General features: G+C 73.7%; 41 protein-coding genes, 1 tRNA gene and 1 pseudogene (2 of these 43 cut by a window edge). 22 read left to right on the top strand and 21 right to left on the bottom strand.

Annotated features, from left to right (window positions below):
- A protein-coding gene (locus AC3EQ1_RS06635) for a cation:proton antiporter (protein ID WP_432093329.1) crosses the window boundary here: on the top strand, positions 1 to 960 show its 3' portion. The gene continues 417 nt to the left of window position 1, outside the view; the window shows 960 of its 1377 coding nt (coding positions 418-1377); the start codon falls outside the window, past its left edge; the stop codon is at positions 958 to 960.
- Positions 961 to 1188: 228 nt separating this feature from the next.
- Here the strand turns inward: AC3EQ1_RS06635 and AC3EQ1_RS06630 are convergent, their stop codons facing one another.
- Together AC3EQ1_RS06630 and AC3EQ1_RS06625 are read right to left on the bottom strand one after the other, a co-directional pair.
- Positions 1189 to 1665 (bottom strand): hypothetical protein, encoded by a 477-nt coding sequence (locus tag AC3EQ1_RS06630; protein WP_432093328.1) that lies wholly within the window; start codon positions 1663 to 1665, stop codon positions 1189 to 1191.
- A 104-nt stretch (positions 1666 to 1769) separates the two neighbouring features.
- Positions 1770 to 2705, bottom strand: a complete 936-nt coding sequence (locus tag AC3EQ1_RS06625) for an SDR family NAD(P)-dependent oxidoreductase (RefSeq protein ID WP_432093327.1) — start codon at positions 2703 to 2705, stop codon at positions 1770 to 1772.
- 375 nt (positions 2706 to 3080) lie between these two features.
- Between AC3EQ1_RS06625 and AC3EQ1_RS06620 the strand changes: the two genes are divergently transcribed.
- The 4 genes from AC3EQ1_RS06620 to AC3EQ1_RS06605 are packed head-to-tail and all read left to right on the top strand — an operon-like array spanning position 3081 to position 8150.
- Positions 3081 to 3455, top strand: coding sequence for a response regulator transcription factor (locus AC3EQ1_RS06620; RefSeq protein WP_432093326.1), 375 nt, complete (start codon positions 3081 to 3083; stop codon positions 3453 to 3455).
- A complete protein-coding gene (locus AC3EQ1_RS06615; protein ID WP_432093325.1) occupies positions 3452 to 4555 on the top strand; it encodes a HEAT repeat domain-containing protein in 1104 nt (367 codons plus the stop codon). Before AC3EQ1_RS06620 ends, AC3EQ1_RS06615 begins: the two co-directional genes overlap by 4 nt.
- Complete coding sequence (locus AC3EQ1_RS06610; protein WP_432093324.1) at positions 4552 to 6021, top strand: glycosyltransferase family 2 protein; 1470 nt, start codon at positions 4552 to 4554, stop codon at positions 6019 to 6021. The genes AC3EQ1_RS06615 and AC3EQ1_RS06610 overlap by 4 nt, the downstream gene beginning before the upstream one ends.
- Positions 6018 to 8150, top strand: coding sequence for an ATP-binding protein (locus tag AC3EQ1_RS06605; RefSeq protein WP_432093323.1), 2133 nt, complete (start codon positions 6018 to 6020; stop codon positions 8148 to 8150). The genes AC3EQ1_RS06610 and AC3EQ1_RS06605 overlap by 4 nt, the downstream gene beginning before the upstream one ends.
- Before the next feature lie 127 nt (positions 8151 to 8277).
- On the opposite strand, the gene AC3EQ1_RS06600 is transcribed toward AC3EQ1_RS06605, so the two are convergent.
- Positions 8278 to 8640, bottom strand: a complete 363-nt coding sequence (locus AC3EQ1_RS06600; RefSeq protein ID WP_432093322.1) for a hypothetical protein — start codon at positions 8638 to 8640, stop codon at positions 8278 to 8280.
- Positions 8641 to 9011: 371 nt separating this feature from the next.
- Here AC3EQ1_RS06600 and AC3EQ1_RS06595 point away from each other — a divergent pair, with 371 nt between their 5' ends.
- The 3 genes from AC3EQ1_RS06595 to AC3EQ1_RS06585 all read left to right on the top strand — a co-directional run bounded on the left by AC3EQ1_RS06595 (position 9012) and on the right by AC3EQ1_RS06585 (position 12608).
- Entirely contained in the window at positions 9012 to 10400 is a 1389-nt protein-coding gene (locus AC3EQ1_RS06595) for an MFS transporter (protein ID WP_432093321.1), read from the top strand.
- A 139-nt stretch (positions 10401 to 10539) separates the two neighbouring features.
- Positions 10540 to 11229: a response regulator transcription factor gene (locus AC3EQ1_RS06590; protein WP_432093320.1), complete on the top strand. Its 690-nt coding sequence runs from the start codon at positions 10540 to 10542 to the stop codon at positions 11227 to 11229.
- A complete protein-coding gene (locus AC3EQ1_RS06585; RefSeq protein ID WP_432093319.1) occupies positions 11226 to 12608 on the top strand; it encodes a sensor histidine kinase in 1383 nt (460 codons plus the stop codon). The genes AC3EQ1_RS06590 and AC3EQ1_RS06585 overlap by 4 nt, the downstream gene beginning before the upstream one ends.
- A gap of 34 nt (positions 12609 to 12642) precedes the next feature.
- On the opposite strand, the gene AC3EQ1_RS06580 is transcribed toward AC3EQ1_RS06585, so the two are convergent.
- Both AC3EQ1_RS06580 and AC3EQ1_RS06575 read right to left on the bottom strand, forming a co-directional pair.
- Positions 12643 to 13710 (bottom strand): TAXI family TRAP transporter solute-binding subunit, encoded by a 1068-nt coding sequence (locus tag AC3EQ1_RS06580; RefSeq protein WP_432093318.1) that lies wholly within the window; start codon positions 13708 to 13710, stop codon positions 12643 to 12645.
- 136 nt (positions 13711 to 13846) lie between these two features.
- Positions 13847 to 16171, bottom strand: coding sequence for an ATP-binding protein (locus tag AC3EQ1_RS06575; RefSeq protein WP_432093317.1), 2325 nt, complete (start codon positions 16169 to 16171; stop codon positions 13847 to 13849).
- 420 nt (positions 16172 to 16591) lie between these two features.
- On the opposite strand from AC3EQ1_RS06575, the gene AC3EQ1_RS06570 reads away from it, so the two are divergent.
- Both AC3EQ1_RS06570 and AC3EQ1_RS06565 read left to right on the top strand, forming a co-directional pair.
- Positions 16592 to 17272 (top strand): alpha/beta fold hydrolase, encoded by a 681-nt coding sequence (locus AC3EQ1_RS06570; protein WP_432093316.1) that lies wholly within the window; start codon positions 16592 to 16594, stop codon positions 17270 to 17272.
- Positions 17273 to 17285: 13 nt separating this feature from the next.
- Complete coding sequence (locus tag AC3EQ1_RS06565; RefSeq protein ID WP_432093315.1) at positions 17286 to 17717, top strand: hypothetical protein; 432 nt, start codon at positions 17286 to 17288, stop codon at positions 17715 to 17717.
- Between the two features lie 174 nt (positions 17718 to 17891).
- On the opposite strand, the gene AC3EQ1_RS06560 is transcribed toward AC3EQ1_RS06565, so the two are convergent.
- Positions 17892 to 18290: a VOC family protein gene (locus AC3EQ1_RS06560; protein ID WP_432093314.1), complete on the bottom strand. Its 399-nt coding sequence runs from the start codon at positions 18288 to 18290 to the stop codon at positions 17892 to 17894.
- A 92-nt stretch (positions 18291 to 18382) separates the two neighbouring features.
- Between AC3EQ1_RS06560 and AC3EQ1_RS06555 the strand changes: the two genes are divergently transcribed.
- Positions 18383 to 19387, top strand: a complete 1005-nt coding sequence (locus AC3EQ1_RS06555; RefSeq protein ID WP_432093313.1) for a helix-turn-helix transcriptional regulator — start codon at positions 18383 to 18385, stop codon at positions 19385 to 19387.
- Between the two features lie 70 nt (positions 19388 to 19457).
- Here AC3EQ1_RS06555 and AC3EQ1_RS06550 read toward each other — a convergent pair whose 3' ends face one another.
- A complete protein-coding gene (locus AC3EQ1_RS06550) occupies positions 19458 to 21032 on the bottom strand; it encodes a LuxR C-terminal-related transcriptional regulator (protein WP_432093312.1) in 1575 nt (524 codons plus the stop codon).
- Positions 21033 to 22043: 1011 nt separating this feature from the next.
- Between AC3EQ1_RS06550 and AC3EQ1_RS06545 the strand changes: the two genes are divergently transcribed.
- Positions 22044 to 22454: an ATP-binding protein gene (locus tag AC3EQ1_RS06545; protein WP_432093368.1), complete on the top strand. Its 411-nt coding sequence runs from the start codon at positions 22044 to 22046 to the stop codon at positions 22452 to 22454.
- A gap of 210 nt (positions 22455 to 22664) precedes the next feature.
- Here AC3EQ1_RS06545 and AC3EQ1_RS06540 read toward each other — a convergent pair whose 3' ends face one another.
- Together AC3EQ1_RS06540 and AC3EQ1_RS06535 are read right to left on the bottom strand one after the other, a co-directional pair.
- A complete protein-coding gene (locus AC3EQ1_RS06540; RefSeq protein ID WP_432093311.1) occupies positions 22665 to 23378 on the bottom strand; it encodes a bleomycin resistance protein in 714 nt (237 codons plus the stop codon).
- 341 nt (positions 23379 to 23719) lie between these two features.
- Positions 23720 to 24577, bottom strand: coding sequence for an oxidoreductase (locus tag AC3EQ1_RS06535; RefSeq protein ID WP_432093310.1), 858 nt, complete (start codon positions 24575 to 24577; stop codon positions 23720 to 23722).
- Positions 24578 to 24644: 67 nt separating this feature from the next.
- Between AC3EQ1_RS06535 and AC3EQ1_RS06530 the strand changes: the two genes are divergently transcribed.
- Positions 24645 to 25310, top strand: coding sequence for a DNA-binding response regulator (locus tag AC3EQ1_RS06530; RefSeq protein WP_432093367.1), 666 nt, complete (start codon positions 24645 to 24647; stop codon positions 25308 to 25310).
- Positions 25311 to 25566: 256 nt separating this feature from the next.
- Here the strand turns inward: AC3EQ1_RS06530 and AC3EQ1_RS06525 are convergent, their stop codons facing one another.
- Positions 25567 to 25749, bottom strand: coding sequence for a hypothetical protein (locus tag AC3EQ1_RS06525; protein WP_432093309.1), 183 nt, complete (start codon positions 25747 to 25749; stop codon positions 25567 to 25569).
- Between the two features lie 133 nt (positions 25750 to 25882).
- Here AC3EQ1_RS06525 and AC3EQ1_RS06520 point away from each other — a divergent pair, with 133 nt between their 5' ends.
- On the top strand, positions 25883 to 29425 hold the full coding sequence (locus tag AC3EQ1_RS06520) for a tetratricopeptide repeat protein (protein ID WP_488187145.1): 3543 nt from the start codon (positions 25883 to 25885) through the stop codon (positions 29423 to 29425).
- Between the two features lie 80 nt (positions 29426 to 29505).
- Here AC3EQ1_RS06520 and AC3EQ1_RS06515 read toward each other — a convergent pair whose 3' ends face one another.
- Positions 29506 to 30705, bottom strand: coding sequence for an AAA family ATPase (locus AC3EQ1_RS06515; RefSeq protein ID WP_432093307.1), 1200 nt, complete (start codon positions 30703 to 30705; stop codon positions 29506 to 29508).
- 591 nt (positions 30706 to 31296) lie between these two features.
- On the opposite strand from AC3EQ1_RS06515, the gene AC3EQ1_RS06510 reads away from it, so the two are divergent.
- Positions 31297 to 32577 carry an ATP-binding protein gene (locus AC3EQ1_RS06510; RefSeq protein WP_432093306.1) on the top strand — a complete coding sequence of 427 codons (1281 nt, stop codon included), beginning with the start codon at positions 31297 to 31299 and terminating at the stop codon, positions 32575 to 32577.
- A gap of 35 nt (positions 32578 to 32612) precedes the next feature.
- Here the strand turns inward: AC3EQ1_RS06510 and AC3EQ1_RS06505 are convergent, their stop codons facing one another.
- Both AC3EQ1_RS06505 and AC3EQ1_RS06500 read right to left on the bottom strand, forming a co-directional pair.
- Positions 32613 to 33932: an MFS transporter gene (locus AC3EQ1_RS06505; protein WP_432093305.1), complete on the bottom strand. Its 1320-nt coding sequence runs from the start codon at positions 33930 to 33932 to the stop codon at positions 32613 to 32615.
- A gap of 202 nt (positions 33933 to 34134) precedes the next feature.
- Complete coding sequence (locus AC3EQ1_RS06500) at positions 34135 to 35106, bottom strand: universal stress protein (RefSeq protein WP_432093304.1); 972 nt, start codon at positions 35104 to 35106, stop codon at positions 34135 to 34137.
- A 323-nt stretch (positions 35107 to 35429) separates the two neighbouring features.
- Here AC3EQ1_RS06500 and AC3EQ1_RS06495 point away from each other — a divergent pair, with 323 nt between their 5' ends.
- A complete protein-coding gene (locus AC3EQ1_RS06495) occupies positions 35430 to 36152 on the top strand; it encodes a response regulator (protein WP_432093303.1) in 723 nt (240 codons plus the stop codon).
- 79 nt (positions 36153 to 36231) lie between these two features.
- A complete protein-coding gene (locus tag AC3EQ1_RS06490) occupies positions 36232 to 36837 on the top strand; it encodes an Rv1733c family protein (protein WP_432093302.1) in 606 nt (201 codons plus the stop codon).
- 341 nt (positions 36838 to 37178) lie between these two features.
- On the opposite strand, the gene AC3EQ1_RS06485 is transcribed toward AC3EQ1_RS06490, so the two are convergent.
- Complete coding sequence (locus AC3EQ1_RS06485) at positions 37179 to 38087, bottom strand: putative RNA methyltransferase (protein ID WP_432093301.1); 909 nt, start codon at positions 38085 to 38087, stop codon at positions 37179 to 37181.
- 411 nt (positions 38088 to 38498) lie between these two features.
- Between AC3EQ1_RS06485 and AC3EQ1_RS06480 the strand changes: the two are divergent.
- Positions 38499 to 38705, top strand: a pseudogene (locus AC3EQ1_RS06480) (winged helix-turn-helix transcriptional regulator); the annotation flags it as partial.
- A gap of 248 nt (positions 38706 to 38953) precedes the next feature.
- Here the strand turns inward: AC3EQ1_RS06480 and AC3EQ1_RS06475 are convergent.
- Positions 38954 to 39346 (bottom strand): peptidase inhibitor family I36 protein, encoded by a 393-nt coding sequence (locus AC3EQ1_RS06475; RefSeq protein WP_432093300.1) that lies wholly within the window; start codon positions 39344 to 39346, stop codon positions 38954 to 38956.
- 308 nt (positions 39347 to 39654) lie between these two features.
- Between AC3EQ1_RS06475 and AC3EQ1_RS06470 the strand changes: the two genes are divergently transcribed.
- Together AC3EQ1_RS06470 and AC3EQ1_RS06465 are read left to right on the top strand one after the other, a co-directional pair.
- Positions 39655 to 39729, top strand: a tRNA-Trp gene (locus AC3EQ1_RS06470).
- Between the two features lie 305 nt (positions 39730 to 40034).
- Positions 40035 to 41255: a DUF418 domain-containing protein gene (locus AC3EQ1_RS06465; RefSeq protein ID WP_432093299.1), complete on the top strand. Its 1221-nt coding sequence runs from the start codon at positions 40035 to 40037 to the stop codon at positions 41253 to 41255.
- A gap of 91 nt (positions 41256 to 41346) precedes the next feature.
- On the opposite strand, the gene AC3EQ1_RS06460 is transcribed toward AC3EQ1_RS06465, so the two are convergent.
- Together AC3EQ1_RS06460 and AC3EQ1_RS06455 are read right to left on the bottom strand one after the other, a co-directional pair.
- Positions 41347 to 42183, bottom strand: coding sequence for an endonuclease I family protein (locus tag AC3EQ1_RS06460; RefSeq protein ID WP_432093298.1), 837 nt, complete (start codon positions 42181 to 42183; stop codon positions 41347 to 41349).
- A 464-nt stretch (positions 42184 to 42647) separates the two neighbouring features.
- Positions 42648 to 43154, bottom strand: a complete 507-nt coding sequence (locus AC3EQ1_RS06455; protein ID WP_432093366.1) for a GNAT family N-acetyltransferase — start codon at positions 43152 to 43154, stop codon at positions 42648 to 42650.
- Between the two features lie 252 nt (positions 43155 to 43406).
- Between AC3EQ1_RS06455 and AC3EQ1_RS06450 the strand changes: the two genes are divergently transcribed.
- The gene (locus AC3EQ1_RS06450; RefSeq protein ID WP_432093297.1) at positions 43407 to 44210 is read left to right on the top strand and encodes an alpha/beta fold hydrolase; all 804 of its coding nucleotides are present in this window, start codon (positions 43407 to 43409) and stop codon (positions 44208 to 44210) included.
- Positions 44211 to 44298: 88 nt separating this feature from the next.
- The gene (locus AC3EQ1_RS06445; RefSeq protein ID WP_432093296.1) at positions 44299 to 44727 is read left to right on the top strand and encodes a PPOX class F420-dependent oxidoreductase; all 429 of its coding nucleotides are present in this window, start codon (positions 44299 to 44301) and stop codon (positions 44725 to 44727) included.
- 228 nt (positions 44728 to 44955) lie between these two features.
- Here the strand turns inward: AC3EQ1_RS06445 and AC3EQ1_RS06440 are convergent, their stop codons facing one another.
- The 4 genes in view from AC3EQ1_RS06440 to AC3EQ1_RS06425 are tightly spaced (at most 47 nt apart) and all read right to left on the bottom strand, a layout consistent with a single transcriptional unit that may run on beyond the window.
- On the bottom strand, positions 44956 to 46701 hold the full coding sequence (locus tag AC3EQ1_RS06440; protein ID WP_432093295.1) for a condensation domain-containing protein: 1746 nt from the start codon (positions 46699 to 46701) through the stop codon (positions 44956 to 44958).
- The gene (locus tag AC3EQ1_RS06435) at positions 46698 to 53648 is read right to left on the bottom strand and encodes a MupA/Atu3671 family FMN-dependent luciferase-like monooxygenase (RefSeq protein ID WP_432093365.1); all 6951 of its coding nucleotides are present in this window, start codon (positions 53646 to 53648) and stop codon (positions 46698 to 46700) included. The genes AC3EQ1_RS06440 and AC3EQ1_RS06435 overlap by 4 nt, the downstream gene beginning before the upstream one ends.
- Positions 53649 to 53695: 47 nt before the next feature.
- Positions 53696 to 57169 carry a type I polyketide synthase gene (locus tag AC3EQ1_RS06430; RefSeq protein ID WP_432093294.1) on the bottom strand — a complete coding sequence of 1158 codons (3474 nt, stop codon included), beginning with the start codon at positions 57167 to 57169 and terminating at the stop codon, positions 53696 to 53698.
- 26 nt (positions 57170 to 57195) lie between these two features.
- Positions 57196 to 57671 carry the 3' portion of an MFS transporter gene (locus tag AC3EQ1_RS06425; RefSeq protein ID WP_432093293.1) on the bottom strand. It continues 925 nt past the right edge of the window, so only the last 476 of its 1401 coding nucleotides appear in the window; its start codon lies off the right edge, out of view; its stop codon occupies positions 57196 to 57198.

Raw genomic sequence — 57671 nt, 5'->3', positions numbered from 1 at the left:
CTGGGCCGGCTCGGACGCCCGGACACGCGGCTGATCCTGGGCGTGATCGTCGTGGAGGACATCTTCCTCGCCCTGTATCTGGCCGCTCTCCAGCCGGTCATCAGCGGTGCCCAGGGCCCCGGAGAGACGGTGCTGCAGGCGTCGAAGGCGTTCGGATTCCTGCTGGTGCTGGCCGCGGCGGCCCGGTTCGGCACCCGGCTGATCGGCCGGCTGATCGCGGTGCGCGACAACGAACTGCTGGTCATCAGCTTCCTCGGCGCCGCGGTGCTGATCGCCGGTGTCTCCGAGGTGCTCGGGGTCGCCGATGCCATCGGCGCCTTCATGGTCGGCCTGATCCTCGCCGGTACCTCCTCCGGGCCGCGGGTCCGGGAGCTCGTGCACCCGCTGCGCGACGCCTTCGCGGCGATCTTCTTCTTCGCGTTCGGGCTGGCCATCGACCCCGGGGACGTCGTCTCGGTGGCCGGACCGGTCGCCGCCGCCGTCGGGCTGACGGTGCTGATGAACGTGACGGCGGGGCTGCTGGTCGCCCGGCTCTACCGCTACGGGCCCCGGACCGCCGCGGACATCGCGACCACTCTGCTCGCGCGCGGCGAGTTCGCGCTGATCCTCGCGGCGATGGCGGCCGGTGCGGGGCTCGACGGCCGGCTCTCCCCGTTCATCGCCGGGTACGTCCTCGTGCTGGCCGTCCTCGGTCCGGTGTTCGCCGGCCGGGCGCAGCTGCTCGCGCGGGCGCTGCGGGCGGCGCAGGCGCGGCTGCCCGGCAGCCGGTCCCGCCCGTCGTTTCCGGCCGCGGGGGCGGCGCGGGACGCGTGGCAGGCCGCGGAGCCGGACGGGCAAGAGTCCGCGGAGCCGGACGGGCAAGAGTCCGCGGAGCCGGACGAGCGGGGGTCCGGGGCGGGCGAGTGCTGCCGGACGGCCTCATCAGTTCCGCCCGTGCAACAGGTTGAAGCGGAACGATAAGGCCGCCGACGACTCGCCGAGGCGGGGGGCGGCCAAGAGGTCGAACGGAGTGCCTGCGCACGGCCGGCACCGCTGCCCTCGGTGTACCGGACGGGCGGTCGGCAGCGGTGCCGGTCCGTCATTCACGGCCCCGGGACGGGCCAGGGTGTGCGGCCGTCGCCGTGGCCGTGCCGCGGCTCCTTCCGCGCGGCGCATGCACGCGTCGCGGTTCCCTCCGCAACAGCGCCTTCACACGCCGCGGGCAGCGGCGAAGTAGGCGTTGGAGGAGGGAAGGAACAACAGCGCTGCGGCGGCGGCCAACAACAGGTCCGAGGGCAGGTCGGAGAGCAGCACGTCATGGATCAGCCAGGTGCCGGTCAGCCGGTCGAAGCCGTTCATGCTCAGGCTGTTGAGGACGAAGAGCACGCTGAGCGCGGCGAGGCCGGCCAGCACGATCCGGGCCCAGTTCCGTCCCGCGCGCATCCTGAGCAGGCAGAACAGCCACACTCCGCTGATCACGAGCAAGGCCCCCGCGGAGAGGGCCAGTTGCACGAGGGCGTCCTGCCGTCCCACTTCCTGCCGCATCTCGTCGAAGCCGGTGGGGCGTACGACGAAGGCGCCCAGCACCCAGACCACCCAGTTCACGGCGATCGCCAGGAGCGAGAGCCGGAAGGCCCCGGCCACTTCCCTCGGACGTCCGGTCCGGTCCACTGCCGCTCCGATCACTCGTCTTCCCCTCCGATGACAGCGCGGCCACTGCCGGTCCGGGCCGCGTACGGGTCAGCCCCTGAGACATCGGTCCGGGCCCGGAGGTTGCTTCCGGGCGGCTATCAGGTGACGGAACCCGCGGGTGCGCCGAGGGCGCCGGCGTGGGCGTTCTCGCCGCCTCCGGCGTCGTTCCGGGGCCGTGGTCCCCGCTCCGGCGCCTGCGCTGCGGATGCCTCACCGTGCCGTTGCCGGATGGCGGCGCCGGTCAGCTCCATCAGCCGTCGGCGGGCCTCGGGGTCGTAGGCCTGGTCGTGCGCCCGGGCGTCGGTGAACCGGTCGAAGTAGCGGCCCGTGGTGGAGGCGAGGCCGGGATCGAGCAGCAGCCGCACCGTGGGCCGCACCCCTTCGTCGACGGTGGTGGCCGGCGTCAGCCCGTACGCGCGCACCCCCTCGGTGTCCATCAGGTGCGCGGGGTGGAGCGCGTTCACCGTGACACCGGTTCCGTCGAGTTCGGCGGCCAGCTCGAAGGTGGCCATGATCATGGCGAGTTTGCTGCGGCAGTAGGCGCGCAGTCCCTCGTAGTCCCGGTCCAGCATGACGTCGTCGAAGTCGACGGCCTCCTGCCCGATAGAGGCCACGTTGACCACTCGGGCGGGGGCCGAGGCAATGAGCAGCGGCACCAGAGCGCGGGTGAGGGCGCAGGGGGCGAGGTGGTTCACGGCGAAGCGCAGCTCGTGCCCCTGGCGGCTCAGCTCGCGGCGCAGCGGCTCGGCACCGCCGCCGGCCACGGCGTTGTTGACCAGCCCGTCGAGCCTGGGCTCGTCGGCGAGTATGCGGGCGGCCATCGCCTGGACCTGGTCCAGGTCGGACAGGTCGGCGAGTGTGGTGCGAACGGCCCCGCCCCGGGCGGCGGAGCGCACGTCGGCCGCGAGGGCGTGGAGCCGGGTGCGGTCGCGGCCGTGCAGCAGCACCGTCTCGCCCCGGGCGGCGAGGTCGAGGGCGATGCCACGGCCCAGGCCCTGGGTCGCACCGGTGATGAGGAACGTTCGTCGGGTCATGCCGCTCACCCTGTCAGCGCAGGGCGGCCGGTGCGGAGGGTGTGTTGCCGCTGGTGCTGTCACCACCAGGCACGGGGCCGGTCCCGGGGGGGGCGGTGTCGGTCTCCCGGGGCCGGACGGGTCCGCCGCTCCGGGGCCGCGGCCTCGAAGCCCGCCAAGACGACGGCCTCACGAACCCGCGAGGGCGCCCGACCGTCCCGGTGCGCTCCGCCCCGCCAGGCCTCGGCCGAGGGGTGCCCTGGCCACCGGCGGGGCTCGGACGCCCCTCCCCCGCCGGTGCTCCGTACGGACCACACCCGGGCCCGCGGCCGTGTCGCCCGACGGTCCGCGGCCCGGGATGCCGTTTGCTGCTGGGAGCCGTGTGAAGGAGGACTCGTGGCGAATGTCCTGGTGGCGGACGACGACGCCGATATCCGCGACCTCGTGACGTTCAAGCTCACGCAGTCCGGCCATGCGGTGGTCTCCGTGGAGGACGGGCCGTCGGCACTGGCCGCGGCCCGGGAGGACGGTGTGAGCATCGCGCTCCTCGACATCCGGATGCCCGGCATGTCCGGGCTGGACGTCTGCCGGGAGCTGCGGTCCGCGCCGGAGACGTCGTCCCTGCCGATCATCCTGCTCACCGCGCGCTCCCAGGAGGGCGATGTGGAGACCGGGTTCGCCGCCGGGGCCGACGACTACATCGTGAAGCCGTTCAGTCCCCGGGAGCTGGCGAGCCGGGTCTCGGCGCTGCTCGCCCGAGCCGGCAGATGACGGCCGTCCTCACCGGGGCGGTCTTTCTGGCGGCCATGCTGGCGGTGGTGGCGGGGCTCGGGCTGTTCATCGTCGGAGTACGGCTCCTCCGGCTGGTCCGGGAGCGCCGCCGGGCGCGGCTCACGGCGCCGCTGCGCATCCTCCTCATCGAGTTGACCTGCGAGGACGAAGCGGAGGAGACGGCTGCCGCGCGGCAGTTGGCCGGGCTGGACCGGCGCCGGTGGGCGGCGCTCGAACCGATGGCGTCGGCTCTGCTGGGGAAGGTGACCGGGCGGGCGCGCACCGCGCTGGTCGGGGTGTTCGAGCGGCACGGCGCGGTGGAGCAGGCCCGCGCCCGGCTGCGGCGCCACGGTTCGGTCGGCCGGGCCCGGGCCGCCGAACTGCTCGGCAGCCTCGGTCACCGGGAGGCGGCGCCGGCGCTGATCCCCCTGTTGCACAGCCGCGATCCGGACCTGCGGGCCACCGCCGCCCGCGCCCTGGGCCGGCTCGGCGACGCGGGCGCGGTGCCCGCCCTGCTGGACTGTCTGAGCGGCCGGCGCCGGGTGCCGCCGCCCGTGGTCACCGAGGCCCTGGTCGGACTGGGCCCGGGGGCCGAGGGCGCGATCGCCGCCGGCCTGCGGCACTCCGACGCCCTGGCCCGGGCGGTGGCCGTCGAGGCGCTGGCGGCCACCGGCTCGCCGGCGCAGACCGACGCCCTCGCCGCCGTCCTCACCGGCGACCCCTCGCCGGAGGTCAGGGTCCGTGCCGCGCGGGCGCTGGGCACGATCGGCGCGCCCGGGGGCCTCGAACCGCTCCTCGATGCGGTGGACCCCGCGCGTCCGACGGTCCTGCGGGCTGCCGCCTCCGAGGCGCTGGGCAGCATGGGCGCCGTCGGCACCGCGCCCCGGCTGCGCGCCCTCCTCGCGGATCCGGCCCACCGGGTGGCCGCCGCCGCGGCCGCGGCCCTGGACCGGCTCGGGTCCGCCGGCCACCAGGAGCTGGAGGTGGCCGCCCGGGGCGGCGACGGGCCGCGGGCCGCCGCGCACGCCGTCGCCGTCCTGGCCGAAGCGGCCCTGCCCGCCGCGCAGTCCGCGTCGGACACCGCGGGGACGGCGTGGTGAGCGCCGGCCCGGCGGCCGGGGTGCCGGGCCCGCTGGGCGGGGTGCTGTCGGTCACCGACACCGGGATCCTCTGGTACTTCTTCATCGTCAACAGCGCCTATCTGCTGCTCATTCTGCTGGCCTCCGTGGACTTCGCCCGGCTGCTGCGGCGGGCCCCCGTCGCCGGCCACGACGAGATCGCGACCAGCCGCTTCACCACCCCGGTCTCGCTGATCGTGCCCGCCTACAACGAGGAGGCCGGCATCAGCGAGGCGGTGCGGGCGATGCTGCTGCTGCGCTATCCGCGGCTGGAGATCGTGGTGGTCGACGACGGCTCCGCCGACGGCACCCTCGACGCGCTGCGGGAGGCGTTCGATCTCGCGGAGGTCCCGCGGGTGGTGCCGGAGGACGTGCCGATGCGCGGCCCGGTGGAGTCGGTCTGGGTCCCGCGGGTCAGCCCGCATCCGCTGGTCGTGGTGCGGAAGAAGAACGGCGGCAAGGCCGACGCCCTGAACGTCGGCCTCAATGTGGCCCGTCACCCGCTGGTGTGCATGGTCGACGCGGACTCGGTGCTGGACGCCGAGGCGCTGCTGTCCGCCGCCAAGCCGCTGCTCGACGATCCGCTGCGGGTGGTGGCCTGCGGGGGCGTGGTCGGGATCGCCAACGGCTGCAGCGTCATGGCCGGGCGGGTCGTGGAGGTCCGGATGCCCCGGGAGCGGCTGGTCCGGATCCAGACGGTGGAGTACCTGCGGGCCTTCCTGCTGGGCCGTACCGGCTGGTCGAAGGTGGGCGGGCTGCTCGTCATCGCCGGTGCCTTCGGTGTGTTCCGGCGGGAGGCCGTCGTCGGCGTCGGGGGCATGGACCCGGACTGCATCGGCGAGGACGCCGAAGTGGTCGTCAGGCTGCACCGGCGGATGCGGGAACAGCGCCGGGACTACCGCATCGTCTTCGTCAGCGAGCCCGTGTCGTGGAGCGAGGCCCCGTCGACCGCCCGGGTGCTGGCGCGTCAGCGGCGGCGCTGGCACCGGGGGCTGACCGAGATCCTGCTCAAGCACCGGCGCATGATCGGCAACCCCCGCTACGGGCGCGTCGGGCTGCTGGCGCTGCCGTTCTACGTCCTGTTCGAACTGCTCGCGCCGGTGGTCGAGGTGCTCGGTCTCGTCCTGGTTCCGCTCAGTGTGGCCTTCGGGGCGGTCGACCCGTCGTTCCTGTGGCGGTTCCTGCTGCTGACCTACGCCTACGCCGTGCTGGTCAGTCTGGTCGCGGTGGCGGCGGAGGAGTACGCCTTCCACCGCTTCGCGGGCTGGCGGGACGTCGGCCAGCTGCTCGTCGCGGCCGTCGCCGAGAACCTGGGCTACCGCCAGTTCCTCGCGGTCGCCCAGCTGCGGGGTATCTGGGACGCGCTGCGCGGTACGCGTCAGGTCTGGGGCTCCATGCCGCGGCAGGGGTTCGCCTCGGCGCCCGCACGGAAGGAGGACGCGCGGTGACACGGTCCGACGACGACAGGGATCCGCGGCGGGAGCGGCCGGTGACCGTGGCCCGCCGGCTGGGCGGAGCCTTCGGGCTGGTGATCTTTCTGCTGGTGGTGGTCGGTGCCGGCTCGCTGTTCACGGCCTGGTACCAGGACCGTACGGTCGTCGACCTCACCCAGCACGTCGGGCCACTGCAGAACGCCAACGTCCAGCTGCGCACCACCCTGGGCGACACCCAACGCTCCCTGCGCAACTACCTCCTGGTGGGGAATCCCACCGAGCTCCGGTCCTACCGGCAGCAACGGGCGGCCCTGCCGGGGGTGTTCCGGGAGGCCCGGCGGTACGACGTGCCGGACACCGAGCGCCTTCTCGACCTGCAGGAGCAGCAGGCCGACCGGTACCTGCGGCAGGCCGCGCCGGGTGAGCGGCTGCGGCCGGGCAGCCCGCAGGCCCTGGACCTGGCGGGCCGGCTGGGCACCTCGTTCTGGGTCTTCCGGGAGACGAACGGCGAACTCGACGACCGGCTGCTGCACGAGCTCGCCGTGCTGCGGAACCGCACGCGGAGCACCGTCCGGGTCACCGCCGCCGCCACCGGGGGCCTCGTCGCCGCGACGGTGGTCCTCGCCCTGGTCGCAGCGGTGCGCACCACCCGCTGGCTCACCCATCCCCTGGAGCGGGTGCGGGCGACGCTGGCCCGGCTCACGGCGGGGCAGCACGACGCCCGCGCACCGGTGTCGCGGCCCGCCGAGATCCGGGATCTGGCGCATTCGGTGAACGCGCTGGCCGACGAGGGCGACCGGCTGCGCGGCCTGGAGGCGGAGCGCGCGCGGCTGGCCGATGTGGCGCGGGACGCCGGGCGGCGCGTCCGTTCCCACCTCGAGGCCGGGGCCGTGCTCCGCGAGGGGGTCAGCGCCCTCGGCCCGGGCATGCGGGCCGAGCACGTCCTGCTGCTCCTCGCCGAGGACGACACCGAGGACGTTCCGGTGGTCCAGGGGTGGAGCGCCGAGCACGGTCTCGTGCCGGAGGAGGAACTGCGCCGGCTGCCGCGCGTCCCGCACGACGCCATCCCGCCGTCCACCGGCAGCGGCGCGACGTTCCGGATCGACGACGTCCGGCCCTACCTCGCCGAGCGGCAACCGGTGCCGGGCGCTCCGGGCGTCTACGGCACGCACGGCTTCCCCGCCGAGGTCCGCGGCGCCATGACCGAGCTCGGTGCCCGTTCGGTCGCCGTGTCGCCGTTCCGTTCGGGCTCGGAAGTGACGGGGTGTCTGATCCTGCTGCGCAGCGGTCCGGACGCCGGCTGGGGCGACGTCGAGATCGACACCCTGGAGTCGGTGGCCACCGACCTGGGCCGGGCCCTGCAGCACGCCCGGCTGTACGCCCAGGAGGGCCGCCTCGTGGAGGAGCTGCGGGCGCTGGACAAGGCCAAGTCCGACTTCCTGTCGACCGTCTCCCATGAGCTCCGCACGCCGCTGACCAGCATCGCCGGGTATGTGGAGCTGTTGCTGGACGAGGACACCGGAGAGCTGGCCGCGCCGCAGCGCCGGGCGCTGGATGTGGTGGAGCGCAACACCGTGAGGCTGCGGACGATGATCGAGGACCTGCTGACCCTCTCCCGCATCGAGGCGGGCAGCTACAAGGGGATCAAGCAGGTGGTGGATGTGTGCGGCATCGTCGAGGCCGTCACCGACGCGATGCGCCCCCAGGCGCAGGACAAGGACGTCGAACTGCGGTCCGCCTGTGCGCTGGAGCCGCTGACCGCGAACGCCGACCCGGACCAGCTGGACCGCATGCTGATGAACCTGATGTCCAACGCGGTGAAGTTCACGCCGCGCGGCGGCACGGTGACGATCCGGGCGGTCCGGACGGGGCCGGATGTGGACCTGATCGTCCAGGACACGGGCATCGGGATCCCGGAGTCGGAGCAGAAGCACCTGTTCACCCGGTTCTTCCGGGCGTCCAACGCGTCGGGCCTCGCGGTCCCGGGGACCGGGCTGGGTCTGACGATCGTGCGGACGATCGTCGCCAACCACGGGGGCGACCTCAGCATCGACTCGCGGGAGGGCGAGGGCACCACGGTCACCGTGCGGCTGCCGCTCGCCGCGGAGGAGCACGAGCGGGAGACGGCCGTGCAGGAACGCTGACCGGGCCGGGCGAGGGGTACGGCGGCCCGCTCCGCCGTGCCCGTCGGGCCGTTGCCGACTACGCGTCAGGGCGAGCGAACGAGCACGGACTCAACGGCGGTCGGTACAGCGGTCCCGTTCCGGGCGCTCAGTACAAGGCGTCGAGCCGGTCGACGACGGCCCGCAGTTCGCGAGCCCGGCGCCGGGACATTCCGAGGATGACGGATTCCAGGAACTCGCGTGCCTCGTAAGGGTTTCCGCAGCACTCCCAGATGCCGCAGGCGCCGTCCTCGTACGGGGTCCAGAGCCTGTGGTACGGGTGCCGCACGAACGCGCCCCACATCGCGAGTGCGTCGGCCGTGACGCCGGCCCAGAGGTGGTTCCGGCTGTTCTCGACCCTGGCGATCTCGGCGAGCGCCGGCGAGGAGAGGCCGGCGATGACGGGCCGGCGGGTGAGCCGGCTCCGTGGGCGCTGTCGGGCGCGCACCTGCCCCGGCCGGTTACGCGGCATCAGCCTTTCGGTTGGCGTTCATGCCGCGATCCTCGCAGTGGGTCCCGCGTCATGTCACCTCATATATCGGCCCGTTGGTGCGGTGCGGCTGCCCGGCCAGGCCGGAGCCGATGCCGGATTCCCTGCTCCGGGATTCACGGTGGGAGGAGGCACCGCGGACCTGTCGTGGCGGCAGCGGGAGCGCCGTGCAGGACGTCCGGAGGACAGACAGGTCCACGGCGGGTGCCCGCAGGAGGGGCCGCGGCGGGCCGTCCGCATTCTTAGCGGCATGTTAGATCTGGCGGCCGAACCTTGTCCCGGCACGGTGGCGCGCGCATGCTCTGGGCACATCATCACCCCGTCGACCAGGGGTCTTCTCACCGGGAGCCGCCATGTCACCGTCCGCCAACGTGCCCAGAACACCGCCCGGCGGCGAGCGCGCGAAGCGACGACTCGCCCTGATCGGCGGATCGCTCGGCAACCTCGTCGAGTGGTACGACTGGTTCGTCTACGCCACCTTCGCGATCTACTTCGCCGACTCGTTCTTCCCCGGTGACAACCCCACCACCCAACTGATGAACACCGCGGGGATCTTCGCGGTCGGCTTCCTGATGCGGCCGGTCGGAGGCTGGATCCTCGGGCGGGCCGCGGACCGCCACGGCCGGAAGAGCGCGCTCACCCTCACGGTCGCCATGATGTCGGCGGCCGCCCTGCTCATCGCCGTCGCCCCCACCTACGACCAGGCGGGCTACTTCGGCGCGCTGGTCCTGCTGCTGGCGCGGCTCCTGCAGGGCATGAGCATCGGCGGCGAGTACGCCGCGAGCGCCACCTACCTGACCGAGGCGTCGGGCCGCGGCCGCCGGGGGCTGGGCTCGTCCATGCAGTACGTGTCGATGACCACCGGCCAGCTGCTCGGCCTGGGCATCCTGATCACCATGCAGCACACCCTCACCAAGGACGAGCTGGAGGGCTGGGGCTGGCGGATCCCGTTCGTGCTGGGGGCGCTCTTCGCCGTGGTGGTCTTCTGGCTGCGGCGCCGCCTGCAGGAGACCGAGGCGTTCACCGAGGCGTCCGGGGAGGGGAGCGACGCCCGCGAACGCGGCTCGCTGAAGGTCCTGTGGCAGCACCGGCGCCAGGCGTTCCTGGTCATGGCGCTCACTCTCGGTGGCACGGTGGCCTACTACACGTACACCACGTACCTCACCAAGTACCTGATCGGCAGCGCGGGCATGGAGAAGTCCACCGCGACGCTGGTGAGCTTCACCTCGCTGACGGTCTTCGCCGTGCTGCAGCCCTTCGCGGGAGCGCTGTCGGACCGGATCGGCCGGCGCCCGCTGCTGATCACCTTCGCCGTCGGCTGCACCGTCGGCACCTACCCGATCATGACCGCCCTGCGGTCGGCGTCGTCGTACTGGTCGGCGCTGGGGCTGTCGCTGATCGCCCTGGTGATCGTCACCGGATACACGTCGATCAACGCCGCCGTGAAGGCGGAACTGTTCCCCACCGGGGTGCGCGCCCTGGGCGTGGCACTGCCCTACTCGATCGCCAACGCGCTCTTCGGCGGCACGGCGGAGTACGTGGCGCTGTGGTTCAAGGACGCGGGCATGGAGACGATGTTCTTCTGGTACGTCTCCGGGTGCGCGCTGGTCTCCCTGGTCACCTATGTGCTGATGCCGGAGACCCGCCACGCCACGCTCAGCCGGGCCGAGGCCGGGGCCGCCCCGGCCGAGGGGGCCGGGCCGGCCGACCGGCCGGGCCCGGCGGTGGAAGCCAAGGTCTGACCCTCCCCACAGCCGCGACCGGCAGGCCGGGTGGGCACGGTGCCGTCCGTGCCCCGGCCTGCCGGTCGCCTCTTCCGCAAACCCGGCCGATGGGATATGCCAGAAGGCACACTGTCCCAGGTCACAGAGGTAAGCCCGGATGCACGCACTGCTGGTCGAGGACGACGACCGCATGGCCCACGCCCTCGGCACGGCCCTCGCTCAGCGCGGCCACTCCGTCCGCAGGGTCGGCCGTGCCTCGGACGCGCTCCAGCACGCGCACGAGGCCGAGTTCGTGCTGCTCGATCTGGGGCTGCCGGACCTGGACGGGCTGGAACTGCTGCGGCGGATGCGCACCGTCTGCGACGCGCCCGTCATCGTGGTCACCGCACGGTGCGAGGAGCGCGACATCGTGCAGGGGCTGCGCGCCGGCGCGGACGACTATGTGGTGAAGCCCTTCCGGACGGCCGAGCTCATGGCCCGCATCGACGCCGTACGCCGCCGCACGGACCTCCCCGCGGTCGGCGGTGCGGAGAGCGCGGGGCGGGTCCGCACGGGGGACGTCGAGATCGACCCGGCGGCCCGCACCGTCACGGTGGCGGGGGCGGAGGTGCGGCTGACCCGCCGGGAGTACGACGTGCTGGCGTTCCTGGCCGCCCGGCCGGGCGAGGTGCACTCCCGGGAGGAGATCCTGGACCGCATCTGGGGCGATGTGTTCCTGACCGCCTCGCGCTCCCTGGACGTGCACGTGGCGGGGATCCGCGCCAAGACGGGCCGGTCGGAGCTGATCCGCACGGTCCGCGGGTTCGGCTACCAGCTCGGCTCCGTGGGCACGGACGGCGGCCCATGAGGCGCCGGCTGCTCGCCGTGCTGATCGTGCTCATGGGAGCGGCGGTGCTGCTGCTGTCGGTGCCGCTGGCGGACACCCTCGCGCGGAGCCGGACCGAGCATCTGCTGCTCCAGCGGCGGGCCGACGCGGCACGGTTCGCCGATCTCGCCGACCGGGCGCGCACCCGGGCCGACCGGTCCGAGCTGTCCGCCGAGATCGACCGGTACGCCGAGCTGTACGGCGCCGGGGTGCTGGTCGTGGACTCGGCGGGCAACCCCTTGGCACGGGCCGGGGCGGGCACCGCGGCGGCTCTCGCGGCCTCGGCGGTGGACGTCCGGCGGCAGGCCCTGACCGGCCGCCCGACGGCTCAGCTGCCCACGGTCCGGCCCTGGGGGCCGGCCACCGTGGTGCTGGCCGAGCCGGTGGGCCACGACGAACGGGTGAGCGGCGCCGTGGTGCTGGCCGTCCCCACCGACGCCGCGCGCCGGGACGTGACCGTCCGCTCGGCGCTCATCGGGGTCGGTGCGATCACCGCGTTCACCACGGCTGCCCTGGTCGCTGCGGGCATCACCCGGTGGCTGCTGCGCCCGGTGCGCGATCTGGACCGGGCCGTGGAGGGGCTGGCCGCCGGCAGCCTGCAGGCGCGGGCCGCCTCCGACACCGGACCGCCGGAACTGCGCCGGCTGCGGGAGCACTTCAACGGCATGGCGGAGGCGGTGGCCGAGTCCATCGGCCGGCAGCGGGACTTCGTCGCCGACGCCTCCCACCAGCTGCGCAACCCCCTGGCCACCCTGGTGCTCCAGTTGGAGAACATCGAGCCGCACCTGCGGCCCGGGCCGGGCCCGGCCGAGTTCTCGCGCGCCCTCGACGAGGCGGAACGGCTGGGGGACCTGCTGGACGGGCTGCTCGCGCTGGCCCGGGTGGAGTCCGGCACCGCCGAACTCACCGAGCAGGACCTGTCGTCCGCGGTGCGGGAACGTGTGACCGCGTGGGGTCCGGTGTTCCGCACGTCCGGCATCGAACTGGCCGCCGACGTCGGCGACGGGCTGCGGGGGCGGGCCCTGCCCGACGCGGTGGGCCGGGTCCTGGACGCGCTGCTGGACAACGCCGCCAAGTTCGTCCCGTCCGGCGGCCGCGTCGAGGTGGCGGCCGCGCTCCGGGACGGCGAGGTCGTCGTGCGGGTCGCCGACGACGGTCCGGGAGTGTCCGAGGAGCAGCTGCCCACTCTGCTGCGGCGTTTCGTCCGGGGCGCCCAGCACCAGAACACGCCCGGCAGCGGGCTGGGGCTGGCCATCGCCGACGAGATCGCGACGCTCAGCGGCGGGCGGCTCTCCGTCGGCCACAACACGCCGCGGGGTCTCGCCGTGGAGTTGTCGCTGCCGGCGGGCGCGCCGAGCTGATCACCGCGTTCCGGCCGCCGTAGCACTCCGCAGGTCAGCCGTAGGCGGCCCGGTAGTGGGCGACCGCGCCCGGGTGGAGGGGCACGTCGCCGGTGGACACGGCGAAGCGGGGCTCCAGCCGGGCGCCCGCCGTCACCTCGCGCAGCAGGTCGCGCCGCCGGTCGAAGACCAGCCGGAGCAGGTCGCGCGCGGCGCGTTCCGGCACATCGGCCCGGGCCAGCAGGTAGTTGCCGACGCCGATGGTGCCCACGGGCGCCTGCATCCCGTACGCCCCGGCCGGGAGGGTGACGGCCGAGTAGACGGCGCCGTGGCGCTCGCGCAGCGGGCGGACGAAGCCGTCCAGCGGCAGGAAGCGCAGCGGCAGGGTGCGGGCGAGCTCCGACAGCGCAGGTGTCGGCACACCGCCGGACCAGATCAGCGCGTCGACCGTGCCCTCGCGCAGCGCCCGCACGGACTCGGCGAGGCCGAGCGGCCGCGTCCGCACCGCCCGGTCCCCGGTCAGCCCGGTCATCCGCAGCAGCCGCCGCGCCAGGACCTGGACGCCGGAGCCCGGCGCTCCGGCGGCGACCGGCCGCCCGGCGAGGTCCTGGACGGTGCGGACGGGCCCGCGGGCCGGGACGACGAGGTGCGTGTAGTTCACGTACACCCGGGCCAGCGCCCGGACCGGGACCGGCCGGGAGAACTCCGCCTCACCGTGCACCGCGTCGGCGGCCACATCCGCCATGGCCAGCGCCAGCTCCACCGAGCCCCGGTCCAGCCGGCGCAGGTTGTCGACGCTCGCCGCGGTGCCCACGGGGACGACCTCCAGCCGCTGCCCGCTCGCGGAGAGGGCTTCGGCCAGCGCCTGCCCGAAGGCGTGGTACGGCCCGCCCTTCGGCCCGGTGGCCATCCGCAGCCGCCGTACGGGTCCGGACTCCGACGAGCACCCGGCCAGGACGGCGGCGAGGCCGCCGGCGCCGGCCCCCAGCACGGTGCGGCGGCCGGGCCCGCGGTACGACCCGGCTCCGGCCGGCCGCACGGGCCCGGCCGGGGCCGGAGCGGCGGGCGCCGGGGTCCGGTCCGCCGCACGGCTCCCGGGAGCGGGCCCGTCTGCGCTGGTCACGGCCGGAGTGTAACCGCGGGTCCTGGGCCGGGGCCATGAACGGAGACGGGGTCGCCGGACACGGTCGGTGGCCGAAGGGGCGACCGGCGCGGGGCGGTGACGGGCCGCGGTCACAGGGCGCCTGCGCAACGGGAGGTCAGGCCGGGGTGCCCTCCCGGGCTCCGGCGTCGTGGTTCCTGGCCGCCCAGGCGGCGATCTGGGCGCGCGAGGTGAAGCCGAGCTTGGTGAGGATGTGCTCGACGTGGCCCTCGGCGGTGCGCCGGGAGATCGTCAGCTCGGCGGCGATCCCCTTGTTGGTCATGCCCTCCGCGACCAGGCCCGCGACCTGGTGCTCCCGGCGGGTCAGCGGCGCCGACGCCGCGCTCGCGGGCGGTGGAGCGGGGGCCGGGGACTCCTCCAGGGCGTAGGAGACGGACTGTTCCAGGGTGAGCCGCTCGCCGGCCCGGACGGCGGCGGTGTACGCCGCGTCGCCCAGCTCGGCGCGCAGGGCCGCCTCGCACTGCTGGTGGCCGGCCTGCAGATGGCCGAGACCGGTGAGCGCGGACCCGGCGACCCGCCAGGTCGCGTCGGCCGCGCCCAGCAGCGTCGCGGCCCGTTCGCCCTGACCCGCCGCGGCCGCGCACCAGCCCAGGACCTCCAGGCACTGGGCCACGCCCCACTGGTCGTGGGAGAGCGGCTTGTCCCGCAGCGCGTGCCGGACCAGGGTCCCGGCCCGCTGGTGACTGCCGCGCCGGTAGTGGTCCAGTCCCAGGGCCCACAGCGCATGGGTCCGCGACCACTGCGCCTCGTGGGCCTCGCACAGCGCCAGGCACTCCTCGGCGTGGGCGGTGCCGGCGGGGTCGTCGGTGTTGGCGCAGACGGTGGTGAGCATGAAGCGGGTGACCGCGGCGTTGCCGGCGTCGTCGGCCGCCCGGTGGCGTTCGAGGGCGTCCTCCAGCAGCCGTTCGGCGCGGGGGAAGTCGCCCCGGAAGAGGGCCACGAGGCCGTCGAGGTTCACCGTGGCGCGGACCAGGTCCGGGTCCTCGCCCAGGGGGGCGCCGAGGGAGCGGCACTCCGCCACCCGGGCGTCGGCCGCGTCGATGTCTCCCTGCAGGACGGCCAGCAGCCCGTCGACGAAGAGTGCCTTGGCGCGCTCCGGGCCCGGCTCGGGGCCGGCGGCGAGGGCCCGATCCAGCCACTGGCGGCCCTCGTGGAAGGAGCCGAAGCCGAGCCGGTGGATCCACAGGGAGGCGGCGAGGCCGAGCGCCGCCGGGGCTCCACCGGGTTCGCCGAGGCTGAATTCCAGGGCGGCCCGGAAGTTGGGGTGTTCGGCCCGCAGCCGGGTGAACCAGGCGAGCTGGCCGGGGCCGAACCAGGTGGCCTCGGCCTCCTCGGCGATCGTCCGGTAGTGGTCGCGGTGCCGTTCGCGCAGCATGTGCTCCTCGCCGGACGCGGCCAGCCGCTCGCGCCCGTACCGGCGCAGGGTGTCCGGCAGCCAGTACCGCATCCGGGCGCCGCGTTCCTCGTGGGCGAGGACGGACTTGTCCACCAGACCGACGACGAGGTCGAGGACGGTGTCCGGGGCGATGCCGTCCCCGGCACAGACCTGTTCGGCCGCCCGCAGGTCGAAGCCGTCCGGGAACACCGACAGCCGCGCCCACATGAGGCGCTCCTCGTCCGTGCACAGGTCGTGGCTCCAGTCGATCGCAGCGCGCAGCGTCCGCTGACGCGGCAGTGCGGCCCGGGAGCCGGTGGTGAGCAGGGTGAACCGGTCGTCGAGGCGCAGCAGGATGTCGGACACGGACAGGGCCCTCAGCCGGGCCGCGGCCAACTCGATGGCCAGGGGGACGCCGTCGAGCCGGTGGCAGATCTCGTGGATCACCGCGGCGTTCTCCGCGGTGAGGAGGAAGTCGGGCCGCATCGCGGCCGCCCGGTCGGCGAACAGCGCCACCGCGTCGCAGAGTTCGGGGGACAGTGCGTCCTCGGACAGCACCATCGACGGCACCGGGAACACGTGCTCCCCGGACACCCCCAGCATCTGACGGCTCGTCGCCAGCACCTGGAGCTCCGGGGCCGCCTTCAGCAGGGTCGCGGTCAGGGCGGCGCCGGCATCGAGCACATGCTCGCAGTTGTCCAGCACCAGCAGCATCCGTTCACCGGCCACGTGCTCCACGAGCCGGGTCAGCGGATCACCGATGGCCTCGTTGCCGAGCCGCAGGTGGGACGCGACGGTCTGGGCCAGCCGGCTGCCGTCGTCCAGTGCGGCCAGTTCCACCAGCCACACCCCGCCCGGGAAGGAGCGCTGTGCCTCGGCGGCGACCCGCAGCGCCAGCCGGGTCTTCCCGATCCCGCCCGGCCCGGTCAGCGTCACCAGCCGCCCGCGCGAGAGCAGCGCCCTGGCCTGGGACAGCTCGTGCCGACGCCCGATGAAGCGCGTCATCTCTGCCGGCAGCGTGCCGGCTCCCCGGACATAGCCGCCCATGCCCACACCGTAGAGGTCTGCCCGGGGCCGGGCAATCGACTCCTCCGGGCGCCGTGCCTTGGTGGAGACCGTGGAGACCGGGGGCGGGCCCGGATGCGCGGCGGTTCCTGCTGCGGCGGAGAGCCGGACGGTCTGCCGCCCCCACGGAGCCGCCGCGACGGGCAACCGCAGGAGGTCTCCCCCGCCGGGCCGGGTGAGGGGTTGTCTCCCAGCCGGCGGGGGCGGGGCCAAATATCACGGAGTCTCCGTGATTCCCGCCGCCCGCCGGCTCGGCAGTCTGGTTCCTCGTAAGGAGGGCCTCCTCTCCCGGCTCGCCGCCGTGCTCCCCCGGCACGGCGGCGAGCACCCCGGCATCCCGCGAGCGGGCGTCGAGGGCGGGGAGAGCGGGGCGCCGTTCGGAGACATGAGGAGTCGATGTCCGTGTCGGATGTGGTTCTGGTGCATGGGTTGTGGTCCGACGGATCCGGCTGGAGCGAGGTCATCCCGTTCCTGCACGACGCCGGGCACCGGGTGACCGCGGTGCAGTTGCCGCTGACCTCTCTGGAGGACGACGTGGCCGCCACCCGGCGGGTGCTCGACGGACTGCCGGGTCCCGTGATCCTGGTGGGCTGGTCCTACGGCGGAACAGTGATCACCAATGCGGTGGTGGATGCGGCGAACGTCTCCGCCCTGGTGTATGTGGCGGCGTTCGCCCCGGAGAAGGGCGAGAGCGGCTTCCAGATCCTGCAGGGGTTCGGGGCGACGGTGGGCGAGGTGGTCCGGCCGTACGACGACGGGCTGTCCGAGGTGGACCGGAGCCGCTTCCGGGAGGTGTTCGCCGCCGATGTGCCGGCGGTGCGCGCGAACGTGCTGGCGGCGGTCCAGAAGCCGTCCGCCCTGAGCTGTCTGGAGTCCCCCTCGGGTGAGCCGGCGTGGCGCGCGATCCGCTCCTGGTACCTGGTCGCGGAGGAGGACCGGGCCCTGCCGCCGGCGGCCCAGCGCTTCATGGCCGCACGCATGGGGGCGGCCGTCGCGTCGGTGCCGTCCAGTCACTCCGCGCCGCTGTCCCGGCCCGGGAACGTCGCCGAGCTCATCATTCGTGCCGCGGTCGGCACGGCCTGAAAGGAACAGTCACATGGTGCACGAATCAACCGCCGCCCCGTACCGGCACGTTCGGCAGAGCGGCGACGACGGACTGCTGCGGTTCTCCCTGAAGCTGGACGGCACGGTGTCCGGTCTCGTCGCGGCGCTCAGCCTGCTGGGCGCCGGGATGCTGGACCCGCTGCTCGGACTGCCCACGTGGCTGCACTGGGCCCAGGGCGCCTTCCTGACGGTCTACGCCGCCGGGCTCTGGTACGCGGGCACCCGCCCGGACGTCCTCCGGCCGGTCGCCGTCAGCGCCGTCCTCCTCAACGCCGTGTGGGCGGTGGGCTGCGCGGCGATCATCGCGGCCGGACCGGCGTGGTTCCCCATCACCCTGCTCGGCAACGCCTATGTCGGCTTCATCGGCATCGCCGTGGTGGTGTTCGGGGCGATGCAGTACGTGGGGCTGAAGCGGGCCGGATAGCGCCCGACACGTCCCGACGGGCGGTGGTGCCACGGGTGTTGACGCGTCCGGTGCCGGGCGGGCAGCATCCGCGGCCCCGCTCGGTGCCGGACGGGGCAGCACCCGTGGTCCCCCGCTCGGCCTCCGGGCAGGCCTGCGCCGGTGGCGAAGCCGTGCCCGGCGGCCGTGCTGTCCTCAGGGGGCGAACTTCTCGATGGCGGCCGGCGTGACCGGGGTGAAGAAATTGACGAGGTTGCCGTCGGGGTCGCGGAACAGGAGCGCGCGGTTTCCCCAGGGCATCGTGGTGGGTTCGTTGACGAAGTCCTCCACGAAGCCGCTCAGGTTCTTGTACACGCTGTCGACGTCGTCGACGAGGAATTCGAGGATGACACTGCGATTGTCGGCCGGGCGGGCCGAGCCGGGCGCGAACAGCGGGACCGTGCGGGTGCTGCCGATCGCAAGGGTGGCCGAGGTGGTCCTGAGCTCGGCGAAGTCCTCGTTGGCCCAGGTGGCGGACACCTTGGTGGCGCGCTCGTAGAAGTCGACGAGGCGGGCGACGTCGCCGGTGATGATGCGGACGGAGACGAAGTTCATGGGTTTTCTCCCTGGCCGGTCGGTGCTGGTGACCGCACGCTACGACCAATACCGGGCGGAACCCGCCCGGTATGTGCGGGAGACTTCCGGGTATGCCCCGCCCCCTTGCTCGCGTCCTCACTCTGCTGGAGCTTCTGCAGTCGGGAGGCATCCGGACCGTGTCCGAACTCGCCGACCGGCTGAACGTCGACGAACGCACCGTGCGGCGCTACGCACAGCAACTCGTCGACCTCGACGTGCCCGTCGAGTCGGTGCGCGGCCGCTACGGTGGCTACCGGCTCGCCCCCGGCTACCGCATGCCCCCGCTCATGCTGAGCGACGACGAAGCGCTCGCTGTGCTGCTCGGCCTGGTCGCGGGTCGGCGATCGGGCCTGGCGGCGACCACGGTGACGGCGAGTGAGACGGCGGCGGCCAAGATCCGGCGCGTGCTGCCCGCGCATCTGCGCCGCAGGCTCGACGCCGTGCTCGGCTCGCTCGCCTTCACGGATCCGCCCGGCAGGGCAGCGGCGGCCCCGGAACCTGCGGTCCTCCTCCCGATGGCCGATGCGGTGCACCATCACCGGCCGATCTCGATTCGGTACACCGCCGGCGACGGCCGGCGCAGCGAGCGCACCCTGCACCCGTACGGCGTCGTCGCCCACTCGGGCAGGTGGTACGTCACGGCTGCGGATCTCTCGGCAGGTGAGGACCGGACCTTCAGACTCGACCGCATCACCGGTGTGAGGGTCCTGCCCGGCTCGTTCGAACCACCCGCCGGGATCGATCCGGCCGAGCGCGTCCTGACGGGGCTCGCCACGGTTCCGTACCGGCACGAGGTGGCCCTGCGCATCCAGGGAACGGCCGAGCAGATCCACACCCGGCTGCCCCCCGGCGTCGCGATCGTGACGGAACTGCCGTCCCCGGGCAGGGCGGACCCGGGGGCCGAGGGCTGGCGTCGTGTCGAACTGCGGGTGGACCGGCTCGACTGGCTGCCTGCCGTACTGGCCTCGCTGGACCGCCCCTTCGTCATCGAAGGCCCGGATGAGCTCCGCGGCCTGGTCGAGGCCTTTGCCGAACGGCTCGCGACCTTCGCCCGGGCGGAGCACACCTCGTCGTAAGCGGAGCACACCTCGTCGTAAGAGGTCGTTGACGTGCTCCCTGGCTCGACGTCCCGTCACGGGTGCCGGGTCACGCCCCCTCGGTACCGGGCCCGTCCCCGAGCGGGGCCGCCGCGTCGAGCAGCGGCGCCAACTCGCGTCTGCCGCTGATGCCGAGTTTACGGAAGCCGCTGGTCAGATGGTTCTCGACGGTCCGCCGGGTGATGAACAGGCTGTCGGCGATCTCCCGGTTGGTGAGCCCGCGGGCGGCGAGCAGCGCGACACGGCGTTCGCTGTCGGTCAGCGCCTGCACCCCGGCCTCATGTGCCCTGCGGGGCCGGGCGCCGAAGGTCCGCAGCCGCTCGCGGGCCAGGGCCGCGAGGTCTACGGCCCCGCACTGCCGGGCGAGGACCAGTCCGCGCAGGGCCAGTTCACGGGCCAGCCGGGCGTGCCCGGCCTCGCAGCGCAACGTGGCGTACTCGACCAGCGACCGCGCCAGTTCGAGGGTGGCACCGGCTTCCTCGAGCAGCCCGACGGAGTCCGCCAGGGGTTTCAGGCCCTGACGGCCGCGGGCGGTCATACCGACGGCGCGCAGGCTGACGCCGAGGGTGCGAGGGGTGCCCCAGTCCCGGGCCTGCTCGTGTTCCTGGTGCGCCAGGCGCGCGGCCTGCCCGGGGCTGCCCAGCGCGAGGTGGGTGACGGCGGCGAGCGACCGCCACGCCAGCACCGCGGGGTTGTCGCGCTGCCAGGCGATCTGACGGCGGCCGCACTCCAGCAGATCCTCCAGGGCCCCGGGGAGGTCGCCGTGCGCCAGGCGCAGCCGCGCCCGGGCCTCCAGCAGGTGCGCCCACTGCCAGGAGGTGCCGTACCGCTCGGGATCGGCGTCGAGCAGCAGCGCCGCGGCCTCCTCCCGCCGTCCCGTCTCCACCAGCACCCGCAGGACCCCGGCGGCCGCCAGGGGCACCATGGCGTTGCCGCGGGCGGCCGAGGTCAGGTCGAGCCAGTGGCGTCCCGCGTCGAGGGCGGGCCGGAGGCGGCCGGTCCGGTAGGCCACCTCGCAGCGGCCCATCGCCAGCAGCGTCCGCGCCGGAGCGCAGTCGTGCCACTGGGTCCGTTCCGCCAGGCGGTCGAGGAAATCCGTCGTCTCCGCCGGCCGGTCGCACCAGACGAGGGCGAGGACGGCCAGTCCGGTCGCGGCGGCGAAGGTGTCGTCCCGGGGCGGCGACGGGTCCAGCGCGTCACGGGCGTCCTCGGCCACGGCCGCCGCGTCGGCGGGGCGGCCGACCGCCAGTGCCGCGCGGACCGCCCGGACCGCCCGTCGGTGGCCGGGATCGCGGTCCGCGTCGGCCGTCAGCTCGGCCAGCCGGTCGGTCATCCATGGCCGCTTCTCCAGGTCCTCCAGTTCGATGAGCACACGCTGCAGACGCAGGCCGAACGAGGCGTCGTCGCACGAGGGACCGGTGGTGGCCAGCAGCCGGGCCTCGCGTTCGAGGAGCTCACCCGCCTGGCAGCCGCGCTGCCCCCGCGCCAGGGCGTCGGCCAGGACGGGCACCACGTCCAGCCGGGCCACCGGGGTGGTGAGCTCGTCCAGCGCGGCACACAGGTGACGGACCGCCGCCGCCGGATGAGCCGGTGCCTCGGCGCGGCCGAGTTCGGCGAGGAGCACGCCCCGCCCCGCCGTGGGCAGTTCCTCCAGCGCGCGCCGCAGGTACGTGACGGCGGCCTCGGCGTCGCCGCGTGCCGCGGCCAGGCGTGCCGCGGCCCGGAGCGCGCCAGCGACCCACGCCCTGCCTGCGGGCTCGGTCGCGAGCAGATGCCCGGCGACCTCCTCCAGGGGGCCGTCCTGGTCGTGCAGGATCCGGGCCGCCCGGTAGTGCGGACCGGAACCGTCGTGCGAAGCGAGCGTGTTGATGGGATCTCCGTGGGTGGTCGGGCGGCGCGGGAGGGCCGGGTGCGGCTGAGGTCCTCGCCTTCGGTGCGCGAGGCGCCGGGGGCTGTCAGTGGCGCGCGGGCTCGGGCGCGCAGGACGATGTGACCGATCATGTGCGCAGGCCCCGGATCCTGTGAGGGGAGAACCACCCGGAGGGATACCTGGGCGCGCGATACCCATGGGGTTCCCGATGGCCCGTGTCGGGGCCCGGTCGGATGCCCGTACAGGGCCGGGGCCGGGGCCGGTGCGGAGGTCCGTCCGGGGCCGGTGACCGGCGCGCATGCCGGTCGGGACCGCCGGTGCACCGGGGCGGAGGCCGACGGTGGAGTCCCGGCAGGCGAGGTCCGCGGGGCAGGGGGCAGGGGCGTGCGGGGCCGATGGCGCTGCGGGGCTCCGTGCTCCCTCAGGCGTTGACCGCCGCGCGTTCCACCGGTCCTCCGCCGCGTTTCCACCGCTGCGCCGCCGCCCGGATCACCTGCCGACGGCCCCGGCGGCGGACCGGCGGGGGACGTGGGGAGCGGAAAGCAGGTAGTGCGTACCCGGGTAGTGGTTCGGGTATGTTCCGGGCTTTGCCCGGCGCGGGCGCTGTGCAGGGTGGAGGTGTTGTTCGTTCCCTGACGCCCTCACCTCCGGCAGACGACCATGAAGAGCACCCACTCAGCGCTCGTATCCGCTCCGGCGACCGACGCCCGGCACCGCCGCCCGCCGTGCCGGGAGCAGCCAGGCCCGCCCAGCAGCCCGGCAGGCCTGCCGCTCACCGACCACCACACGTCGTGTCGGCTCGCACACCGTCCGGAGGCGGTCCGGCACGCTCGCCAGATCGTCGGATCCGTGCTGCGCCGCTGGCAGGTCGCCGAGGACGCGGCCGCCTCGGTCCTGCTGGTGGTGTCCGAGCTGGTGACCAACGCCGTCGAGCACGCGCAGCCGCCGCTGGCCCTGAATGTGCTGCTCGAATACACGGGGCGGCGGGTGTGGGTCGGCATCACCGACGGCGGCCCGGCCGCGCGGCAGGGAGCCTGGGCGGCATCCTGTGCCCAGGACGAACACGGCCGCGGCCTGGCCATCGTCGACACGCTCGCCACCGCGCACGGCACCCGCCGTCACCGGCAGGGCGCCACCCACTGGGCTCGCGTGCCCGCGGTGGACCAGACCACTTGACCGCCGCCCTGGGGGTGCCGGCGCGCCACGGCACCGCCGAGGGCAGAGTGCCCCCGCAGCCCTACTGGTGACTGCGAGCTCTCCGGGTGCGGGCCCGAGAGCCGTGTGCCGATCGTCCTCCTCCCTCAGGGCCGACAGCGCGGCGCCCTGCGCCTCGCCCGCAATGGACCAGGTCGAGTGGGGCCGGGGCTGAGGACGGACACCGCACTCTCACGATCCGCCGCCGGTCCGCAGGTCCGCCAACCGCGCCAGGTCGGCACGGGCCGAACCCCGTTCCTCGGCGGTGAGCCGGACCTCCGCGGCGTCGGCGCAGGCGGTCGACGCGGTCTCCTCGTCCCCCAACCGCCCGGCGACATCCGCCCGGAGGACCAGAAGTCGCAGCAGTTGCAGGGGCGTCGGCCGTTCGTCCTCCAGGCGGAGCACACGGTCGACGACCTTCGCCGCGCCTGCCGGGTCGCCCTTCGAGTCGGCGAGCAGGGACGCATGGTGCAGCGCCCGGGCGAACGTCTCCTGAGGGGCGGGCCGGTGGTGCTGGTCCTCGTCGGTCGGCTGTCCGATGCGGAGGCAGTTGCCCCCTGGATCCGTGATCAGGAACTGCCGCACGCCGTACGACATGTCCTTGAGCGGTCCGATGCGCGGGAGTCCCCGGGTGGGGATCCTCCCGTATGTGTCCTTGAGTCCGGCACGGAACACCTGGTACAGCCCGTCGACATCGTCGGTCATGACGTAGCAGGTGCTGACCGACGCGGCCGGGTCGTACTGCTTCAGCCCGAAGAACTGGAGTTCGATGTCGCCGCGCTGCACGACGGCGTAGGGATTGGGGCTCTTCTGCTGGAAGGTCACCTCGAACCCGAGAGCCGAGTAGAAGGTGAGAACGGGCTGGAGTGCCTGGCACGGCAGGATCGGAATCGTCTTCTCGCCCATGGCCATACCTTAGTGGCCGGCTCCGGAAGTCCTCCGGGAGTTGCTGATGCTGCCGGCACGACGGGGGATTCCTCCTGGTGACCGGCGGTGTGCCGGTCGAGCCTCCATACCCGGCTCGGCGAAGCGGTTCCGCGAGGTGCGCACGGTGTCCACGTGCACGCCGACCCGCCCGGCGACGCGGTGCGTTCGGGAGCCCGCGGGCAGCCGGCAGCACAATCCGCGCACGCCCGCAGCCGGTGCTCGGTCTCGTGGCCCCAGGCCTTCTTCGACCGGTGTCGCTCGGGGCTGTCGGGCGGGCGGCCGCAACGGGCGTGGCAGGCAAGCTGATCAGGAGAAGTGGATCAGCAGCCGCCCGGCTCGCCTCGCAGGTCGGACAGGTCCTCGTCGCTGAGACCGACATCGTTCGCCGCGAGGTTCTCCTCCAGATGGTCCAGAGAACCGGTCCCCGGAATCGCCAGCACCGACGGCGAGGTCGCCAGCAGCAGGGCGATCGCGACCTGCGCGGTGGTCGCGCCCCGGCGTGCCGCGACCTTGCCGAGCCGTTCGGCGTCGAGCGGGCCGCGGCCACCGCCGAGCGGGAAGTACGGCACGTACGCGGCGCCCGCTTCCTCGCATTCCGCCAGCAGCCCCGGGTCACCGGTGTGCCGGTTCTGCACCGCCGCGACGGGCGCGATCGCCCGGGCCTCGGCGAACTGGGCGGTGTCGACGTTGCTGACGCCCAGGTGCCGGATCAGCCCCTCCGCGCGGAGCCCGGCGAGCACCGCGAACCGTTCGGCGATCGACTCGCCGCCCGGTCCGGTCATCCCGCCGACCCGCAGATAGACCAGATCGAGCCGGTCCAGCGCGAGGGAGCGCAGTTCCGCCTCGACCAGGCCGCGCAGCTGATCAGGTGTCGCCTGCTCGCTCGGCACACCGTTCGGTCCGCGCAGCGGCCCGACCTTCGTCGCGATCATCAGGTCGTCACGGTAGGGGGCCAGTGCCGTACGGATCAGCTCGTTGGCCCGAACCGCTCCCCTGCCGTAGAAGCCGGCCGTGTCGATGTGGTTCACGCCCAGTTCGACAGCGCGCCGGAGCACCGCGATGCCGCTCTGCGGGGCTCGCGGCGGGCCGTCGAAGGTGCCCATGGCCAGGCGCATTGCGCCGAAGCCGAGCCGGTTGACGGTCAGGTCTGCGCCGAGGGAGAAAGTCTTGCTCGTCATGACGCTCATGGTGTCCGCCGCCGCGACGCCCAGCGAGCTCGTGGCAGCTTGCTGCCAGACTGGAGGGATGCGGAACGAACAGGTCTTTTCAGTGCAAGGGGACGCGGAGTTATTCGCGCGTGCCGGTCATCTCCTCGAGTCCGCGCAGACCGAGTTCCTGTGTGCCGCCCGGGACCTCAAGACCTGGTCACAGCCGCAGGCCAGGGCCGCGATCAGGAACCGAATGCGGGCTACGGATTCCTCTGACTTCACCTCACGCAAGCTGCTGAGCCCGGTGGCGCTCGTCGACGAGGATGCCCGCGCGCACCTGCGGCTGGTGCAGAGCAAAGGGGCACTGGTTCGGATCAGCTCCTCGCAGCTGCCGCACGAGACCATCCTCATCGACCGGCGGGTGGTGATCCTCGCCGGCCGGCACACCCCCACCGGCCGGGAGTACACCGTGACGACGTCGCAGATCCTGGTCGACGGCGTCCACTCGCTGTTCCGGGCGATCTGGGACACCGCCGCCGATCTCGACACCTACCTGCGCAGCAACGTCCCCCGCCTCGATGCCGCCGGCCGCGTGATCCTCCGGGCCCTCGCTTCGGGACTCACCGACGCAACCGCGGCCAACCGGCTCGGCATCTCGCTACGCACCTACCGGCGGCGTGTAGCCGACCTGATGGCCGAGCTCGAGGCCGACTCCCGCTTCCAGGCAGGGCTGCGTGCGGGCGAGCTGAGCCTGCCCCACTGAGACCGTAGTGATCGCGCCCGGTCAGCGGTCTGCCCATCCGAGCACCTCGGGCCACGCCACCAACCATCACGTCAACCCGGAAGGACTTCCGGAGCCGACCCCTTGGTCAGCAGGTGGCGGGCAGGTGCAGGTGTCGGAGGGAGTCATGGCGGAGCCACGGCGACCGACGACAACGCGGCGAGGCGCGGTGCCGGACACCGCGGCCCGGTGATCCGGCGGGGCTCAACCGCCCACTGGTCACGGCCCGATCCGCGCCCTAGTGATAGGCACCGACGGCCGCGAGGTACAGCGCGAACGCGCCGCCGACAGTGCTGCCGCCGACCGCGAACGCGCCGGCCGGTGAGGCGCCGCCGCGCCAGGCGACGAAGGCGGCGACGGAGCCGATGTGCACGGCGACGGAGAACGCCAGCAGCAGGGCCAGCAGGTGAAGACCGGTCACGGGTCCTCCTCGGACGGGCCCCGAGCGGGGCCGACTGCGGCGAGGCTCGTCGTCCGGCACCCCGTCCTGCAACAGTCCGCAACGGATTGGGCACTTGTCGTGCCCGGCGCCCGGTGGACGGCCTACGCTCGCCGTGTCCGGCCGTGTCCGGTCCGGACAGCAGGACATCATCCGGGCACGCTGGGGGCGGCAGGTGGGCAGAACGCCTGACATTTTCGAGGACTTACGGCGCGTCGGCACCCTGAAGCGCACCCGGTTGGGGCGTCGGCCGACGGACAGCGCACTGGGCCGTCTGCTCACCGGCGTCAAGAGCAGGAACACGGTGGGGTCATGGCTGCGCGGTGAGCATTGCCCGACGTCCGTGAGCGCGCTGCTCACCGTCATCGGGGAGATCCGCGAGGAGGCCCGCCGACAGGGCGTCCTCGGCACGAAAGTGGATCCGGACGGGCCCTCGGACGAGACAGTCGCCGAGTTGCTGGCCGTTGAGCGCTGGGAGACCGGCTGGCAGGCCGAGCAGGGCCGCAGGACGGCGCCGGCGTCCCCGGATGCCGCGGTGCGGGGGCAGGCGCTCGCGGCCGCCGAGCGGGAGGAACGGCGGGCTCGCCAGGCCGCCGAATGCGAGCAACGGCAGGCAGTCCGGGCCGCGTTGCCCGACCGGCCGCGTCCGCTGCGGTCGTGGGGCGCGCAGCGGCTGGGGGTGCACCGGGCGATCACCGGGCTCTCCGGCACGGATGCCACGTCCGAATTCGTGCTGCCGCACTATGTGTCCCGCCCCCACGATCTGCGCCTGCGCGAACGGCTGACGCGGGCCGCCGCGGACGGGGCGCCACCGCTGCTGGTGGTGGTGCGCGGCGGATCCTGTACGGGCAAGACCCGGACCGCGTTCGAGGCGCTCCGGGCCGCGGTGCCGGAGGACTTCGTGATGCTGTGTCCCGCCGACGGGGACGGGCTGCTGGCGGCGCTGGCCGCCGACGCCGTGGATCCGGGGACCGTGGTGTGGCTGGACGAGGCACAGGGCTGTCTGGCAGGTCCGGCCGGGGAGGCCGTCGCCGCCGGACTGCTGCGCCGGCTGGACGGTGACGGTCCGCTCATCGTGATCGCCACCCTGTGGCCGGACCGGCACCGGGACCTCACCGCGGCCCCCCGGCAGGGAGATCCGAGCGACCCGCACCGGCACGCCCGGATCCTGCTGGAGCAGGCGTACAACACCCACGTTCCCGACACGTTCGCCGACGGTCTGGACGCGGTCCGGGCGGCAGCCGGGCACGACCCGGCGCTGGCGGCGGCCCTGCGGGGCGGCAGCTCCGAGGTGACGCAGGAACTCACCGCCGCCGCGCAGCTGGTGGAGCACTACGAGAGTCCGTCCGACGCCGCCGGCGTCTACGGCAAGGCCCTGATCACGGTGGCTCTGGACGCCTCACGCCTGGGGGCGGCCGCCCCGCTGCCGTACGCCTTCCTCGAAGCCGCTGCCTTCGGCTATCTGACCGAACGCCGGCGCACCGCCGCCGTCACCTGCGAGGACAGCCCCGACCACTGGTTCACCCGCGGTCTCGGCCACGCCCGCACGGTGATCAGGGACGTGACCAGTGCGCTGCAGGACGTGGCGCCCGCTTCCGGCATGGGCGCGATCCCCGGTGTGGTGCGGCCGGCCGACTACCTCCGGCAGCACGGCGAGCGCACCCGCGCCGCCGAGTGCCCGCCTGCCGCCTTCTGGGATGCCGCCGCCGATCATCTCACCGCCGTCAGCGATCTCCGTGCCCTCGCCGAGGCGGCCGAGCAGCGGGGCCGGTACCGGTGCTCGGCCGTGCTCCTGCACCGTGCCGCCGAGGCCGGTGACCGCGACGCGATGGTGCAACTGGCACGTCTGCTGGAGCGGGCCGACCGCCGGGACGAGGCGGTGCCGTGGTGGCGGTGTGCGGCCGACGCGGGAGATCCCCGGGCCATGGCGCTCGTCGGCGCCGTGGCCGCCCGGGAGGGCCGCGCGGACGAGGCACTGAGCTGGTGGGAGGCCGCCACAGCCGCGGGCGACTCCGAGGCCCCGGTCCGGGCCGCCCACTTCCTGCGGAGCTCCGGCCGGGAGGAGGCCCGCATCTGGTGGGAGCGGGCCGAGCAGATGACCCACGGCTACACCTCCCGCCGGATCCTGGACGTGCTGGTGCGCGAGGGACGCAGCGACGAAGCCCTCGCCTGGCTGCGGGACCGGCACACGGGCGGCGGCATCTCGGAAGTGTGCGGTCTGGCAGGACTGTTGCAGGAGCAGGGGCGTACGGAGGAAGCAATCCGCGTGTGGCAGCGCCTCGTCGAGGGCTACGACTGGGAGGCACCGGCCCGCGAGGCCTGGCTGCGCACGACGGCGGAACTGCTGATCGACGCCGGGCGGGCCGACGAGGCGATCGGCTGGCTGCGCGGCCTTGCCGAGCGGGGCGACACCATGGCCCTGCCGGAGACGGTCCGGCGATGGGTCGCCCTGCGGCCCGCCGACGAGGCCGTGGAGTGGCTGAAGGCGTACGCGCTCCGCCACCGGGCCGTGAACGACACCACGGCTGTCGAGGTCGCCGAACTGCTGGAGGCCGACGGGCGCGTGGAGGAGGCCCTCGCCTGGCTGAAGGAGCGGGCGGACGACGGTGACTGCGCCGCGCTGGACCGCGCCGTGAGCATGCTGCACGGCAGGGGACGCGGTGACGAGGCGCTCACCTGGCTGGCGTCGCCGTCGGCCGGATCCGTGCAACCACCGGGCGGCGCCCGTTCCCTGCGCCGGATGGCCGGGCTGTTGCAGGCACAGGGGTACGCCGGGGTGGCCCTGCTGATGGTGCGCGAGTGCATCGGCCTGCTCGGTGGGATGGCCGGTCTCTTCGGCGCCGGGATGCCGGGGTCGGGCACCGCACTGCGCGATCTGCTGCGCGGCTGGGACGAGGCCGCGGCATCGGGCGATGCGAGCGCCTTGCTGAGGGCGGCGTTGGTCATCGACGTCGCCGACCGCTATGAAGACCTCCGGCGATGTCTGACCGACCGTGGAAACAGCGGTCCGCGAGCCGTGCACTGCGGCGACGCCGAGGATGTGCGCCAGGTGGGCCAGTGGCTCCGGGAGCGGGGGGAATCCGACGACCCGTCGACGGTGTTCCGCACCGCGGGTCCGGCCGCGGAAGCCGGCTGGAGCGACGAAGCGCTCACCTGGTACGCCCGACTCGACGAGCAGGGATATCGCCAGGCCTGGAACGAGATGACCGCCCTGCTGGACAGGACGGGCCGCACCGACGCGTTGGAGCGGGAGCTGCTGAAGGTCGTCGGTGAAGGGGGCTGGTATGCGCAGGAGCATCTGACGGAACTGCTCGGGAGGACCCGGCGGACCGACGACGCCGTCGCGTATCTGCGCACGTGCCGGGACGTCGATCACTCCGCCCTGATCGCCCGCCTGTACACGGCGGCGCACCGCACCGACGACGCGCTCACCGCCTGGCAGCAGTACGCGGACCGCGGCGACGGCTACGGCTATGCCCTGAAACAGGCCGTCGCCCTGCTGCGGGACGCGGGCCGGTCCGCCGACGCGCGCCGGCTGCTCCGCTACGGGTGGGAGCCGGACGGCACCGTGGCCGAGCCCTGGGAGGTCCGGCCTCCCCGCCGGGCCGCCGCACCGGAACTCGCGATGCCGCACCGAGGTCTCCCGCGGGAGCCCTGAACCGGCGGCCCAACAGCGCCGGATCCGGGGCGGGGAGCAGGCCGGGCCCGCAGCTCAGCCGCGGGCCCGGCCGGCGTTCGTCAGCGTTTCGGCCAGTACCACAGCGGTTCGTCGAGCATGCTCTCGCGGCCCGCGACCTCGGTGCGGCCGAACTCCTTGACGAGTTCGATGTTCTGCAGCTCCACCCGGTGCCGGGCGGCCCCGGCGGTCAGGGCCGTCGCCAGCGGTCCGGCGTGGGTCACCACGACCGTCTGGGTGTCCCGGCTCGCCGTGAGGATCAGGTCGGCCAGGGGCTCGAGGAGGTCCGGGTGCAGGCTGGTCTCCGGCTCGTTGAGCACCATCAGCGCGGGCGGGCGGGGCGTGAGCAGCGCCGCGGCCCACAGCAGGTAGCGCAGGGTGCCGTCGGAGAGTTCCGCGGCACCCAGCGGTCGCAGCAGGCCGGGCTGGTGCAGCTGGAGGCCGAAGCGGCCGTCACTCGGGGCGATCTCGATCCGGCTGCCCGGGAAGGCCGCGTCGACGGCCTCGGCCAGGGCCTCCTCGTCGCCGGTCTCCCGAATCGTCTGGAGTGCCGCCGGCAGGTCGGAACCGTCGGCCGAGAGCACGGGGGTGCGGGTGCCGATGCGGGTGGAGCGGGCCGGTGCGTCGGCGTCGGTGCGCACATGGTCGTAGAAGCGCCAGGAGCGGATGTGCTCGCGCAGGGTGAGGAGGTCCGGTGCCAGCTGCGGATCGGCGAGTTCGCTGAGCATCGAGTCGTGGGGGCGCAGCACCCCGGTGCTGCGGTGCCAGCTCCCGTCGGCCGTACGGGTCTTCACCGCGGGCCCGGACCGGTCCGACAGGAGCGCGGCGGGGCGCAGCACCGGGCCGGCCCAGGTGGCCTCGCGTTTGATCTCCGGGTCGAGGTTGAACAGCGACGGCACCTTGGGGGTCCCGGCGGAGGGAATGGGGTGACCGAAGTCGACGGCGTAGCCGAACTCGTCCCCCGCGAAGCCCAGGCGGAGGCTGACGGGCTCGGTGCGGAGCGTGCCCGTCAGGGGTGCCTCGCCCGCGCGCACCGCCCGGCTGGTGCTCTCGGGTCCCGCCCACAGGGTGGAGGGCAGGCCGCCCTCGCGGGCCAGGGCGGCGACGGCTCCGCCGCGGGCGGAGTCGGCCAGCAGGCGCAGGGAGCGGTAGAGGCTGGACTTGCCGGTGCCGTTGGCGCCGGTCACCACGGTGAGCCTGCCGAGGGGGACGATCAGTTTGCGCAGCGAGCGGTAGTTCTCGACGGCCAGTGTCGTGATCATTCGTGCGGTACTTCCTCCGGGGTCTGAGTGGACGGGTCGCCGGTCCGCCGGTCTGCCGGCCCGGCCCGGTGCACACCGGCTACGGGACGGTGACCGGCCGGGGCGCTCCTCCATGGTGCGGCCGGCTGGTTTCTCGAGCCCTCAGACGCGAGCGGAGCCGTGGGGGTTGACCGGACGTCCGCGCCGCACCGCCCGGAGGCCGGCGCGGTACCTGTCGGCGGGCCGGGGAGCCGGCCGTGCGGCACGGCCCTCCGGGAGTACGGGGAACGGGACGGACGGGCAGCGTCCGGAAGGCACGTACGGAAGCATGTGCGGAGGGTCCCGCCGCCTGGAGCTGTTCGACTCTTCGCCGTGGATGGGACGTTTCTGCTGTGCGCATAAGCGCCTACCTGGCCGCAGGGCGGCTCCCCGCCCGGGACGCGACCTGCCGGGCCCGGCCGTAGCACCCGCGCGGCCGCCCGCCGGTTCGACGGCGGGCCGTCCGGCACGGAGAATGGGCAGGGCAGGTGCGCCTCGGCGGGGCGCGGCATGCGGTGCCCGAGGGGCGGCATGCGGCAGCCGGGGCGACGGCGGCCTCGGCCAGGGGTGATCATGCCGACGTGGCGACTGCGGGACTTCCGCGACGACGATCTGGACCGTGCCATCCAGATCTGGGACCAGGACCGGCAGGCGGACGACGCTGCTCCCGTCTTCCCGGTCTCCGAGGTCATGATCGCCGCCCGGTCGGGGGCGCCCGCCGTGGTCGCCGTGGTGGGCGACGAGGTGGTGGGCATGGCCGTGGCCCAGGCCCACGGTGAGCGGGCCTGGATCACGCTGGTGGCACTGGCCGGTATGTGGCGCAACCGCGGGATCGGCAGCTCCCTGATCGCCGAGCTCGAGCGGCGGCTGCGGGCCCAGGGCGTGCGCCGGATCGGCGCGCTGCTGGAGCCGGGTGTCACCGGGACCGCGGCCCTGGAGAACTCCGGCTACCGGCCCCGCCCCGGACTCGTGCTCTACGAGAAGGTCGAGCATCTCGGCACCAGCGACGCCGGGCTCCTCGCGGAGCTCGGCGGCCGGGTGCTGCTCCCCGGGCTGTGGGACGCGCTCGCCGGCATGGAGCGGGAGAAGGAGGCCATCGAGCGGCGGATCGTGCTGCCGCTGGCGGAACCCGCGCTGGCCGACCGGTACGGGGTGCGGCCCCCGAAGGCGGTCATCCTCTTCGGTCCGCCGGGCACCGGGAAGACCAGCTTCGCGAAGGCGGTCGCCTCCCGGCTGGCATGGCCGTTCGTGGAGCTCTTTCCCTCCCGGCTCGCCTCGGGCACCGCGGGAGGGCTGGCCGCCTCGCTCCGGGACGCGTTCGCCGACCTCGCCGAACTGGAGACCGTCCTGCTCTTCATCGACGAGGTGGAGGAGATCGCGGGCGTCCGGTCCGGCCTGGCCGTCGACCCCGGCCACGGGGTCACCAATGAACTGCTGAAGCTGATCCCGGGATTCCGGGAGCACGACGACCGGCTGCTGATCTGCGCCACCAACTCCGTGCGCTCGCTGGATCCTGCGTTCCTGCGCCCCGGCCGGTTCGACTACGTCATCCCCGTCGGTCCCCCGGACCCCGTGGCGCGGGCGGCGATCTGGCGGCGCTATCTGGGGACCGCGGCGGACGGCGTCGATCTGCACCGGCTGGTCGAGGCCAGCGAGATGTTCACGCCCGCCGACATCGAGTTCGCCGCGAGGAAGGGCGCTCACGCGGCGTTCGAACGCGAATTCCTCGACCGGGCGGGGGCGCCCGCCGGCACCGAGGACTTCCTGGCCGCCATCGCGGAGACCCGGCCCACGCTCACCGATGCGGCGCTGACCGAATTCGGCGAGGACATCGAGCAGTACGTGCGCATGTGACGGCCGGCCGCGGTACCGGGCCACAACGCTCCTCGTCACCGGCGGACTTCGGGTACGTCGTGGTACGCCTCGCCGGGGACGGGTGGGCCGGATGTCCGCTCCGGGTGGCGCCGGCGGATGGGGGTGAACAGCGCGGTCAGGGCGACGGTCAGGAACGTCGCCGCCACCCCGATGAGCGGCCCGCGCGCTCCGTACCGGCCGACCAGGGCGGTCAGCAGGGCCGCTCCGAGGGGGGCGAGGCTGCTGTGGACGGTCCAGAAGGCTGAGGTGACACGGCCGAGCAGCTGGTCCGGGGTGATCTGCTGCCGCAGCGACATGGAGCACACCCCGGCGAGGGTGATCCCGGCGGAGTAGAGGAAGACCGTCGCGGCGGCCACGGGGACGTTGTCGACGAGCCCGAGCACCAGGACGGCGCAGGCGGCCAGCGCGAAGGCCCCCGTCCAGCAGGCGCCGAACCCCAGGGTGCGGCGGAGGAAGGAGCTGGCCGCGGCAGCCAGGAAGGTGCCGAGTCCGGCAAGGGCCAGCACATAGCCGACGACCTCGTCGTCCTGCCCCAGGCCGTGGCGCAGGTGGTAGATGAAGACATCGGTCATGCCGAGGACGAGGAAGGTGGTGACCGTCAGCAGTACGGTCAGGGACCGCAGGACCGGGGTGCGCCACAGGAACACCACGCCGGTGCGGAAGCCGATGCGCAGATCGTGCAGGGCGGCGCGACGGGTGGCCTCTCCTTCCGCGGGCTGGCCGAGGTGCCCGGCTGCCGGGCGGAGCCGGATGAAGGCCAGGCCGAGCAGCGAGATGCCGAAGCTTCCGGCGTTGATGGCGATGGCGGCGGTGGGGCCGAACAGCCCCGCCACGGCCCCGGCCAGAGCGGGGCCGGCGATGTTCGCCACCGCGTTGGTGGCCTCCAGACGGCTGTTGGCCTGCACGATCCGGTCCCGGTCGACGAGGTTGGCGACCGCCGTGACATACGTGATCTTGAAGAGCATCTCGAAGACGGAGGCGAACCCCATCACCACGTACAGCAGCCAGATCTGCGGGTCCACGGCCCAGACGACGGGGATCAGGCCGTAGAGGAGGAAGCGGGCCGCGTCACAGAGCATCAGCATCCGCCGCCGGTCGAACCGGTCGACCAGCGTGCCGCCCACCAGCCCGGTGAGGATCAGGCCGACGCCGGCGATGGCGGTGAGCAGTCCCATCCGGGCCGCGGAGCCGGTGGCGTGTAGCACCAGCAGGGGGAGGGCGACCAGGGAGAAGGCGTTGCCCAGTTCGGAGAGGGCCTGGACGGCCCAGAAGACGGTGAAGTTGCGGTCGGACCGGAGCGGGCGTGCAGCCTGTGCGGGAGCTCTCCCGCTCACCGGGGTGGACGGCCCAGGTCGTATGAGGGCCGATTCCGGCCGACGAACGGCATGTTCACCGACGCGACGTCCGGCACGCGGCTCTCCCCCGTTGTGAAGTGATCGACAACTCCAGCCTGCGCCACCGTGGATGCCGCAGCAATACGCGTTTCAGCCGATCGCCCGGGCGGCTTCCCGAGAGACCCCGGAGTTCCGGAAGGTACTACTCCGTGGGCCGGACGTGCGGTTCGTCGTTCCGGGGCACGAGCGCGACGGGGCACACCGCGTGGTGCAGCACGGCATGGTTGACCAGGCCGAGTTCCAGGCCGAACAGGCCGTGGCGTCTGCGCGCGCCCACCACGAGCAGGTCGGCGGATTCGGCTGCCTTCAGCAGGACGTGACGGGGCGAGCCCTCCGCGGACTCCCGCACCACCGGCACCTGTTCGTGCCCGGGCGCCGCACGGCTCAGCGCCGAGTCGAGCAGCGTCTCCGCGCCCGACTCCCCCGTGGCCGCGGCGCCCGAGCGCTCCTCCGAGCGCCGCCAGGCGTGCACCGCCACCAGCTCCGCGCCCCGGGCCGCCGCCTCTTGGAAGGCGAACCCGACGGCGTGGGAGTCCACGTTGCCCCGGCTCACGCCCAGGACGACGCGGCGGAACCGGCCGGTCTCGTTCTCCTCCCGGCCCCGTACCACCAGGACGGGACAGGTGGCCTGGCCGGCCAGCCCGAGGCCGACCGACCCCAGCAGCATCTCGGCCAGGGTGCCGAGTCCGCGGTTGCCGACGACCACCGCGTGAGCGGACCGGCCCTCCTCGACCAGGGCTTTGACCGGGTCCATGGCCAGGACCGCGCCGGACACCGTCAGGCCCGGCTGCCGGAGCGTCAGTCGCTGCTCGGCCGATGCCACGAGATCGGCCGCGGCGATCCGGGCCTCCGCCCGGTCGACGCTGGTGGAGGGGATGAAGGTGTCGTACCGCTCCCACCAGGAGGCGTGAACGACCCTCAGCGGGAGTCCGTGCCGGGCTGCTTCGTCCGCGGCCCAGTCCGCGGCCCGCCAACCGGGGTCGGAGCCGTCGACCCCCACGACCACCGGGTCTACCACCGCGCTCGCCTCTCTCTCGGCCGTCCCCGGGCCACCGCTCGCACCGGCCACCGCTCGGGTGGCCCGCCCCGGCATCCGGGGGTCGGAGCCGGTCACCGCCCGTGTCCTTCTCCCGGCGTGCCGGGCCGGTGATTCCAGGACACCACCGCTGTCCTCGCTCCGCCATGCGAGAGCCGTCAGCCGCCACGGGCCCGGCGGTGAAGCCTGCACGGCCGGAGTACCGGAGGCGTCTCCCGGCCCGCCGCGGCGCCGCCGGCCGGTGAACGGGCCCGTGCGGTGGCACCCTGAGGAGGTCGGGGCCGCTCCGGGTGCACGAGCGGCTGGCGCGCCCGTTCGCGCACCCCCGGTGGGCGCCGGCCCCGGAACATCGCGTCCCGGAATTCCGCACCCCGGAATACGCAGACGACAAGGAGCGGCGGATGACACGGACCCCGCGTACCGGCTCGGACACCCCGATCACGGTGTTCCTGCTCGACGACCATGAGGTCGTACGGCGCGGGCTGCAGGACCTGCTCGACGACGAACCGGACATCCGTGTCGTGGGCGAGGCACCGACCGCCGAGCGGGCCCTGGTGCGCGTCCCGGCGCTGCGCCCGTCCGTCGCCGTGCTGGACGTCCGGCTCCCGGACGGGGACGGCGTGAGCGTCTGCCGGGAACTGCGCTCGCGCCTGCCGGACCTGGCCTGTCTGATGCTCACCTCCTTCGACGACGACGAGGCCCTCCTCGACTCGGTCATGGCGGGTGCGGCCGGATATGTGCTCAAGCGGATCGAGGGCTCCGACCTGGTCTCCGCGGTCCGGACCGTCGCCTCCGGCCGGTCGATGCTCGATCCCGGCGCGGCGGCCCGTCTCCTGGCGCGGCTGCGGGAACCTGCGCCCCGGGAGCCGGAGGTGCTGACGGGCCTGACGCGGCGCGAGCGCGAGATTCTCGCCCTCATCGGCGAGGGGCTCACCAACCGGCAGATCGGTGAGCGGCTCTTCCTGGCGGAGAAGACGGTCAAGAACCGCATCTCCCGCCTGCTGGCGAAGCTCGGGGTGGAGCGGCGGGTCCAGGCCGCGGTCATCGCCACGCAGGCCGACGCGGCCCGAACGCCGGACCACCGGGTGCCGCCCGGCGGCGGACCGGGACCTTCGGCCCCATGACCGGGTGCGGGCCACCGTCGGATCCTGGTACCGAGGCCGGGACCGCACGGACTCGGCCGCACGGCAGGGAGGGCCGGCCATGGCGGTGCGAGACGCGGACGGCGGAAGCGACCCGTACCGCTCCCGGCCCGCGAACGGCAGGAATCCCCTGGTGCGCAGGGCCGACCGGGTCGAGTCCTGGTGCGCCGCCGCGCTGGTCGCCCTGCTCTTCGCGGGCGTGCCGACCGCCTCCTTGGCGGTCGGGCGGGTCGCGTACGCATCCGAGATGCACACCGTGCGGGCGCAGGCGGCGGAGCGGCACCGGGTGCAGGCCAGGCTGACCGCGGACGCGGAGGTCATGGCGCAGACCGACACCGACGGAACCAGCCGGGCCCCGGTGCGCTGGACCGAGGGGAACGGGGCACAGCGGTCCGGGACGGCCGGCGTCGCGCCCGGCACGGCCAAGGGCTCCACCGTGCGGATCTGGGTCGACCGCACCGGATCGGTCACCACAGCGCCCATGCCCGAAAAGGCGGCGGTGGCCACCGGTTGGGCGGCGGGCTTCCTCACGGCGGGGCTGGTGACCGCCTGGGGGTTCGGCGCCCGGGCGGCGCTGCGCCGGCTCCTCGACCGCAGCCGGTACGCCCGGTGGGAGCACGAGTGGGAGGCGTTCGAACCTCAGTGGTCCCGGCGCTACCACCCCTGAGCCGGCCACTGCGCGCGGCGATCAGGTCCCCCATCGGGGCCGTGGCACCCGGCATGTCCCTCGGCCGTCGCGGGCGCCGCCCGCGACGGCCGGACCGGCCCGGAGTTCGTCCAGGAGCTCGGCCGGCCGCAGGTGCGACAGCCGGCACCGGGGCCCGTCCCTGTTCGCCGACGCCCGCCTCCCGAGCGCTTCCCGGCCGTCCGCCGAACCTCTCCTCCACGGTATCGGCCCGCTGTCGATCGGCTGGTCCGCGCGGCACCGTCACATCGCAGGCCGGGGCTCCTGCGGCGAGCGACCGGAGCCCCGGCCCGCCGAACGAGGGGCGGGGCCTTGCGTTCCGCTCAGCGAGAGGGCTCTGCCGACGCTCCGAATGCTGGGTGGTGGCCTCCGGTGGGAGCCTGGTCCCGCCCCTTGGGCCGGTAGGCGGTGGCCAGTACGGAGACCGTCACCCGGTCGGGAAGGAGACCGTCGTCGACCGGGTCCGCCCGGGTCGGATGGCGTGCGCTCGGCGTCATTCCCACCAGATCGAGGGCCTCCGGCGCCGTCAAGGACATGACGTACTCGACGTGTTCGGTACGGGCGGGGTCGAAGAACGGGGCCAGCGCGTGGTGCAGTCGCTGTTCCTTGGCCGGGTCGATCGCGACCATTCCCGGCATCCACCTGCGGAGTTCGGTCAGGTGCCGCCCGGTGGGACGCACCACGACCAGCCTGCCGCCCGAACGCAGCACCCGGTGGAACTCGGACGGGTTGCGCGGGGCGAACACGTCCAGCACGACATCGGCCGCCCCGTCGGCCAGCGGGAAGGGGCGGAAGACGTCCCAGGTCGCCGCGGCTGCTCGGGGGTGGGCCCGGGCCGCCGTGCGCAGGGCGCGCACCGAGGCGTCCAGCCCCAGACCGCGGGCGCCGGGCAGCCGGTCGAGCACGTCGGCCAGGTAGTAGCCCGTGCCGCACCCGACGTCCACGACCGTGCCCTGCCCGGGCACGGCGTCGGCGGCCAGGCGCGCCACGACCCGGCGGATGGGCCCGTACCTGCCGGTGGCCAGGAACCGGTCCCGGGCTCGGGCCATGGCCGCGTCGTCGCCGCTGGTGGCGCGGGTGCCCGTCAGCAGGCTCACATAGCCGTGGCGGGCGATGTTGAAGGTGTGACCCGCAGGGCAGCGCAGCGCGCCGGGGCCGGGGCGGAGGCGGGCGGCGCACGTAGGACAGCGCAGCAGGGCGAGGAAGGGTTCGACGGCGGGGGGAAGCAACACGGGCGATCAGCACTCCTGACAACGGTGAAGGGAGGACCGTGCCTGCACACGCGCCCGGCAGGCCCCGTCCGGGAGGGGGCGGGGCGGCGCCCGGTCCGCGACATGGACGGGACCGGGGCGGGGTTCACACGGCAGGCACACCGAGGAGGGCGATGCCGTCCGGCACCGCCCTCCAGGCCTCCCGAATCACAGGAAGCAGTAGTGCAGAACGCTCGTGAATGCCATGCCCCGACTCTACGAGGTGCGGCCGAGGACCCGCACATCGCCCCCGCACTCAAGAGGCGTGGATCCGGAGCGTGTTGGGGACGCCCCGTCGCTGCACTTCATCGACGGTTGCGACTGGCACGCCGCCTGTGGGGCGAGCGCCGGTCAGTGCACCAGCAGGTCGATCACGCCCGTCAGATCCTCCTGGGCGAGCTGCGCCGATTGCTTCCGGGAATCACCGAGAAGATGCTCGCCTCCCACCTGCGCGAGATGGAAGCGGACGGTGTCGTGCACCGCGTCTCCTACGACGAGGTGCCGCCCCGCGTCGAGAACTCGCTGACCGAGGAGGGCACCCGCCTCAACGATGCTCTCCAGCCGTTGGCCGCCTGGGGGCGCGAGCGCCCGACTGGGCAACGGCCGGGAAAGAGGACGGTCAGGGAACGTGTGAAGTGCCGGTCACCGTCGCTCATGGAGGACGGCGACCGGCACGGTCACCTCGTGGCGCGCACGGTCACCTCGTGGCGGACAGCGGGCTTGTCGCATCTCGTGGCCACCGCCCTGTCGCGTCTCGGGCGGCCCGTCCCGCACTCGGCCGCGTGGCGCTCATGGCAGTCGGTCCGGTGCGAAGCCCCTGACCGAGATCCGCCCCTGGGCGACCGGGTCTAGCCGCAGTTGTTGTCGTTGATGCGCATGGACGAGCCCCAGCGGCCGACGGAGTAGCCCCGCAGATCGGCGATACGGCCGCCGGGGCGGATGCAGGTGTGGGAGCCGCCGTACAGGCTGTTCCGGTAGATCCGCGCGGTGCGGCCCGAGTTGTTGATGACGGAGTAGGTGTGGTCGTTGATGGGCTTGTCGTGGAAGCGTGCGCCTCCGTCGGCCGCGCGCCGGACGTAGGGAACGCCGCGGTAGTTGGTGTTCGGGTAGATGCAGACCATGCCGGATCCGCAGGCGACGGCGGTGTCGACAGCGACCGTCCGCGGCTCCGCCGCACCCGGAGCCGCGGCACCGGCCGAGAGCGCGATGGCGGCCAGCAGGATGCCCAGTGCTCGCTTCATGAGAATTCCCCCATGTCATCAATTCCGAGACATTTCCTGGAGTTCCGATGCTCGCGGGGCGGTCGGGGGGAGTCAACGCTTTCCCGGAAGTCGTGATGACCGGCTTGTCGTACCGATGCATCGATCACACGGGCCCGCGGCGGCAGCCGGTCCGCTGCCGCGCCGTCGGGGTTCGGGTCGGCCGGACCGCCCTTGTGTCCAAGCGGACGGCCGGGAGGCTCAGAGGACGGGGCTCCGGATCCGGAGCGCGGCCCGCGGAAAACTCCCTGGCCCCGTGGTGTTCACCGTGCCAAGCTGATCACCACCGAAGGGGCGTAGCTCAGTCCGGGCAGAGCAGCGGACTCCAAACCCGCATGTCGCAGGTTCGAATCCTGCCGCCCCTGCTGCACCGTCGCCGCACCGCTGTGGTCCGGCGTCGTCGAGGCCACCGGCCACCGGCACTCGCTTCCCGTCGTCCGGGCGGCAGGCAGCGCGTGCGGGCGGACCGGTGGTGTCGCCGCCCGGCAGGGGCCCATGTGTCGCCGAGCCTCGCAAGCGCGCGGCGGAGGAACTCACCGACGGTTCCTCCTTCTGAAGTCTGAGCGGGGCTCATTCTGCGGTGTGATCTTTCCGGTGGTGGGGGCTGGGAGTCTGTTGGCACGATCACGACAGCCACGGGGAACGTCGGCTCCGACCACTGGGGGGAACGGTGGCAACCACCGTTGTGCACACACGCCAGGCCCGGCAGCGCCGGATCTCGGAGCTCGACGCTCTGCGCGGGATCGCGCTCCTGGGCATTCTGCTGGTCAACGCGTCGGTGATGGCGAGCCCCTACGGCTCCGCGGGCTTCGGCAGGCCCGATGCGTCGGCGCTCGACCGGGGGGTCGAAGCAGCCGTCCAAGTGGTCTTCGTCGGCAAGTTCTACCTGCTGTTCTCGTTCATCTTCGGGTACAGCTTCACGCTCCAGCAGACCTCGGCCGAACGGGACGGCGCCCGTGCCGTCCCGCGGCTGCTGCGCCGTGCGGCGGGCCTCGTCGCGCTCGGGGCCGTGCACGCCGTGTTCCTCTACGTCGGGGACATTCTCGTGACGTACGGCCTGCTGATGCTCATCCTGATCGCCGCCCGTCACTGCTCTCCCGGGGGCGCCCTGCGCGCGGCGAAGATCGTCTACGGCTGTGCGAGCGGTCTTCTGCTGTTCCTGGGAGCGGTCTCGCTGCTCGTGCCGGACGGGGAGGGTGCGGCTTGGGACGCCGAACTGGCCGCGGAGTCCCGCGAACTGATCGCCGGATACCGGGGCGACGCCCTCTCCGTGGTGCACACCAACATCGGCCAGCTGCCCGACTCCCTGCTCGCCCTCCTGCTGATGGGCGGCCTGGTGACGGCGGCCTTCCTGGTGGGACTCCACTGCGGCAAGCGGCGCCTGCTCGACGACGCGGGGCTCCACCGCGACCGCATGCGGCGCATCCTCCTGACCGGAACACTGGTCGGGCTGCCCGGGAGCCTGTTCATGGCGCTGGCGGACGGCGGCGCGTTCGGTGACCGCTGGGTGCTGCCCGGGCAGATGGCGGGCATGGTGACGGCGCCGGCGCTCACCGCCGCCTATGTGTGCGGGATGCTCCTGTTCCTGGAGACCGCCCGGGGGCACCGGGTGACGGCTCTCCTCGCCCCCGCGGGCCGCATGGCCCTCACCAACTATCTGAGCCAGTCCCTGTGCATGGCCCTGGTCTTCACCGGGTACGGCCTCGCGCTGTACGACCGTCTCGGCCCGGCGGCCGTCGCGGCGGGCGCCCTGGTGCTGTTCACCGGCCAGCTCCTGCTGAGCGCCTGGCTGATGCGGCACTTCCGGCACGGGCCGGTGGAGTGGCTGCTCCGCACCCTGACCCTGGCACGGCGCCCGGGTACGCCGCACCGTACGGACGCCCCCGGCTGACGGCAGGACCGAGGGGTCCCGGTGCATGCGGTGACGGTCCCCGGGCCTCGCGTCGGGCCCGGGGACCGTCACCGGCCGGTCGGCCGGAAGGTCACTTCCAGATGTCGTCGACCCACTCGGGGTGGTCGATGAACGGGTTGCGGTTGTGCTGGAACTTGTCGTAGATGACCTCGTTGCGCTTCTTCTCGAAGGCGTCCGGGGCGTCCTGCTTGCTCCACTGCTTCAGGACGGACAGGCGGCCGATGTTCGGCTTGGAACCGTTGTCCACCTGGTCGTTGGGCTCGAGGTCCGGGAAGCTCTCCTCGCCGTCGTAGCGGACGGCCATGTAGAGGATCATGCGGGCGACGTCGCCCTTGACCTCGTCACGGGGCTCGAAGGAGTCGTCGTCGGTGCGGTTGCCCTTCGCCTCCGGCACCTCGTCGCCGCCGGCGTCGAAGTCCTTGTTGCCGCGGATGCTGTTGACCGTGCAGTCCTCCGGGCGCAGGTGGTGCAGGTCGGTGCCGGGGCCGGTGCTGGTGCCGAAGTCACCGTGGGACTTGGCCCAGACGTGCTCCCGGTTCCACTCGTTCTCACCGGGGCCGTTGCTCTCCTTGCTCTGTGAGCGGCCGCTGTAGAGCAGGATCACGTTGGAGGAGTTCTTCGGGTCCTCGTCCGTGGCCTTCAGCGCGTCCCAGACCTCGTCGTAGGAGAGCTTGTCCTGCTTGCTGATGATGGTGTGGAGGGCCTTCTTCAGCTCCGCGCCCGTCTTGCCCTCCGCGTCCTTGTAGTACGTGTCGTCGTACGCGTGCGCCCCCGCCGCGGTGTCCCGCGCGGGGGCGTCGGTGGTGGCGGGCTGGGTGGCTATCGCGGTGGTCGGCACGGCTATACCGGCGAGCACGACCGCAGCGATCATCGGCGGCTTCCAGCGGTTCTTGCGAGGGACGGACATCTGTGGGGGGTGTCCTCTCCTGATCAGGCGCGCCACCCACCGGCCGTAACGGGACGGTCGATGGCACGAAGTGACGGTCATTCGGCCAGGAGCCTGCCATGGCCATGACCTCACCGAGTGCACACGATGCGACTGTTGTGTGACGACATCGTGAAGCAGACATGCCAATGAGCGCGCAGCTCACGCTGTGCGCTGCGGCCCTCGGGAAGGGGACGGGCTGCTGACCGGAGCATGCGTCCCGGCGGGCGGCTCCCGGGGCACGAGCCCAGCGCCCCGGGGCAACCGACAGGCGCCGCTCAGGCCCCGCTCCCGGCAGCTTCGGGTCGGCGTGTGCGGCTCCGGACCCGGGGGGCGGTGAGCGGTCCGGTCTCCGGTCTGCGGTCTGCGGTCTGCGGTCTGCGGTCTGCGGTCTGCGGTCTGCGGTCTGCGGTCTGCGGTCTGCGGTCTGCGGTCTGCGCAGGGTGTCAGCGCACCAGTTCGGCGGCCAGCAGGTCCATCAGGAGTCCGTCGTGCCAGGTGCCGTCCGCGCCGCGCTCGTACTGCCGCATGATCCCGACCGGCCGGAAGCCGACCTTCTCGTAGCAGCGGATGGCGGCGGTGTTGTCGGCGGCGGGGTCGATGACCAGCCGGTGGTGGCCGTGGTCGTCGATGAGATGCCGTGCCAGGGTGCGGACGGCGTCGGAGCCGAGGCCTCTGCCGTGCACCGTGGGGGCGAGGAAGATGTCGATGCCCGCGTGCCGGTAGTCGGGCTCCTCCTCCGCGTACCACTGGATCATGCCGACGACGCGCCCCTGGTGCTCGACGGTGAAGGGATGGACGTCGGGGTCCTCAAGGTCCGCCGCGACGTCCGCTCCGAGGTCGTCCTCGCCCCTCCACCGGGCACGGACCTCGGGGGTGGCCCTGATCGCGGCCAGCGCGGGAACGTCGTCGGGTGCGGTGGGACGGAGGACGACGGAGGCACCACGCAGCACGGTCACGACCAGGGACCTTACGCCACCGCAAGGCCACGCCGAACACCGGCGGCGCCCCGGCGCACGGGAGGTCCGCGGGAGCAGGGGCCGGCCGGCGAGGGCGAGCCGCCGACACCTGCGCGCGGTCCGCAGTCCCGCGCGCAGGTGTCGGAGCGGAGAGCCGTACCCGGCCGGCGACGGTAACGCGGAATCGGGGATACCGGGGAAGCCGGGGATACTTGGGCCCGCACTCGCACTGTTGGGAGACACGTTGTGCCGCACGCCGTGAGCGCGGACGGGGTCCGCATCGCCTACCAGGTCCGCGGGGCCGGTGACCCGCTCGTTCTGCTGGCGGGCCAGGCCAACTCCCACCACTGGTGGGACGGTGTCCGGGAGGACTTCGAAGGAACCCATCGCACCGTCACCCTCGACTACCGCGGCACCGGCGACAGCGACAAGCCCGACGAGCCGTACAGCACCGAGGGGTTCGCCCGGGACGCGCTCGCGGTACTCGACGACCTCGGGATCGACCGGGCTCACGTCTACGGCACGTCCATGGGCGGCCGGGTCGCCCAGTGTCTCGCCGCCCACCATCCGGACCGGGTCCGGGCACTGGTCCTCGGCTGCACCTCACCGGGCGGCCGGCACGGCATCGAACGCGACCGGGACGTGCGCGCGTCACTGGCCCGGCCGGAGCCGGCGGCCCGGCAGGCCCTGCTCGCCCTGATGTACACCCCGGCCTGGGCGGCCGCCCACCCCGGTCCCCGCACCACGCTCGGCGACCCCACCATGCCCGCCTACGCCCGCCGTCGGCATCTGGCCGCGAGCAACGGCCACGACGCATGGGACGTGCTCCCCGGCATCGGTGCCCCCACGCTGGTCGTGCACGGAAGCGACGACCTCCTCAATCCCACCGCCAACGCGTCCCTGCTCGCGGAGCGCATCCCGGGTGCCCGGCTGGAGCTGATCGCCGGAGCGCGGCACGCGTACTTCGACGAGTTCCGGGCCGTCGCCGGTCCGCTCGTCCTGAACTTCCTCATGGAGCACAGCGGCACCGCGGACGGCCCCGGAATCTGATCCCGCGTCAACCGACTCCAGGGCGACCTGGCAGGGTGGGTACGGACGGCCGGTGACGGCCACTGAGCACCATCATGAAAGGTACGACGTGCGGAAGTTGACGGAGGACATTCGGGAGCGCCTCACCTCGGCGGCGGTCTGGTTCGTGGCGACCACGAACCCGGACGGGTCGCCGCATGTGAGCCCCATGTGGGTCGGGCTGGACGGGGACACCCCCTGGTTCAACACCTCGGTGGGCCGGGTGAAGGAGCGCAACCTGCGTCACGACCCGCGTGTGTGTCTCTCCCACGCCGACCATGAGAACCCGTTCGACCGCGTCCAGATCCATGGCCGCGTCACCCGCTTCGTGGAAGGCGAGGAGGCGGACCGGGACATGGACCGGCTGGCGGACAAGTACCTCGGGACGCCGTACGAGTGGCTGCTCCCCGAGGAGCGGCGGGTGAGCGTGTTCATCGAGCCGCTGCGGGTGCGCCGCATCGTGGGTGTCGAACCGTTCGGGCGCCCGGAGGAGGCCTGACGGCCCCGAAGGGTCGAGGAGGGTCCGTTGCCGTGAAGCCGCGGCCCTGAGGGGGCTGTGGGCTGCTCTGACGGGTCTGTCGGCCCTGAGGAGTTGCCCGGCCCTCTCCGGCCCGAGAGCGGTCGGCCGGATTCGGGGCGGCTCCGGCGGCCCCTTCCGGCGGGCCGGCCGCGTCCGCGCGAGGTGTGCCTCCGCGGGCGCGGCCGCTCGTCGCCGCGACGTTCCCGGTCAGGACGCGCCGAGGGCGCCGGCCACCGCGGCCCGGTCCCCGGTCCTCTCCCTGGGCTCGTCCTCGCCCCGGACGGAGTCCGCGAGCAGGCGGACGTAGGACTCGGCCAGCCGCTCCATGGGCGCGTGGTCCCACAGGTCGGTCGAGTACCCGATGTAGCCCATCAGCACGTCGCCGGTGGGGATCAGGCCGAAGCCGAACTCCCCGCGGGCCACGGGGGCCGCGAGGTCGTCGACCGCCACGCCCACCCCCGGCAGTCCGATCTCCAGCTCCAGCGAGCTCTGGTAGTGGAAGCCCACCGGGATGCGGTCGGGCATGTCGGACGTCGTTCTCTCCCGCACCGCCTTCGCGACCTCCCACATCGGCATCAGGTGGTCGATCGCCGCGATCGCGTCCCGGCCGGTCCCCTCCACCAGTTCGGTGAAGGACCGGCTGCCGTCCGCACGGATCCGCAGCGGGATCGAGGACGCCGTGCAGGCCAGGAGCGTCTCGAACTCCCGGCGCTCGCGGTTGGCATAGGGGACGTTGAGCAGCACGTCCGGCCGGCCCGAGAGACGGCAGAGCAGCGTGCCCAGGGCGGCGGCGGTCACGGCGAACGGTGTGGTGCCGCGCCGGCGGGCCAGGGCCTCCACACCGGCACGGACAGCGGCGGGAACGGTGAAGACGACCGTGTCGCCCCGGCCGCTCAACCGCTCCGGGCGGGGCCGGTCGGTGGGCAGCTCCAGGCGGAAGGAAGCCCCGTCCAACTGCCGTGCCCAGTACGCCTTCTTGCGCTCGTCGGCGCGCAGCCGGGAGTGCTCCTGCTGCCATCGCACGTACGCCGTGGAGCGCGGGGCCGGGTCGTCGAGACCGTGCGGGACACCGGTCGCCTCCTCCGTGTACAGCGCGGCGAAGTCCCGCAGCAGGACGCTGACGGCCCAGCCGTCGCAGGTCGAGTGGTGCAGGGAGAACATCAGCACCCAGTGGGACTCCCCCAGCCCGAGCAGCCGGAACACCGGCGCCACTCCGGCTTCGGGGTCGATGGGCGTGCTCGCGAGCTCCGTGCCGATCCGGTCCACCGCGTCCGCGCGGGCCCGCTCGTCCAGGGCGGTGAGGTCCTCGACCGGGAGCGGTACGGGCCGGGGGTTCAGGACGATCTGACGCCACGTATCGGCGTCCTCGCTCCCGCGGGCGAAGCGGAGCCGGAGCGACTCGTGCCGGGCCACCAGCCGGGTGAGGGCGGTGCGCAGCGCCGTCACGTCCAGCGCGCCGGTGAGGGTGAGGCGCATGGCGACGTTCAGCACCTGCGGCATCGGATGGCTGTAGTGCGCGGTCATGAAGCCGGTCTGCTGGAGGGTGGCCGGGGCGACCGTCTCGATCTCGGGCACGGTCTCCCCGGAAGCGGGCCCTCCGAGCACATCCGACCCCGGAGCGGCTGCTCCGGAGGTGCTTGCCCCGGGCCTGATACCGGTGAGCAGGGCCAGGAGGTGCGGCTTGTGGCGCCGGAGCAGCCCGAGGAGTGCCGGACCGGCCAGGGCGGCCGGCGCGTCGTAGCGCAGCCGGTCGCCCTCGGCGCCGAGGCGCACGCCCAGCGCTCCCAGCCGGGAGAGGAGGTCCTCCGGGGACAGCCCCTCCAGCGTGCAGAGGTCCGGCGTGCCGGTGTCCGCCGCAGCCCTGTCCGGCAGACCGACGTCCGGCATGCCGGCACCCGCCGGCCTGCTCGTCTCCTTCTCCGCCATGGCGATCGAGGTCCTGCTCGGCGTCACAGCAGGCCTCCGACGCGTGCTTCCGGCTCCGCAGGCCGTCCGGTTTCCTGCGGCCCGGCCAGCTCCACCGCCATGGCCCGTACCGTCGGCTCCTGGTAGAAGCGGGCCATCGGGTACTCCGTGCCCAGCGCCTCCCACACGCTGTTGAGCAGGCGGATCGCGGTGATCGAGTGGCCTCCGAGGTCGAAGAACGACGTGTCGGGGCCGATGGTGTCCACCTCGACATCGAACTCGGCGGCCCACAGCTCCCGCAGCCGGGTCTCCAGGGAGTCCGGTGCCGGAGGCGTCGGCTCGTTCGGTGCCGCCCGCTCGGGGCGCGCCGCCGCTCCGGAGGCCGTTCCCGGTTCATCATCCGCCGACGGCCCGGAATCCGCCGACGGCCCGGAATCCGATGCGGGTCCGAAAGCCTCCGGCGGTCCGGAAACCCCTGCCGGTCCGGGATCCGGTGCGGCATCCGTACCGGGCCGGCCCGGCCCGGGAGTCGCGGAGCGGGCCGCTCCGGGCCGCCCGGTCACCAGTGGCGTGGCGGGCAGGGCCGCGCGGTCCAGCTTTCCGTGGCCGGTGAGCGGCAACGACGGCAGTACGGCCCAGGCGCGGGGTACCAGGTACTCGGGGAGCCGGTCGGCGAGCAGGTCCGCCAACCGGTCGGCGCACCGCTGCTGTTCGTGCTCGGTCTCCGGCGAGGTGCCGGCCGGGACCACGAACGCGGCGAGGTACGCCTCCCCCGCGGCGTTCCGCCGGGCGAGCACCGCGGCCTCCCGCACGTCCGCCGCCTCCGCGAGCATGCGCGTGACCTCTTCCGGCTCCACCCGGAAGCCGCGGATCTTCACCTGGTCGTCGGTCCGCCCGTGGAACTCCAGGACGCCCTCCGGGGTCCAGCGCACCAGGTCGCCGGTGCGGTACCAGCGGCCGTCCGGTCCCGGCAGGGTGACGAAGCGGCGCTCCGTCTCCTCGGGGCGGCCGAGATAGCCGCGTGCCAGGCCCGCCCCGCCGACGTACAGCTCGCCGACCGTGCCCACCGGTACGGGCTCCCCCGCGGCCCCGAGGACGCTCAGCCGGACATTGTCGACGGGCCGCCCGATCGGGATGGGCGTGCCCTGTGCCCCGTCCGGCTCGACGGTCGTGGTGGTGCACAGCACGGTGGTCTCGGTCGGCCCGTAGATGTTGACGACCTCGTACGGTGTGCCGGCCGCCGGCCGGTTGCGCAGGGCGTCCCCGCCGACCAGCAGGTGACGCAGGCTCATCGGCCGGCGGTCCGGGCCGAGGCCGGTCACCGCCTCGCCCAGGGCGGTCGGCAGGAAGGAGTGGGTGACCTGCCACGTCCCGTACCAGCGGGCCAGGGCGACCGGGTCGAGACGCGTCCGGTCGTCGGCGACGGCCACCGACGCGCCGGTGGTCAGGGCCGGCCAGATGTCCAGGACCGAGCCGTCGAAGCTCTGGCTGCACACCAGCGCGCTGCGGTCGCCGGGGCGGAGGCCGAAGCGGCGGCGGTACCACTGGCACAGGCTGACGACGCTGTGGTGGGTGACGGCAACGCCCTTCGGCGGTCCGGTGGTTCCGGAGGTGTGCACGACGTAGCAGAGCGAGTCGGCGCTGTTTTCCGACGGCCCGGAAGCCGTTGCGGACGCCGGCTCCGCGCCGGGACCGGTCGAGGAGAGCGGAGCGCCGGTGGCGGTGGCGCTGCGGGGCCGGTCCGCGATGTCGAGCAGCGCCGCGCCGGCCGGTGGTGCGGGCGGGGCGGTGCCGGTGTGGGTCGCGTCGCTCACCACGGCCCGCACCGCGGACCCCGCGAGCACGGACTCGGCCCGTGCCCGGCCGATCGCCGGGTCCAGTGCCAGATAGCCGTATCCGGCCCGGAGCGCCGCGAGCATGGCGACGATCAGATCCGGGGAGCGGGGCAGCCACAGCGCGACCACGCCGTCCGGCCCGGCCTCCCCCACCGCTTCCCCGATGGCGGCGGCGAGCCGGGCCGACCGGTCCGCCAACTGCCCGTAGCTGAGGGCCGACCCGCCGCAGACGACGGCCGTGCGGGACGGATTCTCCGCGGCGCGGCGGAGCACCAGCTCGTGGACGGTGGTCGCGTCGACCGGATGGACCGGGCCGTTCTCCCAGGCTCCGGGGACCGCGTCCCCCGCGGAGACGTTCCCGTTCCCGGAGTCCGGGCGGGTGCGGTCCCCGTGCGCGGCGACGGCACGGCCGTGGCCCTCGTCCACGTCCGGGACGGGGCGGGGGCGCGGGAGGTCGGCGGCGAGACGGGACAGCGGGGTGTCCGGGGCGTCGACGGCGGCTACGAGGACGCCTTGGAAAGAGTCGAAGAACCCGTCGACCGCCGCGGCGTCGAAGAGGTCGGTGTTGTACTCGATGTGGCAGCGGATGCCCTCGGCCCGGTCGGTGAAGTACACCGTCAGGTCGGTGAGCGCCTTGTCGGGGCCGGCCTCCAGGGCGGTGGCGCGGACCCCGGGCAGATCGAACCGGAAGGGCTCGTCGCTCTCGAACTCCGCCATCACCTGGAACACGGGGGTGCGGTCCGTTCCCCGGCTGGGGCCGAGGGCCCGGACCACGTCCTCGAAGGGCACCGAGGCGTGGTCGTACGCGTCGAGGGCGACACCGCGCACCCGGCGCAGCAGGGTGCCGAAGTCCGGATCGCCGCTCAGGTCGAGGCGCAGGGCGAGGGTGTTGACGAAGAAGCCGACCAGGTCCTCCGTGCCGCGGGGGCGGTCCGACACGGGTGTGCCGATGATGATGTCCCGCTGTCCGGTGACCCGGCTCAGCATGGCCCCGTAGCCGGCGAGCAGCACCATGAAGAGGGTGCTGCGATGGGTGCGGCCCAGGGCGCGCAGCTGCTCGGAGAGGCCGCTGTCGAGGGTGCGGAAGACGGCCCGGCCGTTGGAGGTCATCATTCCGGGCCGGGGCCCGCGGGTCGGCAGCTGTGTCTCGGGCAGTGTGCCGCCCAGAGTCTTGGTCCAGTACGCGAGGTCCGCCCGGACGTCGGGGGTGTCCTGCTCCGCCAGCCGGGTGCGGACGTGGTCGGTGTACCGGCGGGTGAGGACGGGGAGGGCGTCGGGCGTCCCCGTCGTGGCGGCCCGGTAGAAGGCCGACAGGTCCCGGGCGAGGACGGTCGCCGAGGCCGCGTCCACCACGATGTGGTGCATGGAGAGGACGAGGACGTGGTGGTCCTCGGCGGTGGTGACCAGGCGGGCCACGAACAGCGGGCCCTGTGCGAGGTCGAAGCGGCGGGCGCTCTCGGCGGTCAGCACCGCGCGGACCGCGGCCTCGTCGCCCCGGCGGTCGAGGACCTCGAAGTCGGCCGGGACAGGTGGCATGACGACCTGCCGCGGCTCGCCACCGGTCTCCCGGAAGACGGTGCGGAGGCTCGCGTGCCGGGCCACGAGGCGGTCGAGCGCGGTGCGCAGCGCGTCGAGGTCGAGCGGGCCGTCGAGGTCTATCGCGGCCACCTCGTTGTAGGCCGTCCGGCCCGGCAGCATGCGCTCCAGGAACCAGATGCGCTGCTGGCCGCTGGAGAGCGGTGCGTCGTCCTCATGGGCCAGGTCGGCGCGTGCGGCGGCTTCGGCCCGCGCGGCGGCGTCGGCAGCGGGGTGCGGGGTGCGGATGCCGGGCTGTTCGGCCGTTCCGGCACAGGGCGGCGGGGCCGGCCGTGCGTCGGTGCCGGGCTCCGGAGCCGGCTCCGCGCGGGTGCCGGACTGCGGCGAGGTGCCGGTGCCGGGCTGTGGTGCGGGGTGCGCCGGCCGCGGCCCGCCGGTCACCGCCTGTTCCCGGGCCGCGGTCTCCTTCCGGTCCACTTGCCGCTCCGTCCGCTCCGGGTGCCGCTCCGTCCGGCCCGGTTGCTGCTCCGTCCGCTCTTGCTGCTGGACGGTGCTCCGGAGGGTGTTCAGCTCCGCCAGGCCCGAGTACAGCGCGCCGGGGGCCACCCCGAAGTCGATGAGCGACGCGATCTCGTCGGCTCCCGCGGCGCGCACCGCCGCCACGACGGGAGCGGCGGTCTCCGCGGTGCCGATCAGGGCCCGCTGGTCGCAGTAGCGGCCGTAGGCGCGCCGGAACAGCGTGTCGAGATCGTCCTCGCTGAGCGAGGCGAGATCGACCCGGTGGCCCAGGCTGTTGCTGAACCCGCCGAAGAGCGACAGCGACGACCGCATGTAGCGGGACAGCGGGCCGTAGGCCTCGGTGCGGGCCGTCGTGTGGTCGGGGTGCAGGTAGGTGTGCAGCAGGACCGCCACCCTCCCCGCGTCCGGGTCGAGGGAGTGCTCGGCGCGGGTGCGGCGGTAGAGCGCGATGTTCTCCGCGAGCTGCTCGACGCTCTGCGCCATGAGGTTGGTGACGATGCCCAGGTCGTGCCGGGCGGCGAGCCGGTAGGAGTCCGGGTTGCCGACCACGGCGGTGAACATCGGGGGCGTGTCCTGGACGGGCGCGGGGAAGATCCGTATGTCCTGGTCCCCGTCGCCGGTCCGGCGCCGCACCGCGTCGCCGTGCCACAACCGGCGTACCTGGGCGGCCTGTTCGTACATCGTCTCCTTGTGGCGCCCGTACCGGTCGGGGAAGAAGACGAAGTCGTTGGCGTGCCAGCCGCTCGCGCAGCCGATGCCGATCCGGCCTCCGGAGAGGTTGTCGACCATGGACCACTCCTCGGCGACCCGGATCGGGTCGTGGAGCGGAAGGACGACGGACCCGGCGTTGAGCCGGATGCGGCTGGTCTCGCGGGCGAGGGCGGACGCGAGCACGGCCGGGTTGGGAAAGAGACCGCCGAAGGCGTGGAAGTGGCGCTCGGGCATCCACAGCGCATGGAAGCCGTGCTCGTCGGCGTAGCGGGCGGTGCGCAGGATGTGCTCGTACCTGCCGTGCCGGGTGGCGTGGTCCTGCGGGTAGTCGCCGAAGTAGTAGAGGCTGAAGTCGGTGGTGCGCGGGGGCGCTTCGCCGGACGCCGAACGTCCGGGAACGGCGCTCTCCCCGTCTGCGGTCCGCCCGTCGGCGGTTCCGGTCGCGGCGGTCCCGAAGTCGGCGGTCCCGGTCGCGGCGGTCGCCGTGGCCGCTGTGCGGACGGCCGCGGTGTTGAGCGCGACGGTGCGAGCGCGTTCGCGGGCCGGGGCGGCCGGAGTCGTCGACGCTCCGGTGCCCACCGGGGCGGTCGCCTCGTCGGCTGTCCCGGCCGGAGCCGCCTCGGAACGGGTCACCGAGGCGTCGGCCGGGATCACGGTGGCGGGGGACGCGGCAACAGGGGACGCACCGGCAGGGGCGCCGGGTGCGGTGACCGGCCGCCGGGTGCTGCCGCCCGTCGAGGCGGCGGTCCGCCGGCCCGTGCCGGTGAAGAAGCCGGCCCGGCGGAGCTCGCGCAGCGACTCCCGGACGGCGTCCGCGAGGAACGCGACGTCCTCGTCCGAGTGGGCCGTCGAGAGGAAGAAGTTGCGCCACTCCCAGACGAAGACACCGCGGAGCATCAGATGGTGGTAGAGCAGCTCCATGTCGGCCTGGTGCTCGAAGCGGAACATCGAGCCGAAGTGCCGCATCCGCAGCGGGAACTCCTCGGCCTCGAAGAACGCGTTGAGGGAGGCGGCCAGGGCGTCGGTGCGGGCGTTCAGCCGCTCCTGGAGGCCGGGGCCCTGCTGCTGGAGCTCGGTGAGGACTGCCGTGGCGGCCACCATGGACACCGGGTGCTGGATGTAGGTGCCGCCGAAGAAGGTCGTCTCCCGCTCCGGGTAGCTGTCGTCCCCGTACTGCCAGAAGCCGCCGTCGATGCCGTCCATGATGTCCGGCCGGCCGGCGATGGCGCCGATCGGGAAACCGCTGCCGAGCAGCTTGCCGTACGTGGCGAGGTCGGGGGTGACGCCGTAGAGCTCCTGCGCGCCGCGCTGGGCCGGCCGGAAGCCGGTGAGCATCTCGTCGAAGAGCAGCACGATGCCGTGGCGGCTGGTCACCTCGCGCAGCCGGCGGACGAATTCGACCGGCCGCAGGGCGGGGTTGCGGCTCTGCACCGGCTCGACGACGACCGCGGCGATGTCGGCGGCATGCCGCTCGATCGCCTCCAGACTGCTGTCGCGGCCGTAGTCGAGCACCATCAGGTCGGCCACCGCGCTGCGCGGGATGCCGGTGGAGACGGGGACGGTGAGGCGGCCGTCGGCCGTCGGCGAGGAACGGCCCAGGACGTTGTCCGCATGGCCGTGGTACGCACCGTGGAAGGTGACGATCCTGTCCCGGCCGGTGGCGGCGCGGGCCAGCCGGATCGCGGCGGCATTGGCCTCCGTACCGGAGTTGGCGAACGCCACCCGGTCCATCCCGGTCAGCCCGGCGAGCAGCTCGGCGGCCTCACCGGTCTCGGCGTTACGGGCACCGAACTGCATGCCGCGGCCGAGGTGTTCACCGACCGCCTCTCGCACGAACGGGGGCTCGTGGCCGAAGAGCAGGGTGCCGAAGCCCATGGTGATGTCCACGTAGCGGTTGCCGTCGACGTCCTCGAGCGAGGAACCGGAGGACCGCCGGCCCGCGATGGGGTAGAGCATCTCCTTGGTGCTGCTGCGGAATCCGACCACGGCCCGGCTGTCGGCGAGGACCCGCCGGTAGCGGTCCGCGAGCTTCTTCGAGGTGGGGGTCCTGGCCGTGTAGCGGCGGACGAGGTCGTCGACGTGCGCCCGGCGGGATCCGCCGGCGCCCTCCGTCGCCATGCCGGAGGTACGGGAGACCGTCATCCGGGGGCCGACCTGCCCGCGTGCGGGGGCGGCGGGCTCGGTGGCGGGTTGTTGCGGCACCGCGGCGCCGAGGTCCGGCCCAGCGGAACCGGGCCGCGAGGCCGAAGTGGTGGGCCCCGAGGCCGAAGCGGCGGGCCCCGAGGCCGAAGCGGTGGGCCCCGAGGCCGAAGCGGCGGGTCCCGAGGCCGAAGCGGTGGGCTGCGAGGCGGGAGTGGCGGGCTGCGGCAGGGCGGCCGACAACTGCTCGGCCATCGCCGCGAGGTCGTCCTCGATGGCTGCGGAGATCCGCCCGAGCCCGGTCACCGCTGCACCCGGCCGTCGGTGAGCTCCCCGGTCGGCTGAACGGCGGGCTGCCGCTCGGCGAGGAGCTGCGTCAGCTGGGAGATCTGCACCAGCATGGTGCGCTGGATGCCGGTGAGCTGCTGGAGCTGACGCGCGAGGTTCTCCAGCTCGGCTCGGGTCACCGGCGCGGCGGATCCGTCGGGACCGGCCGCCGGTTCGGCGGATGCGGCGGGCTCGGCGGCCACGGGAACGGCAGGCTCGGCGGACGCTCCGGAGGAGGGGAACGCCGGGACGGCAGGAGCAACGGGCTCCGGAGCGGGGGCCGGAACCACCGTGCTCTCCCCGTTCAGCGGTGCCACCGGTGCCACCGGCGAGGCTGTGGAGAGCGCGTCCGCTTCCGCGGACGGCCGGGCGGTCGGGTGCCCGGCCCCGTCCGGGGCGGCGCCGGCCCCGGCGCGGTCGGAGATCAGCTCCGCGAGAAGGCCGGGTGTGCTCGCCTCCTCGAAGAGCTCGCGCATCGAGACCTTGACCCGGTGGGTCTCCTCCAGCTCGCGCAGCACCTGAATCATCTGGAGCGAGTCGGCACCCAGATCGAAGAAGGAGGTCGTCGCCGAGATGGCGTCCTGCTCGTACCCGAGATGCTGTGCGCTCAGTTCGATCACGTGCCGCAGCACCCGCTCGACGGATGCCTTGTTCTGTACCACTGCGTTCCCCTCGCTTGCCCTTGCACTTGCCCCGGCCCGGTCGAGTACCGGTTCCGGACCCGTCCAATAGGTCCTGTGCTGGAACCGGTAGCCGGGCAACGGAATCCGCCGGCCCCCGCAGCCCTCCAGCAATGTCTCCCAGTCGATGTCACGGCCCGCCCCGTGCAGGGCCGCCGCGGCGCTCCACAGGGGGTCCGGTCCCGCCCCGCGGCGCAGCGTCGGTACGGCGGCGAGGCCGGGGACGGCACGGCGCGCCAGCCCGCTCAGGGTGGTGTGCGGGCCGATTTCGAGTACGGCGGCCGGTCCGTGCCGGCCGATCCCCCGGAGCACGGTGTCGAAGCGCACCGGCTCCCGGGTCTGCCGGAGGATGTACTCCGTGTCCGGCGTCCAGCCGGCCGGGTGGAGCCGGCCGTCCACGCCACTGAGGAACGGCACGGTGGTGGGCCGCAGAACGATGCCCGCGGCGACGGCCCGGAGCGGCTCGAGAACGGGCTCCATCAGGGCGGTGTGGAAGGCCCGCTCCACCGGCAGCCGTTCATGGAGCTGCCCCCGGTCGGCCAGCAGTTTGCACAGCCGGTCGACCGCGTCGGCGTCCCCGGCCAGCACGTGGTTGCGCTCCCCGTTGACCACGGCGAGGGAGATTCCCGGTACCTCGGCGGCGAACAGCCGCGCCGTCTCCCGGTCTCCGAGCACGGCGACCATCCCGCCCGGTGCGCAGTGCCGCTGCATCAGCCGGCCGCGCTCGGCCGCCAGGCGCAGACCGTCCTCGACCGGCAGGGCACCGGCCGCGCACAGGGCGGCGTACTCCCCGACGCTGTGCCCCGCCACCAGGGCGGGCGTCACTCCGGCGGCCTGCCACAGCCGGACGACGGCGTACTGGAGGGCGAAGAGCGCGGGCTGGACGGTCGCGGTGTCCCAGATCCCGCCCGGCCCGTCGGCGAGCGGCCGCTGATCCGGCCGGACGGTGCCGAGCAGCGGGTCGAGCAGCGACGTGCCGTACAGGTCCCGGTGAAGCCGGTCGCAGTGGCGGAGGGCGTCCCGCACCGGGGAGAACCGTTCGTACAGGTCCACGGCCATGCCGGGGTACGGGCTGCCCTGGCCGGAGAACTGGAAGGCGATGTCCGCCGCGGTGCCGGCCGGAACCTCCGTGGCCACAGCGGCCCGTGCAGGTGTGCCGCTGGTGGACCCTGGCGGTTCCGTGTCCGTCGCCGCGTCCGGTTCCGCGAGCCAGGCGTCCAGCGCGTCGGCGAACGCGGCCGGATCCGTTCCGCGGACCGTGAGGCGGTGGCGTCCGTGGGAGCGGCCGGCGGATGCGGTGGTGACCACGTCCTCCACGGCCGCCCCGGGGTGGGCACGCACGTGGTCGCGGAGGGCTTCCGCGTTGGCGACGAGTGCTTCCCGGCTCCGTCCGGAGACGAGCAGCAGGCCGGGGGCCGGTGCGGTGCCGACGGGCCGCGGCGTGGGCTGCGGGGCCTGCTCCACCACGAGGTGGACATTGGTGCCGCCGACACCGAGCGAGGTGACCCCCGCCCGCCGCGGGCCGTCCTGCTCCGGCCAGGGGCGGACCTCGGTGGGGATGTAGAAGGGGCTGCCGTCCAGCGGCAGCGCCGGGTTGGGCCGGGAGTAGCCCGCCATCGGCGGGATCTCCCCGTGACGGAGCACCAGCAGCGTCTTGATCAGACTCGCCAGGCCGGAGCACACGTCGAGGTGGCCGATGTTGGCCTTGGTGGAGCCCAGCGCACAGTACCCGGACCGGTCGGTGTCGTCCCGGTGGGCGAGCAGCGCCCCTTCGAACTCGATCGGGTCGCCCTTGAACGTGCCGGTGCCGTGGGTCTCCAGATAGCCGATCGTCTCCGCGCCGACTCCCGCGACGTCCAGTGCCCGGCGGATGGTGGCGTGCTGGCCGGAGACGGTGGGGGCGGTGAACCCGGCCTTGTCCGCACCGTCGTTGAGGACGCCCCAGCCGCGGATCACGCCATGGACGGTGTCGCCGTCGGCCAGGGCGCGGTCCAGCCGCTTGAGGACCACCGCGGCGACCCCCATGCCGCCGACGGTGCCGTCCGCCCCGGCGTCGAAGGGGCGTAACCGGCCGCTCTTGGAGAGGATCGATCCCTTCACATAGCGGTAGCCCAGGGCCTGGGGCACATGGACCGCGGCGGCGCCGGCGAGCGCGATGTCGCAGTCCCCGGTGACCACCGACTGCGCGGCGAGCTGCACGGCGACGAGCGAACTGGAGCACGCCGTCTGCACGTTGACGGCCGGGCCGGTGAGACCGAGCCGGAAGGCGGTACGGGTGGCGGTGAAGTCGGCGTAGTTGCCGACGGTGGTCTGCATCCGGGTGACCCAGTCGTCACCGGTCTGCCCCGGCAGAACGTTGTTCAGCAGATAGGTGTGCAGGGAGTACAGGAGGTAGCCGGTCGCCGCGAAGACACCGGTACGGGCTCCCCCGCGTTCCCGGGGGTAGCCGGCGTTCTCCAGCGCGTGGTGGGCGCACTCCAGGAACATCCGCTGCTGCGGATCGGTGAGCGTGGACTCCCGGGCGCTCATCCCGAAGAACGGCGCGTCGAAGGACGCGACGTCCTCCAGGACACCGCTGGCTCCGACGAACTCCGGTGACCGGCAGTCCTCGGCGGTCGCGCCGGCGGCGGCGAGTTCCGCCCCGGTGAACCGCCGGATGTGGTTCTCCCCGCCGCGCACCAGGCGCCAGAAGTCGTGCGGGGTGTCCGCTCCCGGGAAGCGGAAGGACAGGCCGATCACGGCCACACGCCGGTCGTCAGGGAGTGCCATCACCGTGGGGTCTTTCCGGGTCGGGGTCAGGTGCGTTCGCTGTCCGGGCCGCGGGCGTCCGGTGGCGCGGCCGCCCCGGCCGTCGCGGCGCTCCGTGACGCGCGGTCCGGTCTGCGGTCCTCGGGGGCCGGCGGTGCCGCCCCGGACGCCTCGGCCGTCGGCTGCCGGCCGTCCGGACCGCGCGCCTCCGAGGGCTCCCGCCCATCGGAAGCCGCGCCGCCGCGGCGCTGTCCGGCACCGCGCCGGACCAGGAGGACGAGGAGCCCTGCGCAGAGCAGGATGGCCGAACCGTGGAAGGCGGCCACGACCTGGAGCGGCGTGAAGCGCTCCAGCAGGGCGGCACTCACCAGCATGCCGAGGCCGAAGCCGGCGTTCTCGGCCGAGGCGGAGAGCCCGAAGAGCCGCCCCCGCTGCTCGTCCGGGGTGCTCTGCAGCCGGGAGACGTACGCGATCTCCGTCAGCCCGTCGGCCATTCCGGCGAGCAGTGCCACGGCGACGGCCA

Source organism: Streptomyces sp. bgisy100 (genome assembly GCF_057709105.1).
Note: the sequence above shows the minus strand (reverse complement) of the source record. Positions and strands in the feature narration are given on the sequence as shown.

Coding starts and splice junctions, on each gene's coding strand:
- AC3EQ1_RS06555 (WP_432093313.1), top strand. CDS start 18,383: ATGCCCCGCCCCCTTGCTCGCGTCCTCACTCTGCTGGAGCTTCTGCAG.
- AC3EQ1_RS06615 (WP_432093325.1), top strand. CDS start 3,452: ATGACGGCCGTCCTCACCGGGGCGGTCTTTCTGGCGGCCATGCTGGCG.
- AC3EQ1_RS06530 (WP_432093367.1), top strand. CDS start 24,645: ATGCGGAACGAACAGGTCTTTTCAGTGCAAGGGGACGCGGAGTTATTC.
- AC3EQ1_RS06515 (WP_432093307.1), bottom strand. CDS start 30,705: ATGATCACGACACTGGCCGTCGAGAACTACCGCTCGCTGCGCAAACTG.
- AC3EQ1_RS06460 (WP_432093298.1), bottom strand. CDS start 42,183: ATGTCCGTCCCTCGCAAGAACCGCTGGAAGCCGCCGATGATCGCTGCG.
- AC3EQ1_RS06475 (WP_432093300.1), bottom strand. CDS start 39,346: ATGAAGCGAGCACTGGGCATCCTGCTGGCCGCCATCGCGCTCTCGGCC.
- AC3EQ1_RS06595 (WP_432093321.1), top strand. CDS start 9,012: ATGTCACCGTCCGCCAACGTGCCCAGAACACCGCCCGGCGGCGAGCGC.
- AC3EQ1_RS06590 (WP_432093320.1), top strand. CDS start 10,540: ATGCACGCACTGCTGGTCGAGGACGACGACCGCATGGCCCACGCCCTC.
- AC3EQ1_RS06600 (WP_432093322.1), bottom strand. CDS start 8,640: ATGCCGCGTAACCGGCCGGGGCAGGTGCGCGCCCGACAGCGCCCACGG.
- AC3EQ1_RS06495 (WP_432093303.1), top strand. CDS start 35,430: ATGACACGGACCCCGCGTACCGGCTCGGACACCCCGATCACGGTGTTC.
- AC3EQ1_RS06535 (WP_432093310.1), bottom strand. CDS start 24,577: ATGACGAGCAAGACTTTCTCCCTCGGCGCAGACCTGACCGTCAACCGG.
- AC3EQ1_RS06490 (WP_432093302.1), top strand. CDS start 36,232: ATGGCGGTGCGAGACGCGGACGGCGGAAGCGACCCGTACCGCTCCCGG.
- AC3EQ1_RS06585 (WP_432093319.1), top strand. CDS start 11,226: ATGAGGCGCCGGCTGCTCGCCGTGCTGATCGTGCTCATGGGAGCGGCG.
- AC3EQ1_RS06625 (WP_432093327.1), bottom strand. CDS start 2,705: ATGACCCGACGAACGTTCCTCATCACCGGTGCGACCCAGGGCCTGGGC.
- AC3EQ1_RS06430 (WP_432093294.1), bottom strand. CDS start 57,169: ATGGCACTCCCTGACGACCGGCGTGTGGCCGTGATCGGCCTGTCCTTC.
- AC3EQ1_RS06560 (WP_432093314.1), bottom strand. CDS start 18,290: ATGAACTTCGTCTCCGTCCGCATCATCACCGGCGACGTCGCCCGCCTC.
- AC3EQ1_RS06540 (WP_432093311.1), bottom strand. CDS start 23,378: ATGGGCGAGAAGACGATTCCGATCCTGCCGTGCCAGGCACTCCAGCCC.
- AC3EQ1_RS06510 (WP_432093306.1), top strand. CDS start 31,297: ATGCCGACGTGGCGACTGCGGGACTTCCGCGACGACGATCTGGACCGT.
- AC3EQ1_RS06575 (WP_432093317.1), bottom strand. CDS start 16,171: ATGGGCGGCTATGTCCGGGGAGCCGGCACGCTGCCGGCAGAGATGACG.
- AC3EQ1_RS06435 (WP_432093365.1), bottom strand. CDS start 53,648: ATGGCCGAGCAGTTGTCGGCCGCCCTGCCGCAGCCCGCCACTCCCGCC.
- AC3EQ1_RS06565 (WP_432093315.1), top strand. CDS start 17,286: ATGGTGCACGAATCAACCGCCGCCCCGTACCGGCACGTTCGGCAGAGC.